This window comes from Wolbachia endosymbiont of Ctenocephalides felis wCfeT, assembly GCF_012277295.1.
In the GTDB taxonomy this organism is placed as follows: domain Bacteria; phylum Pseudomonadota; class Alphaproteobacteria; order Rickettsiales; family Anaplasmataceae; genus Wolbachia.
Genome location: NZ_CP051156.1, coordinates 345,433 through 403,103 on the forward strand (window position 1 = coordinate 345,433; position 57,671 = coordinate 403,103).

At 34.9% G+C, this 57,671-nt stretch carries 51 protein-coding genes, 1 tRNA gene, 1 other RNA gene and 6 pseudogenes (2 of these 59 only partly in view); 37 read left to right on the forward strand and 22 right to left on the reverse strand.

What is annotated here, in order from left to right; genetic code table 11:
* The 6 genes from HF197_RS01680 to dapE form a co-directional block, all read left to right on the forward strand.
* Nucleotides 1–357, forward strand: the 3' end of a protein-coding gene (locus HF197_RS01680) for an NAD(P)H-dependent glycerol-3-phosphate dehydrogenase (RefSeq protein ID WP_168464865.1). 618 nt of this gene lie to the left of the window's left edge; 357 of the gene's 975 nt are visible here — the last part of the coding sequence; its start codon lies off the left edge, out of view; the stop codon is at nt 355–357.
* A gap of 11 nt (nt 358–368) precedes the next feature.
* On the forward strand, nt 369–863 hold the full coding sequence (locus tag HF197_RS01685; RefSeq protein ID WP_168464023.1) for a phosphatidylglycerophosphatase A family protein: 495 nt from the start codon (nt 369–371) through the stop codon (nt 861–863).
* On the forward strand, nt 844–1,614 hold the full coding sequence (locus HF197_RS01690) for a GNAT family N-acetyltransferase (protein ID WP_168464024.1): 771 nt from the start codon (nt 844–846) through the stop codon (nt 1,612–1,614). Before HF197_RS01685 ends, HF197_RS01690 begins: the two co-directional genes overlap by 20 nt.
* Before the next feature lie 48 nt (nt 1,615–1,662).
* Nucleotides 1,663–2,799 (forward strand): hypothetical protein, encoded by a 1,137-nt coding sequence (locus HF197_RS01695; protein ID WP_168464025.1) that lies wholly within the window; start codon nt 1,663–1,665, stop codon nt 2,797–2,799.
* A gap of 101 nt (nt 2,800–2,900) precedes the next feature.
* Nucleotides 2,901–4,811, forward strand: a complete 1,911-nt coding sequence (dnaK, locus tag HF197_RS01700) for a molecular chaperone DnaK (RefSeq protein WP_168464026.1) — start codon at nt 2,901–2,903, stop codon at nt 4,809–4,811.
* Nucleotides 4,812–4,978: 167 nt separating this feature from the next.
* Nucleotides 4,979–6,181, forward strand: a complete 1,203-nt coding sequence (gene dapE / locus HF197_RS01705; protein ID WP_168464027.1) for a succinyl-diaminopimelate desuccinylase — start codon at nt 4,979–4,981, stop codon at nt 6,179–6,181.
* Between the two features lie 12 nt (nt 6,182–6,193).
* Here dapE and HF197_RS01710 read toward each other — a convergent pair whose 3' ends face one another.
* The 3 genes from HF197_RS01710 to ssrS form a co-directional block, all read right to left on the reverse strand.
* The gene (locus HF197_RS01710; RefSeq protein WP_168464028.1) at nt 6,194–6,862 is read right to left on the reverse strand and encodes a thioredoxin domain-containing protein; all 669 of its coding nucleotides are present in this window, start codon (nt 6,860–6,862) and stop codon (nt 6,194–6,196) included.
* A 54-nt stretch (nt 6,863–6,916) separates the two neighbouring features.
* Entirely contained in the window at nt 6,917–7,360 is a 444-nt protein-coding gene (locus HF197_RS01715) for a type II toxin-antitoxin system RatA family toxin (protein ID WP_168464029.1), read from the reverse strand.
* A gap of 21 nt (nt 7,361–7,381) precedes the next feature.
* A non-coding RNA gene (gene ssrS, locus HF197_RS01720) (6S RNA) lies at nt 7,382–7,543 on the reverse strand.
* Nucleotides 7,544–7,718: 175 nt separating this feature from the next.
* Here ssrS and HF197_RS01725 point away from each other — a divergent pair.
* The 3 genes from HF197_RS01725 to plsY all read left to right on the forward strand — a co-directional run bounded on the left by HF197_RS01725 (nt 7,719) and on the right by plsY (nt 11,195).
* Entirely contained in the window at nt 7,719–9,038 is a 1,320-nt protein-coding gene (locus HF197_RS01725) for an alanine/glycine:cation symporter family protein (protein ID WP_168464030.1), read from the forward strand.
* Complete coding sequence (locus HF197_RS01730; RefSeq protein ID WP_168464031.1) at nt 9,039–10,502, forward strand: alanine/glycine:cation symporter family protein; 1,464 nt, start codon at nt 9,039–9,041, stop codon at nt 10,500–10,502. It abuts the gene before it with no gap.
* A gap of 108 nt (nt 10,503–10,610) precedes the next feature.
* Nucleotides 10,611–11,195, forward strand: a complete 585-nt coding sequence (gene plsY / locus HF197_RS01735) for a glycerol-3-phosphate 1-O-acyltransferase PlsY (protein ID WP_168464032.1) — start codon at nt 10,611–10,613, stop codon at nt 11,193–11,195.
* Here the strand turns inward: plsY and coaE are convergent.
* Both coaE and HF197_RS01745 read right to left on the reverse strand, forming a co-directional pair.
* Nucleotides 11,187–11,765, reverse strand: a complete 579-nt coding sequence (gene coaE, locus HF197_RS01740) for a dephospho-CoA kinase (protein ID WP_168464033.1) — start codon at nt 11,763–11,765, stop codon at nt 11,187–11,189. The genes plsY and coaE overlap by 9 nt on opposite strands.
* 3 nt (nt 11,766–11,768) lie before the next feature.
* A complete protein-coding gene (locus HF197_RS01745; RefSeq protein ID WP_168464034.1) occupies nt 11,769–12,188 on the reverse strand; it encodes a zinc-ribbon domain-containing protein in 420 nt (139 codons plus the stop codon).
* Between the two features lie 46 nt (nt 12,189–12,234).
* Here HF197_RS01745 and dapD point away from each other — a divergent pair, with 46 nt between their 5' ends.
* Nucleotides 12,235–13,053: a 2,3,4,5-tetrahydropyridine-2,6-dicarboxylate N-succinyltransferase gene (gene dapD, locus HF197_RS01750; protein ID WP_168464035.1), complete on the forward strand. Its 819-nt coding sequence runs from the start codon at nt 12,235–12,237 to the stop codon at nt 13,051–13,053.
* On the opposite strand, the gene HF197_RS01755 is transcribed toward dapD, so the two are convergent.
* Both HF197_RS01755 and ftsA read right to left on the reverse strand, forming a co-directional pair.
* Nucleotides 13,022–14,167, reverse strand: coding sequence for a cysteine desulfurase family protein (locus tag HF197_RS01755; protein WP_168464036.1), 1,146 nt, complete (start codon nt 14,165–14,167; stop codon nt 13,022–13,024). The two genes, dapD and HF197_RS01755, sit on opposite strands and share 32 nt — an antisense overlap.
* Nucleotides 14,168–14,268: 101 nt before the next feature.
* Nucleotides 14,269–15,507 (reverse strand): cell division protein FtsA, encoded by a 1,239-nt coding sequence (ftsA, locus tag HF197_RS01760; protein WP_168464037.1) that lies wholly within the window; start codon nt 15,505–15,507, stop codon nt 14,269–14,271.
* A gap of 147 nt (nt 15,508–15,654) precedes the next feature.
* Here ftsA and def point away from each other — a divergent pair, with 147 nt between their 5' ends.
* The 4 genes from def (at nt 15,655) to HF197_RS01780 (ending at nt 19,001) form a co-directional block, all read left to right on the forward strand.
* Nucleotides 15,655–16,188, forward strand: coding sequence for a peptide deformylase (def, locus tag HF197_RS01765; protein ID WP_168464038.1), 534 nt, complete (start codon nt 15,655–15,657; stop codon nt 16,186–16,188).
* Complete coding sequence (locus HF197_RS01770) at nt 16,178–17,020, forward strand: uracil-DNA glycosylase (protein ID WP_168464039.1); 843 nt, start codon at nt 16,178–16,180, stop codon at nt 17,018–17,020. The genes def and HF197_RS01770 overlap by 11 nt, the downstream gene beginning before the upstream one ends.
* 90 nt (nt 17,021–17,110) lie before the next feature.
* Complete coding sequence (locus tag HF197_RS01775) at nt 17,111–17,719, forward strand: superoxide dismutase (RefSeq protein WP_168464040.1); 609 nt, start codon at nt 17,111–17,113, stop codon at nt 17,717–17,719.
* 10 nt (nt 17,720–17,729) lie between these two features.
* On the forward strand, nt 17,730–19,001 hold the full coding sequence (locus HF197_RS01780; RefSeq protein WP_168464041.1) for a M16 family metallopeptidase: 1,272 nt from the start codon (nt 17,730–17,732) through the stop codon (nt 18,999–19,001).
* Between the two features lie 4 nt (nt 19,002–19,005).
* On the opposite strand, the gene HF197_RS01785 is transcribed toward HF197_RS01780, so the two are convergent.
* On the reverse strand, nt 19,006–19,326 hold the full coding sequence (locus tag HF197_RS01785) for a WD_0736 family protein (RefSeq protein ID WP_168464042.1): 321 nt from the start codon (nt 19,324–19,326) through the stop codon (nt 19,006–19,008).
* A gap of 131 nt (nt 19,327–19,457) precedes the next feature.
* Here HF197_RS01785 and HF197_RS01790 point away from each other — a divergent pair, with 131 nt between their 5' ends.
* The gene (locus HF197_RS01790; RefSeq protein WP_168464043.1) at nt 19,458–20,750 is read left to right on the forward strand and encodes an APC family permease; all 1,293 of its coding nucleotides are present in this window, start codon (nt 19,458–19,460) and stop codon (nt 20,748–20,750) included.
* Nucleotides 20,751–20,765: 15 nt separating this feature from the next.
* Nucleotides 20,766–21,269, forward strand: a complete 504-nt coding sequence (locus tag HF197_RS01795; RefSeq protein WP_168464044.1) for a Na+/H+ antiporter subunit E — start codon at nt 20,766–20,768, stop codon at nt 21,267–21,269.
* Here the strand turns inward: HF197_RS01795 and HF197_RS01800 are convergent.
* The 5 genes from HF197_RS01800 to HF197_RS01820 all read right to left on the reverse strand — a co-directional run bounded on the left by HF197_RS01800 (nt 21,262) and on the right by HF197_RS01820 (nt 25,868).
* Entirely contained in the window at nt 21,262–21,678 is a 417-nt protein-coding gene (locus HF197_RS01800; RefSeq protein WP_168464045.1) for a hypothetical protein, read from the reverse strand. The two genes, HF197_RS01795 and HF197_RS01800, sit on opposite strands and share 8 nt — an antisense overlap.
* A gap of 179 nt (nt 21,679–21,857) precedes the next feature.
* Nucleotides 21,858–22,577, reverse strand: coding sequence for a hypothetical protein (locus HF197_RS01805; protein WP_168464046.1), 720 nt, complete (start codon nt 22,575–22,577; stop codon nt 21,858–21,860).
* Nucleotides 22,547–23,959: a hypothetical protein gene (locus HF197_RS01810; protein WP_168464047.1), complete on the reverse strand. Its 1,413-nt coding sequence runs from the start codon at nt 23,957–23,959 to the stop codon at nt 22,547–22,549. Before HF197_RS01810 ends, HF197_RS01805 begins: the two co-directional genes overlap by 31 nt.
* Nucleotides 23,943–25,292: an IS110 family RNA-guided transposase gene (locus HF197_RS01815; protein ID WP_168464853.1), complete on the reverse strand. Its 1,350-nt coding sequence runs from the start codon at nt 25,290–25,292 to the stop codon at nt 23,943–23,945. Before HF197_RS01815 ends, HF197_RS01810 begins: the two co-directional genes overlap by 17 nt.
* Nucleotides 25,293–25,508: 216 nt before the next feature.
* Nucleotides 25,509–25,868, reverse strand: coding sequence for a hypothetical protein (locus tag HF197_RS01820; protein WP_168464048.1), 360 nt, complete (start codon nt 25,866–25,868; stop codon nt 25,509–25,511).
* Nucleotides 25,869–26,185: 317 nt separating this feature from the next.
* Here HF197_RS01820 and HF197_RS01825 point away from each other — a divergent pair.
* Nucleotides 26,186–27,368: pseudogene (locus HF197_RS01825) on the forward strand (phage portal protein).
* A gap of 17 nt (nt 27,369–27,385) precedes the next feature.
* On the opposite strand, the gene HF197_RS01830 reads toward HF197_RS01825, so the two are convergent.
* Nucleotides 27,386–30,046 carry a hypothetical protein gene (locus tag HF197_RS01830; RefSeq protein WP_168464049.1) on the reverse strand — a complete coding sequence of 887 codons (2,661 nt, stop codon included), beginning with the start codon at nt 30,044–30,046 and terminating at the stop codon, nt 27,386–27,388.
* Nucleotides 30,047–30,227: 181 nt separating this feature from the next.
* On the opposite strand from HF197_RS01830, the gene HF197_RS01835 reads away from it, so the two are divergent.
* The 3 genes and pseudogenes from HF197_RS01835 (at nt 30,228) to tnpC (HF197_RS01845) (ending at nt 32,964) form a co-directional block, all read left to right on the forward strand.
* A complete protein-coding gene (locus HF197_RS01835) occupies nt 30,228–31,184 on the forward strand; it encodes an IS5 family transposase (protein WP_168464050.1) in 957 nt (318 codons plus the stop codon).
* A gap of 33 nt (nt 31,185–31,217) precedes the next feature.
* On the forward strand, nt 31,218–31,547 hold the full coding sequence (locus HF197_RS01840; protein WP_168464051.1) for a hypothetical protein: 330 nt from the start codon (nt 31,218–31,220) through the stop codon (nt 31,545–31,547).
* Nucleotides 31,548–31,603: 56 nt separating this feature from the next.
* Nucleotides 31,604–32,964, forward strand: a pseudogene (tnpC, locus tag HF197_RS01845) (IS66 family transposase).
* Between the two features lie 73 nt (nt 32,965–33,037).
* Here tnpC (HF197_RS01845) and HF197_RS01850 read toward each other — a convergent pair.
* Nucleotides 33,038–33,265, reverse strand: a complete 228-nt coding sequence (locus HF197_RS01850) for a hypothetical protein (RefSeq protein WP_168464052.1) — start codon at nt 33,263–33,265, stop codon at nt 33,038–33,040.
* A 211-nt stretch (nt 33,266–33,476) separates the two neighbouring features.
* Here HF197_RS01850 and HF197_RS01855 point away from each other — a divergent pair, with 211 nt between their 5' ends.
* Nucleotides 33,477–34,433 (forward strand): IS5 family transposase, encoded by a 957-nt coding sequence (locus tag HF197_RS01855; RefSeq protein WP_168463947.1) that lies wholly within the window; start codon nt 33,477–33,479, stop codon nt 34,431–34,433.
* 85 nt (nt 34,434–34,518) lie between these two features.
* Here the strand turns inward: HF197_RS01855 and HF197_RS01860 are convergent, their stop codons facing one another.
* The 4 genes and pseudogenes from HF197_RS01860 to HF197_RS01875 all read right to left on the reverse strand — a co-directional run bounded on the left by HF197_RS01860 (nt 34,519) and on the right by HF197_RS01875 (nt 39,684).
* Nucleotides 34,519–35,811, reverse strand: a complete 1,293-nt coding sequence (locus HF197_RS01860) for an adenylosuccinate synthase (protein WP_168464053.1) — start codon at nt 35,809–35,811, stop codon at nt 34,519–34,521.
* 179 nt (nt 35,812–35,990) lie between these two features.
* Complete coding sequence (locus HF197_RS01865; protein ID WP_168463922.1) at nt 35,991–36,947, reverse strand: IS5 family transposase; 957 nt, start codon at nt 36,945–36,947, stop codon at nt 35,991–35,993.
* 149 nt (nt 36,948–37,096) lie between these two features.
* Nucleotides 37,097–38,457, reverse strand: a pseudogene (gene tnpC / locus HF197_RS01870) (IS66 family transposase).
* Nucleotides 38,458–38,655: 198 nt separating this feature from the next.
* Entirely contained in the window at nt 38,656–39,684 is a 1,029-nt protein-coding gene (locus HF197_RS01875) for a hypothetical protein (protein ID WP_168464054.1), read from the reverse strand.
* A gap of 181 nt (nt 39,685–39,865) precedes the next feature.
* On the opposite strand from HF197_RS01875, the gene HF197_RS01880 reads away from it, so the two are divergent.
* The 4 genes and pseudogenes from HF197_RS01880 to tnpC (HF197_RS01890) all read left to right on the forward strand — a co-directional run bounded on the left by HF197_RS01880 (nt 39,866) and on the right by tnpC (HF197_RS01890) (nt 45,438).
* The gene (locus HF197_RS01880) at nt 39,866–42,031 is read left to right on the forward strand and encodes a baseplate megatron protein TIM-barrel domain-containing protein (protein WP_246168550.1); all 2,166 of its coding nucleotides are present in this window, start codon (nt 39,866–39,868) and stop codon (nt 42,029–42,031) included.
* Nucleotides 42,007–42,891 carry a phage tail protein gene (locus HF197_RS07395; protein ID WP_246168553.1) on the forward strand — a complete coding sequence of 295 codons (885 nt, stop codon included), beginning with the start codon at nt 42,007–42,009 and terminating at the stop codon, nt 42,889–42,891. The genes HF197_RS01880 and HF197_RS07395 overlap by 25 nt, the downstream gene beginning before the upstream one ends.
* A 191-nt stretch (nt 42,892–43,082) precedes the next feature.
* Complete coding sequence (locus tag HF197_RS01885; RefSeq protein WP_168464055.1) at nt 43,083–43,916, forward strand: hypothetical protein; 834 nt, start codon at nt 43,083–43,085, stop codon at nt 43,914–43,916.
* A gap of 185 nt (nt 43,917–44,101) precedes the next feature.
* A pseudogene (tnpC, locus tag HF197_RS01890) lies at nt 44,102–45,438 on the forward strand (IS66 family transposase).
* Between the two features lie 83 nt (nt 45,439–45,521).
* Here the strand turns inward: tnpC (HF197_RS01890) and HF197_RS01895 are convergent.
* A complete protein-coding gene (locus tag HF197_RS01895; protein WP_168464056.1) occupies nt 45,522–46,712 on the reverse strand; it encodes a CCA tRNA nucleotidyltransferase in 1,191 nt (396 codons plus the stop codon).
* 185 nt (nt 46,713–46,897) lie between these two features.
* Here HF197_RS01895 and HF197_RS01900 point away from each other — a divergent pair, with 185 nt between their 5' ends.
* The 10 genes and pseudogenes from HF197_RS01900 (at nt 46,898) to HF197_RS01940 (ending at nt 54,450) form a co-directional block, all read left to right on the forward strand.
* On the forward strand, nt 46,898–47,632 hold the full coding sequence (locus HF197_RS01900) for a DsbA family protein (protein ID WP_168464057.1): 735 nt from the start codon (nt 46,898–46,900) through the stop codon (nt 47,630–47,632).
* A gap of 95 nt (nt 47,633–47,727) precedes the next feature.
* Nucleotides 47,728–48,402, forward strand: a complete 675-nt coding sequence (locus HF197_RS01905) for a phosphatidylserine decarboxylase (RefSeq protein WP_168464058.1) — start codon at nt 47,728–47,730, stop codon at nt 48,400–48,402.
* On the forward strand, nt 48,399–49,160 hold the full coding sequence (locus HF197_RS01910; RefSeq protein WP_168464059.1) for a CDP-alcohol phosphatidyltransferase family protein: 762 nt from the start codon (nt 48,399–48,401) through the stop codon (nt 49,158–49,160). The genes HF197_RS01905 and HF197_RS01910 overlap by 4 nt, the downstream gene beginning before the upstream one ends.
* Nucleotides 49,161–49,169: 9 nt before the next feature.
* Entirely contained in the window at nt 49,170–49,862 is a 693-nt protein-coding gene (pyrF, locus tag HF197_RS01915; protein WP_168464060.1) for an orotidine-5'-phosphate decarboxylase, read from the forward strand.
* A 98-nt stretch (nt 49,863–49,960) separates the two neighbouring features.
* Entirely contained in the window at nt 49,961–50,620 is a 660-nt protein-coding gene (locus HF197_RS01920) for an ankyrin repeat domain-containing protein (RefSeq protein ID WP_168464061.1), read from the forward strand.
* 139 nt (nt 50,621–50,759) lie between these two features.
* Nucleotides 50,760–50,912, forward strand: coding sequence for a hypothetical protein (locus HF197_RS01925; RefSeq protein ID WP_168464062.1), 153 nt, complete (start codon nt 50,760–50,762; stop codon nt 50,910–50,912).
* 10 nt (nt 50,913–50,922) lie between these two features.
* Nucleotides 50,923–51,477, forward strand: a pseudogene (locus HF197_RS07630) (ankyrin repeat domain-containing protein); the annotation flags it as partial.
* Nucleotides 51,454–51,888, forward strand: coding sequence for an ankyrin repeat domain-containing protein (locus HF197_RS07635; RefSeq protein WP_369800024.1), 435 nt, complete (start codon nt 51,454–51,456; stop codon nt 51,886–51,888). The pseudogene HF197_RS07630 and the gene HF197_RS07635, both read left to right, overlap by 24 nt.
* 194 nt (nt 51,889–52,082) lie before the next feature.
* On the forward strand, nt 52,083–53,096 hold the full coding sequence (locus HF197_RS01935; protein ID WP_168464064.1) for an extracellular solute-binding protein: 1,014 nt from the start codon (nt 52,083–52,085) through the stop codon (nt 53,094–53,096).
* Between the two features lie 193 nt (nt 53,097–53,289).
* The gene (locus HF197_RS01940) at nt 53,290–54,450 is read left to right on the forward strand and encodes a phage major capsid protein (protein ID WP_168464866.1); all 1,161 of its coding nucleotides are present in this window, start codon (nt 53,290–53,292) and stop codon (nt 54,448–54,450) included.
* A gap of 124 nt (nt 54,451–54,574) precedes the next feature.
* Here the strand turns inward: HF197_RS01940 and tnpC (HF197_RS01945) are convergent.
* Together tnpC (HF197_RS01945) and HF197_RS01950 are read right to left on the reverse strand one after the other, a co-directional pair.
* Nucleotides 54,575–55,911, reverse strand: a pseudogene (gene tnpC / locus HF197_RS01945) (IS66 family transposase).
* Between the two features lie 104 nt (nt 55,912–56,015).
* A tRNA-Asp gene (locus HF197_RS01950) sits at nt 56,016–56,092 on the reverse strand.
* 184 nt (nt 56,093–56,276) lie between these two features.
* Here HF197_RS01950 and rpsB point away from each other — a divergent pair.
* Both rpsB and tsf read left to right on the forward strand, forming a co-directional pair.
* Nucleotides 56,277–57,125: a 30S ribosomal protein S2 gene (rpsB, locus tag HF197_RS01955; protein ID WP_168464867.1), complete on the forward strand. Its 849-nt coding sequence runs from the start codon at nt 56,277–56,279 to the stop codon at nt 57,123–57,125.
* On the forward strand, nt 57,106–57,671 hold the 5' portion of the coding sequence (gene tsf / locus HF197_RS01960) for a translation elongation factor Ts (protein ID WP_168464065.1). Its footprint extends 304 nt past the window's final position; the window shows 566 of its 870 coding nt (coding positions 1–566); it begins with the start codon at nt 57,106–57,108; the stop codon falls past the right edge of the window. The genes rpsB and tsf overlap by 20 nt, the downstream gene beginning before the upstream one ends.

The following is a 57,671-nucleotide window of genomic DNA, read 5'->3' on the forward strand; positions in this document are numbered from 1 at the left end:
GCAGCATTGATTACAAAGTGTATGAATGAAATTAAGACTTTATACTCAGTAAAAGTTGATAACAACAATGTAAACATAGATACGCTACTGGGACCATCATGTTTGGGTGATTTAGTTATGACTTGCACATCCTTGAATTCAAGAAACTTGTCTTTTGGATTTAAAATAGGTGATGGCTGTGATATTAAGCAAGTTTTGTTGGAGGGTAAATCGGTAATTGAGGGTTTTAGCACTGCTCAGTCTGCCTTTAATTTAGCAGAGAAATTAAAGATCAAGATGCCTATATGTGAAGCAGTATATAAATTGTTATATGAAAATGCTTCTATAGAGGATACTATATCTGTTTTTACAAGTTAATTTAATGTATTATGAAATTTATATATAAACTAATATCAACCTGGTGGTTGTCTTGCACAGCAACCAAAATGCCAGGTACCGTAGGTAGCTTAGCTTCTCTTCCTCTTGCTCCTGTTATATTGAGCAACAAAATTTTAGGTGCGGCAATTATTTCTTTTTTATTTGTGGTTGGATTATGGTCTACTGGTAACTATGTAAAGCATTATCAAACTTCGCAGGACCCAAAAGAAGTTGTAATTGATGAAGTGGTTGGTCAGCTGCTTACAATACTTTTAGCTTCGGTGTTGTTTAGCAATTACAAAGATGATTATTTCTTACTGTTGTTGTGCTTTCTTTCCTTTAGATTTTTTGATATAATAAAAACGTGGCCTATAAATTTGATCGATAAAAATACCAAAGGTCCTCTAGGTGTTATGCTAGATGATATTATAGCTGCAATTTTGGCTTGTGCTTTTGTAGGAGCTTTGTATTGTTTATTGTCATTGTATGCAGCTTCGTCACTCTGATTTAGTTACTCAAAATCTTCAAGATTATATACTTTATACGGTAAATTTATCCGAATGGGAAGTGCATGATGAATTTGATGATATTGTATTTGTAATAAATGGTACTAAAGAATCGCTATTTAATTTTGTGTTTTGTAAAGACCAATGTACTGAGCTATCTGCACAAAAAACTTTAGATTACCTTAAAGCAAGAAGCGTAGAAGCAACATGGGTAGTAAATTCGCATGCTACAATAAGAAATATTTTAGAAAAAAATGAGATAGATCATGCTAGTACACCAAAGAAAGCTCTATTAAATATAAAAAATTATTTTTTGCCAAATGATGTTATTGCAAATATGGAATTAAAAATCGTAAATAATCACCAATTATTGGAGCAGCTGGATTTACACACTTCTAAAATTTTTTATCACAATATTGGAATTGTTAGTACATTTTTTCGCGGATTATCAAATTATGATTATGAAAACTCAGGATTAAAATTTTTTCTTGTAACACTAAATGGTGAAATTGTTGGCACGTGTGGTCTTTACGTTCAAGATGGTGTGGCTGGTTTTTACAGTGACGGTGTTTTATCAAAGTATAGAAATAGGGGGGTGGGTACTCAAATGATTTTAGAAAGGATAAAGTTAGCGCAACGGCTTAAATGTAAGCATATAATAGCGCATTGTATGAAGCCTTCAGTTAATCTTTATAAGAGGTTAGGGTTCCAAATGTTGGGTAATCTCTATTTGTATACCTCTTCGGCATAATTTATGCACAATTTTGCTTAAAATTTTTACCTTTATTTTAAAAGCACCATGTTTTTTCTGTATGAAATAGTTTTGGTATTAGTTCTGATATTGTTTTATCTTTCTTATTCTAAGTTAAAAACTCTAAATAAAATTAGAAATTTACAACACCAGAATATTATCATCAATAATTTAATCGACACTATAGACGATGGATTTTATATTTGGGATGCAAAGAAACGTATAGAAACATTTTCTCCCAACTTACTGATCTTGCTTAACACTGTATTTTACTCATTTAGTGAATTTGTGAATTTCTTTGAGCAATCAGAAGCTTTAGTCAAAAATTTCAATGAAGCAAAAGAGATAAATAAGTCTTTTGCTTTAGATTTGAAATCAAAAGATGGCGAAGTTTATTGTATATGCTATGGGAGGAGTATAATAAATGATTTTAATAATGTAATTGGTGTACTGCTGTGGATAAGAAATATTTCAGACTATAAAATAAGGGCTAACGGACTTGAATTAGAGAATAATAAACTTACAAAAGAAGTAAAAAACTATGAGGAAGTTTTTAATTCTTTACCATTTCCAGTGCTAAAATATAACAAGCACAAAAAAGTCAAGTTTTATAATTTGTTCTATGATAAATACATAAATAGCTCTCAAAAAACAGCCATCACCACTAGTATCTATAGTGGTAAGTCAGGAAGACACGTTATAACCTGCAATAGTGAGCGAAAAATTTTCGATTTTACTAAAATTCCAGTGCAAGATTCTGGAGCGATGGTAGTATATGGAACAGACGTCAGCAATGAAGAAAAATTACATGCTGAGTTAAATGATTATTTTGCTATGCAGAAAAATCTACTTGAAGAACTATCAATTGCTATAGCAATATACAGTAAAAATCAAAAATTGAAGTTTTATAATAATGCTTTTGTAAAAGTCTTTCAATTTACTCCAGAATTTCTTGCATCTTATCCAACTTATCACGAAATCATGCTTTATCTATTTGAGTCTAAAAAGCTTTTAAAGGAGGAAGATTTTCATATTATTGTTAACCAAAGGCACAAATTGTTTAGAAAATTACTTGAGTCATATAATGGTATACTGCATCTTACTAATGGGAAGAAGATTAGAATGCTAGTTATGCATTATGCCTCGGAGGATTTGCTTTTTTCTTATGAGGAGTGTGAAAAATAATACATATAATCCGTGTAACTTTTCCTAAAGGGTCTTGTAATTAACAAGCTCAATACTTATATATTTTCATATTAGATAACATTCATAAGGGAGTATTCGTTATGGGAAGAGCAATAGGTATAGATCTTGGGACAACAAACTCTTGCGTTGCAATAATGCAGGGTAAAGATACCAAAGTAATAGAAAATAAAGAAGGAGCAAGAACAACTCCATCTATAGTTGCGTTCACTTCATCAGGCGAAAGGTTGATTGGCTCTCCAGCAAAAAGGCAAGCCACTACCAATGCAAGTAACACTTTCTTTGCTACCAAGAGATTGATAGGACGTAAAAATAGCGATCCTGAAATGAAAAATCTGAATGTACCATACAAAGTATTTGCAGCGAAAAGTGGTGATGCATGGGTCAAAACTAGCGACAATAAAGAATACTCTCCTAGCCAAATTGGTGCATTTATACTACAAAATATGAAAGAAGCAGCAGAAGCTTACCTTGGTGAAGAAGTAAAGGATGCTGTGATAACAGTACCGGCATATTTTAATGACTCTCAACGTCAAGCAACAAAAGATGCAGGAAAAATTGCTGGATTAAATGTGCTCAGAATAGTAAATGAGCCAACGGCTGCAGCACTTGCTTATGGTCTTGATAAGAAGCACGGGCACACAATAGTAGTGTATGACCTTGGAGGTGGTACGTTTGACGTTTCAATACTTGAAATAGGTGATGGAGTGTTTGAAGTAAAAGCTACGAATGGAGACACTCATCTTGGTGGTGAAGACTTTGATAACGCAGTAATGAACCATCTTCTTGATGAATTCAAGAAAAGTAGTGGAATAGATCTGAAAAATGATCCAATGGCAATGCAAAGGATCAAAGAAGCTGCTGAAAAGGCAAAAATTGAATTATCAAGTGCAATGGAAACTGAGATAAATCTGCCATTCATTACAGCTGATGCGAGTGGTCCAAAGCACTTAAACATTAAATTAACAAGGGCAAAACTTGAAAGTTTAGTAAATGATCTGATTGAAAGAACTATGGCCCCTTGCAAAAAAGCTCTTGCAGATGCTGGTTTATCAGCAGATAAGATTGGTGAAGTAGTACTTGTTGGCGGTATGACTCGTATGCCAAAAGTAATAGAAAAAGTTAAGGAGTTCTTTGGCAAAGATCCACACAGAGGAGTAAATCCTGATGAAGTAGTAGCAATTGGAGCTGCGATCCAAGCTGGTATAATTCAAGGTGATGTGAGAGATGTATTATTACTTGATGTAACACCACTTTCTCTTGGTATTGAAACATTAGGTGGAGTGTTTACCCCGCTTATCGAGCGTAACACTACAATTCCTACTAAAAAATCTCAGGTATTTTCAACAGCAGAAGACAGTCAAACAGCCGTAACTATAAAAGTTCATCAAGGTGAAAGAAAGATGGCTGTTGACAATAAGCTGCTTGGCCAGTTTAGTCTGGAGGGGATACCTCCCGCTCCACGTGAAGTGCCGCAGATTGAAGTAACATTTGATATAGATGCAAATGGAATAGTACATGTTTCTGCAAAAGATAAAGCCACTGGAAAGGAACAAAAAATACGTATCCAATCTTCAGGCGGATTATCTGATGAAGAAATCAATCGTATGGTGAAGGAAGCTGAGGAAAAATCACAAGAAGATGATAAGCGTAAAAAATTCATTGAAGTGAAGAACCAAGCTGATAGTTTAGTTCACTCTACAGAAAAATCTTTGAAAGAATATGGCGATAAAGTTCCAGAAGATGATAAATCTGCAATTGAAAATGCATTAAATGAACTGAAGGAAGCTAGTCAATCTGATAATCTTGATGATACCGATTCAATACAGCAAAAGGTTAATAACTTATCTCAGGTGTCTATGAAGCTTGGGGAAGCTATGTATAAAGAATCTCAGCAACAACAAACAGAAGAAAGCTCTACAGCAGCAGATGATAAGGAAAAGGTGGTAGATTCTGATTATCAAGATATAGACAGTAAAGAAGATAATAAATAGAGAAGCCTAATGTTTTTATAAACTACGAAAGGCTTTTCTTGCTTATTATTACCTATTTTCATCGATTTTTACCTTGCTGTTGTCGCTTTCTCCTTTAGCGGGAATAATATTTGTTTTAAATAATCCATAGAATGTTTACAATAGAGTAATGTTATCTCAAAATTAACATGAAAATTGACCCTGTAAAGCTAACAAAGGAACTTATCTCCTTTGAGAGTATAACACCAAGAGATGGTGGAGCAATAGAATACATAGCAAAAATTCTCACAAAAGGTGGCTTTGATTGTCAAGTCTTGGAGTTTGGTGATAATGGCACCAAGGTTAAAAATCTCTATGCGAAATATGTAAATGGAGTGCCAAACTTATGTTTTGCTGGACATGTTGATGTTGTGTCACCAGGTCGATTAGAAGATTGGATATCCAATCCATTTAAGCCAGACATTCGAGACGGAATGCTATATGGAAGAGGAGCGGCTGACATGAAAAGTGGAGTGGCTGCATTTATTGCTGCTATGGTGAATCTAGTTGCAGAGAAATTCGAATTTAATGGTTCAATGAGTGCATTGATTACAAGTGCTGAAGAAAGTACAGAAGAATATGGCACAAAAGCTGTTTTAGAATGGATGGAAAGTAAACACAAAAAGATAGATTATTGTGTAGTTGCTGAACCAACCAGCAATAAGAGATTAGGTGATACCATAAAAATAGGCAGACGTGGTTCTGCAACATTTGAATTAATATGCTACGGAAAGCAAGGGCACGTTGCTTACCCAGACCTGGCTGATAATCCTATAGATAAAATGATAACAATATTAGATAAGATAAAAAACACTACCTTTGATAATGGTAATGAGCACTTCCAACCTTCAAATTGTGAAGTTACCACTGTTGATGTTGGAAATAGTACTGATAATCTAATACCTGGTTCGGCAAGTGCACGCTTCAATATTCGCTATAATAACATACAAACACCTGATGATTTGTGTGAACTTATTAATGAAATATGTTCTAGTGTTACTGATGATTATAAGCTTTCTATGAAGAATAGTAGGGATGTTTTCTTATCTACTCCAGATCGAAATATTGATATCATGATTGATGCAATACACAAAGAGACTAATATTGATGCTGTGCTTAGTACAAGTGGTGGTACATCCGATGCTGCATTTATAAAAGATGTCTGTCCGGTAATTGAGTTTGGTATGGTCAATAAAACTGCACATCAGGTAAATGAGAGTATATTAGTAAATGATATAAACAAATTAACAGCTATATATAAAGAATTTATAGAAAATTATTTCACTCCTGCCAATAAAGTACTAAATCAGATCAATATAATTACTGGTAGCCCTTTGCAAACACTTTACTAACATTTACTTTCTTTACAGAAGAGAGGTTCTTTTATATAATTCATCTATCACATTAGTGAAGTATCTTAGCTTTCTGTAACCTTCATGTTTAATGTTGTTATATGACCTACCATCGTTAGGTTTGATAAAAAAGATAGGAGTAGCCGTAATGCCCAATTTATTAATTGCCAGTGATTTATCATTTATGATTTTATCCATTATATCTTTATCATTAATACATTGATTAAATGCACTTTGCTTTAAGTTGCTTAAAGCAGCAACTCTTTGCAATACTGTCAAATCACTGAGATTAGAATAATTCCATGATTCTATAGAGTTAAAAACAGCTTTATTGAAATTAAAATAATCCTCCTGCTTTTCATAGCAATAACTTAACATTGCGGCCTTCAGTGCTCGATAATCCAAAGGAAAGTGCCTAAATATATATAACATTTTACCTGTATCTATATATTTCCTTTTCAGGTGAGGAAAGATATCTTTATGAAAGAGAGAGCAGTGATAGCAAGTTAGTGAAGCATATTCTATCATTAAAATTGGTGCTTTTGGATCACCTAACAATTTGTCACCAGGTAGTGGTGATAGTAGCTCTTCTGATGTAACTTCAGCAATTTTTGCTTTAGTATTAACTGCATTAGCGTTCACGCTAACGAAAATCAATAAAAGCAATAGTCTAAAAATCATTACAATAATAAATACTTAACTTACTAAAAAATTTATGTATTTTCACCTATAGTGTCAAGGCTTAGTGGCTCTATCTTTAAACGCAGCGATTATTTTACTCTGCGTATATTTATACACTGAATTTAGCAGCGTTGAAAATGAGCGAGATTTAAACTCAAATTCTATGTAAAATTTTACCATAGTGTTATTTGCATCTATAGGAATAAACTGCCATTTGTTATAGAGGTGCTTAAATATTCCATTTGATGATATAGCTTTGATCCAGCCTTCACTTGTTTCACTTGGAGGCAAGTAAGTTACTTCTGAAGTGTAACTTCCTTTAATTCCATGGAAAGATGCGAGCAAATCAACAATCATTTTATTATTTGTCTTTTCTTTTATGTAAACTGCTTTGCACCAAGGAACAAAATCAGGATATTTTTCGACATCAATTACAATTTGAAAAGCCTCTTGAGGAGAACAGAGAAAAATACCTTCCTCTCTATATTTATTGAGCATAAATTTAGATTAATTAAAAGAGGAGGATCCGTATCTACCGTTAGCCTTAGTAGATTCCTGAGACCTGAAGTTAAGGTGGGCATCACGTATCAATTTCAACAAAAATGACAGAGGCGATTCCCTTGACTAGAAATTATCGCTCGGGAAATTTGACTTAACTCATAACGCATAAAACAGACCCCCACTAGATTATAGCTAATTTTTACAGCAGATGTCTATAGCTATTCTTGTATACCACTTTTAGCAAATATAATTAGATCTCTGTTTATGCAGTATTGCACAACGGACTAGAAGTGAAAAGGAAATTATTAGACTATTTCCGTTTTATAAGTAGTATTAAGATTTAAAGTCCTTAGTTGTGTTAAACTCATTATTATATGTAAAGATATTCAATATTCCTTTCATAATAATTTGGGTAATTGCAACTGGGGTTTTCTGTACAATTCGGTTTAAGTTTATTAACTTTCGGCTGTTCAAATATGGAATAAAGACACTACTTAACCTAAAATGCAATGGTCATAGTGGCATAATTACTCACATTCAAGCATTTGCAACGGTTATCTTGGGAACAGTTGGTCTTGGGACAATATCTGGAGTTGCAATTGCCATAACAATAGGGGGGCCCAGTGCAATTTTTTGGATGATAGTAACTGGAATACTTGGTATGTCAATAAAGTTTGCTGAAGTAGTGCTTGCATTTACCTATCGCGCCAAAAGTACAACTGGCGGAGCTTTTTATTACATGAAACACGGGATCGCAAAAATTGGATTTGTAAAAACTGGCAAAGTCCTTGCATTTATATATGCTGTTATGCTTCTAATTGCTATGATTTTGGGTGGCATACCATTTCAAGCAAATCAAATAGCAGCATTATCAAGCAGCCTTTTTGAATACAACGCATCTATTATTATATCACTGCTTGTTCTAATAGTAATTCTTGGAGGAATAAAACGTATTGCTTTTGTATCAACAGGGTTAGCTCCAGTTATGATAATATTATACATAGCCATGTGCATATATGTAATTTGTTTGAATGGAAGTAATTTGATGAATGCTTTATCGATAATATTCCAAGATATTTTCAATAAATCAGCTATAAGCGGAGGGATATTGAGCGGGTTAATAGCCGGGGTGAGAAGGTCAGTATTTGCTAATGAAGCAGGCACTGGAACAGCAGCTATAGCACACTCAGCTGTCAAAGAGAAAGATCCAATTAAAGTTGGTTGTGTTGCAATGATTGCACCGTTTATAGATACAATATTAATCTCATTTTTGACTGGTATAGTAATAATAATCACTGGTATGCATAATACTGAAAATGTTGGTGATATTACCTTAATCAGTTCAATATTTTCAACAGCTTTGCCATTGTTTAGCAAATCTGTTTTTCCGCTAATAATGTTTTCCTTTGCATTTTCAACAATAATTGCTTATTGTTACTACTGTGAAGTTGCTTTGCTGTACTTATTTGATAGTAAAAAAGTACTGATATTATTTCAAATTTTTATAGTTGTTTCAGTGTATGTTAGCTGCATGTCAAAAAATATAGAGTTTATATCTTGTTTAGGTGACAGTTTATTTATGTGTCTAATGATTCCAAATGCTGTTGCAATATATTTACTGAGGGGAAAAATCTTAAGTGCGATAGATTCTTTTTACAGTTCTAAAAGGTGCTAAATGATTTATAGATTGCTTTATATAGTGTTATTTTGTCTATTTTTTAATAACGTGTATGCTACAGATTTTTGTGAAAGTTGTGATGTGGTATTAAACGGGGTAAGTACTTTCATGGATGAAGTACTGTTTTTCAAGGTTTTTCACATACCATTTATAATACTTCTGCTAGCATTTGGTTATGTATTTTTAACTATCCGTTTTAAATTTCTCAACATCAGAATGTTGAAGCATGCATTTGCTATTTTATGTGGCAAATATGACACAGATCATCACGATGGTCACATCACACATTTTCAGGCGTTTATAACTGCTCTTTCCAGCACAGTGGGCCTTGGAACTGTTGCAGGTGTTGCAATTGCAGTTTCCATGGGAGGGCCAGGAGCAGTTCCATGGATGATGATCACAGGCTTTTTTGGTATGTCAGCAAAATTTGCCGAGGTAACATTAGCATTTAGGCACAGAACGGAGGGTCGGGAGCAATTATTTAGTGGTCCTTTTCAATATATAAGAAACGGCTTGGAAGAGTTTGGGTTAAAAAAACTTGGTATTGTTTTGGCTGCAGTTTATGCGGTGTTTTTTATATTGTCGGGCCTTGGTGGAAGTGTAGCATTTCAAACTAATCAAATGGTTTCAATCTTATCTGGTCATTCAGATTGGGTAGATAGCCACCCTTGGTTTCTTTCTGCAATAATCTCTGCATTGCTTGCTTTAGTGATTATTGGAGGAATTAAAAGAATAGCAGTAGTGTCTTCTGCATTAGTACCAATCATGTCACTTATATACATTCTTAGTTGTATTACAATTATTATTTTCAACATTCATAACTTTGGTAATGCGTTTAAGATATTATTTTCTAGCATGATAGATTTCGATGCTGTTGGTGGAGGAGTGGTAGGTGCGTTTGTTGCGGGAATTAAGAGAGCAATTTTTGCTAGTGAAGCCGGTGTTGGTTCTGCTGCAATTACACACGCGGCTGTTAAAGATAAAGAACCAGTAAGAACTGGGCTTGTTGCTATGATAGAGCCGTGCTTTGATACTATGTTAATTTGCTGTTTAACGGGAATAACAATAGTCATCACTGGTGCATATCAAACGAGCTCTGGTGAGGGAATATTAATTACCCAAAAGGCATTTGAGACAGTCTCTCCTTGGTTTCCTATACTTTTAACAATCGCAGCACCTTTGTTCGCATTTTCTTCAGTAATTTCATTTGTGTATTGCTGTGAAATGGGATGGTTATATTTATTTGGTGCAAAAAGTGTTGTATTATATCGCATGGCGGTAGTGGTTGTAGCATTTTTCTCAGGTTTATCTAGGGATATAATGACTATTTCAAATATAGGGGGAACTTTATTCTCTTGTTTAGCTCTGATTAACATGACAGCACTTATATTGTTTAGCAATAAAATCCACAATGAAGTTAAGTGCTACCTAGGAAGGCTGAAAGATAACAGGGTTAATTAGAGTGTGTAGCTATACAATGGTGTCATTCCAGTGCTTGACACTGGGATAGCAAAGGGGGGGCGCTCGGATGACAACTCCCACTAAAATGACACCAAGGATGTGTATATAATGGAAAAATATGTAATTCTTATATTATCCTACATATTAGGCTCAATACCGTTTAGTTTAATTATCGCAAAGATAAAAGGTATAAATTTAAGAGAAGTGGGGTCGGGAAATATCGGCGCTACAAATGTTGCAAGAACAGGGAATAAAGCGCTTGCTGCTTTAGCGCTATTGCTGGATTCCTTTAAAGGGTTTATTGCAGTTTATATTGCACAACAGTTTTTTAAATGTAATGGTGATAATTTGTACATATATGCATCTGCTATTTTAGCAGTTTTAGGCCACATGTTTCCTATATGGCTAAAATTCAGTGGAGGTAAAGGAGTTGCAACAACCCTAGGAGTGCTGATAGCATTTAATGTACCTGTAACATTAGTGTTCATATTTACTTGGCTGGTAATATTCTTTACCTTTCGATATTCCTCTCTGGCTTCATTAACTGCAATTACAATGGCTGCTATATCATCCTTATTTCTTCAAAGGGATTCATTCTTAGCTCTATCAATTTTAGCAATACTAATTTTTTTGAAGCACCATAAAAATATTGCTAACCTTATACATGGTAAAGAACATAAGTTTTCACGTTAGCATGTTAACTATCTCTTTTACTTGAGAAAGAACGTGTTCTTTGCTTACACTGGTATCGATGGTAAAATTACTTCGCTCTCTTTTTTTTTCGATGGATAGCTGAGTATTAAGAATTAAGTCTAGTTTTTCTTTGTCAATATTGCGCTCACTAAGTCTTCGCTGTTGCACAGCATCATCTGCATGAACAAAAATAATCAAGTCGCAGTACGAATCAAGCTTTGCTTCCAATAAAAGCGGAATATCTAAAACCAAGAGTTTTTTATTGTCGTTTTTCTCTTTGTCAATAAAGAGTTCTAGCTTATGTGAAACGATAGAATGCACCAAAGACTGGAACTTTATCCAATTCTCATCATGTGCTAAGAAATACTTAGATAGAGCTATCCTATCTATTTCATTATTTACCACTGCTTCAGGGAAATTTTCTTCCGCGTAGCTTATTAATCTTGTGTCTTCCTTGTAGAGTTGATGTACAACAGAATCAGCATCAAATATGGCAGCACCAAATTTTTTAAAGTAATTGGCTACAAAGCTCTTCCCCACTGCAATTCCACCTGTAAAACCTATTATCACGTTTTAACTAGATTTCAATTTAGATAAGAAGAGATAATCCTGATAAAACTTATTTGCAGCAAGCTTCTTTACGTTCTGATTATCGGTTTTTTCTTTCCTGTATCCAAGTTTATATCCTATTGAATCTTTATATGCACCAATCGTTCTGTACATTTTATTAATTTCTCTAGGAAAGAAATCATTAGCAATAATAACACATAACCCTGTTATTACTGTAAAAACCAGAGTAGTAAACACTACGCTTTGCACAAAACTTTTGTTGTTAGTTTTTTTTTCTTCCACTTTATGGGAATTTTCCGCTTTTCTTGGATACTCGTACCATGTATTATTGCAGTTTGTGCACTTTACCTTTTTTCCAGACTCACCTATCTGACCTGGAGATATTAGGTATATCTTAGCACAGTTATTACATTGTATTTTCATCGTATAAAGTGATATAGAGCTACAGTTTAATATTATAACAAGAAATATGCAACTAAAATCAATACAGGACGATATAGAAGATATCTGGAATAGTAAAGATAAATTAAGTAATTGTAGTATAAAAAAAGCGGCAAAAGTAACAGTTGGAAAAGTAATAGAGCTGCTTGACAGTGGTAAAATTAGAGTAGCAGAAAAGCTGTCAAGTGGAGAGTGGATAACGAATACATGGATAAAGCAGGCAATATTATTACACTTTTTTACCGAAGAAAGCAAAATGTTGGATGGGTGGTTTGATAAGATCAAAAATAAGTTTGATGGATGGAGTGAAGAAAGATTTCGTCAGTCAAAAATCAGAGCAGTTCCTGGGTGTTTTGTCCGTCAGTCTGCCTACATAGATGAAAACGTTGTTCTTATGCCAAGTTTTATAAATGTTGGTGCATATATTGACTCAGGAACAATGATAGATACCTGGTCAACCATTGGTAGCTGTGCACAAATAGGAAAGAATTGTCATATTTCTGGTGGAGTGGGAATAGGCGGGGTTTTAGAACCGATTCATGACTCTCCTGTTATTATAGAAGATAATTGCTTTATTGGAGCGCGTAGTGAGGTAGCTGAAGGTGTTATAGTAAAAGAAGGATCAGTTCTCGGTATGGGAGTGTTTATTGGAGCATCAACAAAGATTGTTGATAGAGAAACAAGAGAGATATTCTACGGCAAAGTACCACCTTATTCTGTAGTAGTACCAGGATCTATGCCATCAAAGAATAATATTTCTCTTAACTGTGCGGTTATAGTAAAAAAAGTGGATGAAAAAACAAGGTCAAAAACCTCTATAAATGAGATATTGAGAGAGTATTGCTGACCTTGTTTGTTCTGTAAAGATCACACCAACAATTTACTATCTTTTTAATGTCTTGTTCCTTTGTTTTTGTGCCTATACTAACTCTAATCGAGCATTCTGCCTGTTCTTTTGTTGCTCCCATTGCAAGTAATACATGAGAAGGTTCTACTTTTCCAGAGGAGCATGCAGAGCCAATGCTAACTGCAATATTATTTAAATCAAAATGCATGAGTTGCACATCACTCTTTACTCCAGGCATATAAATAAAGCTAGTGTTTGGCAGTCTATTAGAGCTTTGACCAAAAATTTTTACCTCGTTAGTAAAATTTAATAACTCATGCTCCAATTGATCACGCAATACCTTTATTTCGTTTGTTTTTGATATAAGGTCAGGAATGTCTTGTAAAGCAGCAGAAAGAGCGGCAATTGCCACAATATTTTCTGTGCCGCCACGCAATCCTTTTTCTTGACCACCACCTGTTATAATAGGTTCTATTGCAAGTTTTTTATCAAAGATTAAAACTCCACTACCTGCAATACCACCGAACTTGTGAGCTGATAGAGTAAGTAAATCAACTTTCAAGTCTTCCATATTAACCTCAATCTTTCCGACACATTGAGCGGCATCAGTGTGACAAATTGCTCCAAATTTGTGGGCTAATTCAGCTATTTCCTTAAGTGGCTGAATGACACCAGTTTCGTTGTTGGCCATAATTACCGAAACTAGCATTCTATCTTCCTTGAACTTTGTTAAGATTTTTTCCAATTCTATAAGATTAATAACTCCATCTTGATTAACTGGTATTATGTGGGCGTTACATGCAGAATTAATAATTGAAGGATGCTCTATTGCTGAAATTATATGCTGATAGCCTTTTATTCCTTTCATTACTAGATTATTTGCTTCAGTTGCACCAGATGTGAAAACTACTTCTTTATCATTTTGGACAACAATAAATCTACGTACATTATCTCTTGCATCTTGAAGAATTTTCCTTGCTTCCTGTCCTTTCTTATGCAGTGATGATGGATTAAGTGCTTGTTTTGATAAAACTTCAATTATGCTTTTTTTTACATTTTCGCTAATTGGAGTTGTTGAATTGTAATCGGCATATATATGATCGTTATTTTCCATAGATCTGGGGTTTACAGGCAATTTGACTATATTATATGGTAAATTTATCAATCTTATCAATAACTGCTTTCTTCTATAATTTACTTATGAATTAGCTACATCTAAACTGTAACTTTCGATTTTACCCAGTGGTACAATTTACTGATTTTACCATCTTGTCCTAACATGCCAGAATGATTTTTATAGAAAGTGTCAACTATTAGCTTGATAGAGCCTATAGCAGCGGAAAATACTGGATTTTTATCATATTCACCATCAAGACCGCTGATAGATTCAGGACATCCAATACGTACTTGCTTATTTAACACATAACCTGCAATTTCTTTCATGCCTGCAAGCTGGCTTGTTCCACCTGTAATTACTACCTTATTAATTGGATCTTTTTGTTCTTTAAGTTGATCTCTTACCATTTCAAGTATTTCCTCAATCCTTGGTCTTATTATATTAATAAGCTCAGATTTAAGCACTTGAGTAGAATCATCATTCTCATTGCTTTGCACTGTAATATGCTCATGTTCATCTATTGAAGTGATGATAGTGCTACCATATAATATCTTTACACGCTCTGAGTATTCTATGCTTGTACATAGCCCATAAGCAATGTCTCGGGTGATATGAATACCACCAATTGGAATACTGTTTGCATAGACCAGCTTTCCTCTTTTGAAAATTCCAATTGCAGTACATCCTCCACCTATATCGATAATAGCAGTTCCAAGCTCTTTTTCATCGTAGCTTAAGCATGCAAACCCCGCAGAGCAGGAAGAAGCAATGCAGCCTGCCATACTTAATCCACTGTTATTAGCTATACAATTTTCAATATTGGTCAGTGCAGGGCGCGAAGCAGTTACTACATTGACATCAACGGATAACCTTTTGCCATATAATCCCCTTACTTCCGCTATATCAGCCATATCATCCAAGTGATATTTCAGTGGTATATTGTGAACAATGACGTTCTCTTCAATGTATTTTTCAAACGTTTGAAAGACTACACGTTTTATGTCTCGATCAGAAATTTCATGGTTGGCTGCAATAATTTCGTTATGAACATTAAAAGATGAGATACCACACCCAGCGACGCTTATATATATTTGATCTATTGTTTCCCCTGACACTTGTTCAGCTAAACCTATAGTTGATGAGATTGAATAATTTGCCTGCTTTACGTTAGTAATTGACCCGCCACTGATACCTTCTGCAATCTTGTAACCTATACCTGTTACCTTGCAGCTAAAATTACCACCTATCTTAACAATTAGGCAAATGATCTTTGTTGTGCCTATATCTAAAATGGCAAAAACATTTCTCTTTGGCTTTACTATTACTGCAGAGTACATCCATTAACCTTATTATACAACTTCATTTTAATTGTAGCCCTCTTAATAATTTATATTTCTATTATAAAAATACAACAACACTTTTTAAGCTATGGACAAATGGAGAAGTGAAAACATATAATTATCAAATATATAATTATAATTTTTATGCCTGCATTACCAATTGTAATCGCTCCTGATGAAAGATTAATTACACGTGCCAATGAAATAACAGATATAAACGATAAAGTTAAAGAATTAGTAAATAACATGTTCCAAACTATGTATAAAGCGGATGGTCTTGGTTTAGCTGCAGTGCAAGTTGGAGCGATGGAGAGAGTGTTTGTTATGGATATTCAGTCAGAAAAAGATGAGCTAGCAGGATATGAATCAACAGGTAAGTTTTGCATGATTAACCCTGAGATTACAGAGCTATCAGATGAAAAGGTGATTATGAAGGAGGGGTGTCTTTCAATTCCAGAACAAAGTTATGAAATAGAGCGTCCAAGATATTTGACGGTAAAATATCAAGATATAAATAGTGAAGAACATACTCTAAAGGCTAGTGGCTGGCTTGCAAGATGTATTCAGCATGAACTAGATCACTTAAATGGCATATTATACATTAGACATCTGTCTAAATTGAAGTATGATATGGCCATGAAAAAAGCACAGAAGGTTAAAAAGCATTATGAGCAATGAGGATCTGGAAATACTGAAATTCTATAGTGAAGTTGGCGTTGATTGCACACTTACAGAGGGTGAAGAGGAAAAAAAAGTTGCGTACGAACAAGGGTGTCGTCCGAGTAGCCTGACACTGGGATCCAGCAAATTTGTACCTGTAAATCAAGAAGAGACAATGGATTCCAGTGTTAAGCACTGGAATGACACAAAAGAGCCTAAAGACTTCTTTCCAAGTGAATGGATCATTGAAGCAAGAAAACTTGTAAGCCAGTGTAGTACCATAGATGAACTAAGGGATATAGTTAAATCGTTTGAAGGCTGTGAAATAAAAAAAACCGCAACAAATACTGTGTTTTCTGATGGCAACCCGAATGCGAAAATTATGCTTGTTGGTGAAGCACCAGGGGCTAACGAAGATGCTCAAGGAATACCATTTTGTGGTGCAAGTGGAATGCTGCTTGATAAGATGCTCAATGCAATTAATCTTGATCGCACTAAAGTTTACATAAGTAATACTGTATTTTGGCGACCACCTGGCAATAGAAAGCCAACTGATTTAGAGCTTGATATATGCAGACCTTTTGTGGAGAAGCATATTGCACTTGTTTCACCACAAATTTTAGTTTTAGTTGGTGGAATTGCGTGCTATAGCCTACTTGATAATACAAAGACTATATCTACTCTGCGTGGTAGATTTTATACTTACACTAATCGATATTTATCCAATCCAATTACTACAGCCGCTATATTCCACCCAGCTTATCTTCTTCGTCAGCCAATGCAAAAAAGATTAGCCTGGGAAGATTTAAAGAAGATTAGGGAGTATGTTGACAACAGCATAACTCAATAGGCTTCTTCTAAGGAAGCCAACAATTTATATATTGCATAAAAGCACATATTGCCATACTATTCCAATAGATAGTAGGACAAGGAGTTTGTTGTGAGTTTTACTTTACCTGAATTGCCATATGATAAAGCAGCTTTAGAGCCTTACATATCCGCAAAAACTTTAGATTTTCATTATGACAAGCATCATAAGGGATATTTAACTAAACTCAACGAGTTGGTTGAAAATACAGATTATAAAAATATGGAAATCGATGAGGTGATAACAGAAGTTCATGGCGATAGCAGTAAAGTTCCAATATTTAACAATGCAGCACAGGTTTGGAATCATACATTTTATTGGAACTCAATGAAAAAAAATGGTGGTGGTAAGCCGGAAGAAGGTAGCCTTCTAGCAAAAAAAGTCAAGGATGATATTGGTGGATTTGATAAATTTTATGAAGAATTTTCCAATAATGGAATTGGTCAATTTGGCAGTGGCTGGGTGTGGCTAGTGCTTGAAAAAGGCAAGTTGAAAATTACTAAAACTCCGAATGCGGATTTACCATTAACGCATGGTCAAGTGCCACTGCTCACTATGGATGTTTGGGAGCATGCGTATTATCTTGATTGCCAAAACCGCAGAGTTGACTATATAAAAGTTTTTCTTGATCACTTAATCAATTGGGATTTTGCGGAAGAGAATTTGAAAAATAACACATAACATTATAATAATGAGCATACCTGAGGTAACAACACTAGATAACGGTTTACGTATTATAACTGAGCGAGTTCGTGATGTTGATTCTGTGGCTATGAGCATACGGGTTGGTGTTGGCAGTAGAGCTGAAAATGCAAATCAAAACGGAATATCTCATTTTTTAGAACACATGGCTTTCAAAGGTACGAAAACCAGAACTGCATTTGAAATTGCAAAAGCTTTTGATGACATAGGTGGAGTATTTAATGCTTGCACTGGTAGAGAAAGCACTACTTACTATGCAAAAGTTCTCAAGAAGGATATAAAAACTGGTATTGATATATTAATAGATATATTGATGAATTCTACATTCCCAGAAGATGAACTAGAGCGCGAAAAAGGTGTTGTGATACAAGAAATTTTTCAGACTAATGACTCACCAAGTGATATCATTTTCGATAAATATTTTGAAGCGGCTTATAAAGAGCAGCCGTTTGGTAGATCAATTTTAGGGACGCAAGATACAGTCAAGTCATTCACTAGGGAAAATCTAAATGATTATATAAATGAGCACTACTTTGGTAAAAATATGTTGCTTGCTGTTGCAGGAAATATTGAACATGAGGAAGTTGTTGCGTTAGCTAAGGACTGTTTATCAAAAATTCACTCTGAAGAATTGAAGCAAAAACAAAATGCAGCCTACACCGGTGGTGAATATTTGGAGCACCGCAAACTTGATCAAGTACACCTGCTAATCGGCCTACCTAGTGTGTCTCGCTATGATGATAGGTATTATGCATTTCAAGTGCTAGATGCAATACTAGGAAGCGGAATGTCGTCACGTTTATTTCAAGAGATCAGAGAAAAGCAAGGGCTTGCTTATTCTGTGTATTCATTTAATTCCAGCTATGCTGATACAGGAGTGTTTTCTATTTTTGCTGGTACAGACAACAGCAATTTAGACAAGCTTTTGAGATCAGTGACAGCAGAATTAAAGAAATTATCTACAAATGACTTAAAGGAAGAAGAAGTAAACAGAGTTAAGGAAAGGATAAAATCCCAAGTTTTAATGTCCCGTGAAAGTGTTAGCTCTCGTGCTGAAACACTCGGCCACTATTATGGTAATTATGATAGATACATCAGCAAAGATGAATTAATAGAAAAAATTGGTGCTGTGGGTGTTAGTGATGTAAAAAAAGCAGCAGAAGAGTTGCTTTCTCAACATAAAAAAACCACTTTAGCTGCAATTGGAGAGATTGGTTCATTACCAGGTTATGATAAATTGGTTTCTATGCTTAAATCTTAGCAAATTATGCTGATTGCTGGAGTTTGTTGTAAATGTCACAAAATGGATCAAAAACTCTTTCAATGAAGAGTTTACTTGGCGGTTCCCCACAAGCATTATCTCTGATATGATTGAAAAGTTTTTTTGCAGGCTTTTCATCCTTTTGTAGGAACGAGTAGCTTTCCACTGCTTGCATCATAGACAAAAAAGTTAAAACCCCTCCTACAACCAAAGCAAATACAGAACATGCTGTAGCTCCAATAGCAATAAATGATAACCCTATTAATAAACCAACAGCTGAAGCGCAAAATGCCCACTGATGTTTTTCTCTATTACAACTAACCATAAATGCCTCACACAAATTATAGTTACATCATACCAACATTATCATGTATCGTCAAACTTTTGCACTTGATGTAAGTATTGAAATCTCCAAGCTTATGCTATAACCTTAACTAATTCAGATAAAAGTTAGAAATGAATAAAATAGGATTCCTGGCTATTTTTGCCTTAGTGATTAGCAGTCAAATTGGCTCTGGAATTTTTATGCTGCCGATCAGCCTTGCTCCATATGGTGTTTATAGCGCTTTCAGTTGGATAATATCTGGATGTGGTGCAATATCGCTGGCTTTGGTTTTTGCCTTGCTTTGTGCAAAATTTCCAGAAACCGGTGGCCCTCATGTTTATGTAAAGCATGCTTTTGGTCCAACAGCAGCTTTTTTTGTTGGTTGGACATATTGGGTAATCTCATGGGTCAGCACAACGGCTGTGATAGTTGCAAGTATTGGCTATATTACGCCACTTTTTCCTGGTGATATTCAAAACGTACGTTTATTTTTAGAGATATTATTATTTACAGTCATTACATTAATAAATTTAAGGGGAGCAACCACTGCTGGATCTGTTGAGTTATTGCTAATGATCTTTAAAATTACAGCATTGCTTGCTATACCTATTACAGCATTGTTCTTCTTCAATAGGAATAATTTTGTGACAAGTGAAGAGATATCAAGCCTTGCAACTTCCCAAATTCTTGCTCGCTCTACGTTACTTACCATGTGGTGTTTTATTGGACTTGAATCAGCAACAGCACCGGCCGGATCTGTTAATAATCCAGGCAAAACTATACCAAGAGCCATAGTGCTTGGTACAATTTGTGTTGCTATCATATATTTTATTAATAGCTTCTCAATTATGGGATTAATAAACGGTAATGACTTAGCTCATTCAAAAGCTCCATATGTTGATGCAATAAAAATTATGTTCCCAGGTAATTGGCACTTAATTGTTTCTGTTGTTGCATTTATTGTCTGCATTGGCAGTTTAAATGCATGGGTATTAGCAAGCGGGCAAGTGGCTCTTGGTCTTGCTGAGGAAAAGCTTATGCCACAATTCTTTGCTAGAAGAAACAAGCATGATTCACCTTTTTGGGGTATAACAATCAGCTCAATTGGCACTGCAATTTTACTTATCCTCACTTCAAGCAATAACTTTGCTAGCCAGATTACATCAATTATTGACTTTTCTGTGATATCATTTTTATTTGTGTATCTTGCATGCAGCTTTGCTTTTCTTAAAGTGGCTACGCAAGATAAGAATTATTACAAACTTTTAATTGGCGGAGTAGCAACAGCCTTTTGCTGCTGGATAATATTTGAAACTTCTATTGGTACCTTATTGATTTCCAGCTTATTTACCGCAAGTGGCATACCTATTTATCTATTTTGGTATCGCAGAATAAATATTAAAAACTTCAGCTATAGTGTATGAAAATTTTAGTAGATTATGAACTTTAAGCAAGAGATCAGATTTTTTTCTTTATATTTCTTAATTTTATTTGCTCTATGGATTATATTATCTGGTTATTTTGAGCCATTCTTTATTTTATGTGGAATATCCTCATCAATATTGACATTATTTATCTTTAGAAGGCTAGTAAATGCTGAAAAATCCCTAAATAAAATTTTAAATAGTAAGAAAAAGTTGTCGTTTTGGAGGCTAATTATTTATATACCGTGGCTAATGTACCAAATCATTCTATCAAGTATTTATGTAGCAAAACAAGTGCTACAATTTAAACTTAAACTTGAGCCAATAGTCATTCAAAAGAAATGCAAGGGGCATAATGATCGAAGTATCGCATTATTTGCCAATTCAATCACCATTACCCCTGGAACTCTCACGGTCAATGTTGAAAAAACATATTTATCTACCATATGCATAATAAATAAAAGTCTTGAGAGCGGCATTTCCGAAGTAGAAAACCAAGTCTTAAAAACATTTAAGTGATTGCTTTAAATAAGCTAACAGCATCTTTATATTCTCTTACAAGACTTTCAAGCATTTCTTTTGGAAGACTATTGTCAACAACAGAGCATAGATAGTTGTAAAAATCTTCCAATCTTGCTATATTGTTTTTCTTTCTACTATTAAATTTATATGGAAAAATATCTTCCATAACTTCAATAGTAGTAGCCTTGTTTAAAAACACATTTTCGCTTGTTACACTTACTTTTGCTAGAATCGTGCTAATTTCAGGTTCATCATTTTTATAAAAATCCGATAACTGAGTCATTTTTATAACATACAGAGTTACTATTTTTGACAAGCAATTGTCAGCATATTCACAATTTTTTATTACCTCCCACTGAGTAACCTGAGATTTGCTTACTTTTGCGTTATTTGGTAATTTGCTCATTCAACTTTCTCCATTTAATCCAGTGAACAAATTATACTAATATTTCGTTAAGGAATTGATAACATGATCATGAAAATATATACTATTAATAGTATATATCTTGAAAATCATACAATATTATGGAAATTAACTATTTTAGTTAATTTATTAATAATATATATTAATAAATGGTTAATTCCTTATACAGTACGCTGACGCTTTGCTGCTGCTTGCTCTATTTTGAGATCTTCTTCAATACGCTGGCGCTTTGCGACTGGTTCTGGTGCTATTTCTTCTACGTCTGTTTCATCTACTAAATATTCTTTTATATTAAATTCCCCTGATTCTGGAAGGTGAATATCTTGCTCATCATCGTTTAATGGTTGTAATATAATAGGTGATTTATCAACTATCTCTTCCATATCTTCTGGTGAAATACCGCAAAAGGTGTTTAAATTTAGCTCATCTTCTAGTTCTAATAGTCCTTCTGCTAGTGAGGCTTCGTCTACTAGTGAGTCATCGTCTAACGGTAAGTCTAATAAAGTAGGGTCCAGATCTTCCCAATCACCAGAAGGTTCCGTAGGTTGTGATAAAGCACAAGTTGACGATGAGCCAGGTAAACCAGGATCTAGCTCATCACAACTGTCAGCAGTTTTAGATAGGTCTTTATGGTCTAATTCGTGATAATTAATAATATTATCTATCTCTTCTTCTGATTCTAATGGCTCCTCTGATAGTGAAGCACCGCTTAACGGTGAGCCAGGTAAACCAGAGTCCAACTCAATATAACTGCCAACGATTTTAGGTAGGTCTTCATGGTCTGATTCGTAATAAATTATATTATCTACCTCCTCTTGCTCTAATGGTTCTTCTTCTAGTGAAGCACTGCTTAGCGGTGAGCCAGATAAACCAGAGTCCAACTCAATATAACTGCCAACAGAGTTCCCTTAGGTTGTGGTAAAGCCTCTTCTTTCTCTAATGGTTCTTCTAAATTGCTTTTATTATTTAAGTAATACTTTAGAGCACGCCGATTCTTGAGTATTCCTTTTGTAAATTTCTCATGTAAATATTCCACATAATCTTTATTTTGTTGAGAATCTAATTTACCAAGCAGTTCTGTAAATAAAGTAGAACTATTATCAGCAACAGCATTTAGCACATTACATGCAAACTCTTTATCACTCTGAAACACACTGATAAACGATTCGGCACTTGCATTTAGTATGTAAAACATAGCCGTGACACGTTGGTTTGCTACCGTTAGGTCAATATACTTCATTTGGTCATTATTGTTAAGCATATTAAATTCTTTTGTGAATTCTTCTTTGTGCTTTGTTGTTTTGCTTGCGTTCGCTAATTTATTTAATTTTTCAAAATCTTTGTTAACTTTACTATTTTTATCACTTGGGTAAAAATAATGCTCTAGAATACTCTTAGCCCCAATTATCCCTTTTTTTATTTTCTCTTCTAAGTATTTTCTAAAACCTTCCTTCTGCTGAATATCTAACTGAGTAAGCAGCGTTTTAGATACAGTAGATTTAAGGCTCACACGATAAAGTGCATCAAATGTGAACTCTTTATTATTATTGTGAAGTAAGTTACTGAGTATTTTGTAGCCTTTCGTTTCTAGTATGTAAGACATAGTTTTAACATTCTTACTTTCTACCGTTTTATTGTAATAGTGGTCTTTAAGCTCTCTAGGAAGTTTTTTGAATTTTTCTTGGAATTTGTCTTTTTGGCTTCCACTCACTAATTCATTTAATTCTTCAACTATAACATTATTGGGCATTTCCTTACTACTTTTATTATTTTGGGAAAGGTGCTTTAGAATTTTCTTTGCTCCTTTTGTATTTTTTTTCTCTGAGTATTTTTTACAAACTTTCTTTTGTTGAGTATCTAAATTATTAAGCAGCGTGCGCCATAAAGGCAGTTTCCGATCAGCAGCAGTATATAGTGTATCAGATGCAAACTTTTCATAATGATCAAACAGCTCTTTAAATGTTTTAATCGCCTCATCTTCATCCATTTCATCTAGTATATAACACATAGCTTTGGCATGCTCATTTTCTACCGTTAGACTGATATACCGCTCTTTTTGATAATCGCTCAGTTTATTGAATTCTTCTCTAAATTCTTTTATTTTATCTTTTATTAACTTATTTAATTTTTTAACATATAAGTAACAATAACGTTTTAGAATATGCTGAGCCTGAACTTCTCCTCTTTCTTTTTTCTTCTCTAAGTATTTTTCAAAACCTTCCTCCTGTTGAGTATCTAATATACTCCTAAGAAACTCCCTCAATTAGTTCTTCTTGTTGAATCAAGATATAACCAAGTTCCCGTGCCTTCTTGACCAAGTTTTTTACAACTCTCTCTTTATAACATGTTTCATAATATTCCATCCCTTTTTCCACATACTCCTGCCCGTATTTCAACATTTGATAAAAGATACATGCTAATTTTCTTGCCGTCGCAGTAATTGCTTTTATTGGTCCTAGTCGTTTTTTTAATTTCCTACAATACGCACCTAATGCACTCTTACTACCTCCCACAGAATAAGCAGCCATTCTAAAAGCATTTGTAGCGCGGTTAATAACTTTACGAGTTTTTGTTCCTAATACTTTTTCCCCTGTAATCTTATTACCAGGGCTGAGTCCCAACCATGAGGTAAAATGCTTTTCTGATCGCCATTTACTATGATCAATACCAACCTCTGAAATAATAGTTTGCACAGTTAACACATCAAATCCAGGAATTTTGGTAAAATCTGTACCAGTTACCCGATACAATTCTTCACGCAAAGTGAAGTTTGGTCTGCCTCTTCTAGACTTATTTTTTTCCCTACCTAACTCTTTACTTTCATCAGACTTCGTTTCCAATGTTTTATAATAATTTTCTATACTTTTATCACATTCAATTATTTTCTCTTGAAAAAAATTATATGTTTCATATTCTTGCTTTAATACAAACAAATGTTCTTCTCTATAATCGCCTGTTAATGCTTTTGCTATAGTAGCCTTATCATTCTTCATATTCACACTTCTAAATTCAGCTAATTTTTCAGGATTCCTTTCACCTTCTACTATTGCTTTAATAATTTGCATTCCTGTAACACCAGTAATATCGCTTATAACTTTATGTAATTGGATATTCATTTGTATTAATGCCTTTTGCATACGATTGATATGTGTAGATGCATTTTCAATTAGGTTTTTACGTTGCCGAACATAACCACGTAATACACACATTTGATCATCTGGCCTAAATGATCCTTGAATCAATCCATAACTATGTAGCTGTTGAAGCCATTGGCAATCCTGGACATCTGACTTTCTTCCTGGCACATTTTTTACATGTCTTGCATTTGCCAGCTTTACCTCAAGTCCATATGTTTCAAGTACTTGGAACAAAGGAATCCAGTACACTCCTGTTGATTCCATAGCTATTGTAGTAACTTTGCACTTCTTTAACCACTTTGCTATATTATGAAGGTCTTCTGTAAAGCAGCTAAATTTTTGTATACGTTGCTCATCTCTTCCCTCTGGCACACATACATAATGTACAGCTGAACCAATGTCTATTCCTGCTGCGTTAGGGTTCATTACTTCTAATTTACTTTTTTTTGCTTTTTTCATGGCTTTTTTCATGATAGCTCCTATAATTTATAATAAGTAAAGCGCTTCAGCTTGGGGCGGTTGATAATACAATCTCCTAACCGAGGTAGTCTAAAAGACTCCATCAATGATCTGACCGTTCCTCCAAAACCACGCTAAACGACGGGCACTTATGGCACCAGTGAAGATTACGGTTATAACTGCAGAAGCGCTTCCTATAATTATACTTAAAAACTACTAAAAACTTAAATTGGGAGTTTTTTCCTGATTTGACAGATTTTTCTGTTCGGTGCTAAACAGTGTTTTAAATAAATCAGTAGATTCATTATAAACACAAGCTAGTGTATCAAATGCACGATCTCTTTTTTCCTTAAGCAGCTTTTCAAATTTTTCAATAGCTTTATCTTTTTTTGCTGCATGCAATAAGCGAGACATAGCTGTTGCAGGCTTATTTTCTACCGTTTCATTATAATATTGCTCTTGAATCTTAGGAGGAAATCTTTCGAGCTCTTCTCTTAGTTGTTCTATTCGGCATTGACGTCCACTCACTAATCTATTTAATTCTTCAAATTTTTTCTTATCAGCAGCACTAATCATTTCCTTACCAAAATTATTAATATACTAATATTATACTAATAATTTTAAATAAAAATACTAAAAAATTAACTAAATTGCAGATAAATCTGGATAATGCAAATTTATTTAGTAGTAATAGTATAAAATCTTGATATAATTCTATAGGGTGAGTAAAAAATCTACCCGGCGCGTAGAGAGCTATAATCCAGTTGACTGGGTCCTATAATCAAGTTATAGGATGGCAAGGGATAATTCCCTTCGAAAGCTATATCTCAAGATCTACAACTAAATACAACGGGACAAAGGTCCTTTCATTATTAAATAACTAGGAGGCATATATGAATTTCAATATTTTTAAAGAGAAAAAAGCATTTAATAAGTATTCCGCTTTACAGCTGATGATGGAGCCAAGCTGGAGTAGGCGAGATTATGTAAGTTTCGCTGAGGAAGGCTATATTAAAAATGTTATTGCTTTTCGTGCGATTAACATGGTTGCAAGTGCTGTAGCTTCAGTGCCTTTTATTCTCTGCCGGTTCACTGATCAGGGAAAATCACAACTGAAGATCCATCCATTATTAAAGTTACTTTCTGCTCCCAATCCAATAACATCAAAATCAGAATTTATAGAGGGTATTGTGACTTATCGATTGATAAGTGGTAATGCTTATATACTAATAATTGAATCGCAGAATCTGCCCAGAGAGCTTTATCTTCTACGTCCTGACCGAGTTGAAATTATTCCTGGGAAAAATAACATTCCTTATATGTATCGCTATACTGTCAATAACAACAGTTATGATTTTAAAGTTGATAAATTCACTGGACGCTCAGCGGTGCTACATCTAAAGACTTTTAACCCTTTAAATGATTGGTATGGGCTGTCACCAATTGAGGCGGCTTCGTATAGTATAGATCAGCATAATCAATCTGGTGCTTGGAACCAGGCAATGTTGCAAAATGGAGCCAGGCCAAGTGGTGCAATAGTTGTGAAGCCTGCAAAAGATGGCAGCGGTGGAACTTTAACTCAAACGCAATACCAACGCATAAAAGATCAGATAGATTGTTACTATTCAGGTCCAGAAAATGCTGGAAAACCAATATTGCTGGAGGGAGGGCTTGAATGGAAAGAAATGAGTTTATCACCAAGAGATATGGATTTCATTGAGTCCAAATATAGCTCAGCTCGCGACATTGCCTTAGCATTTGGGGTGCCGCCACAATTGCTTGGCATACCAGGTGATAACACTTACAGCAATTTAGTTGAAGCGCCGCCTATCACTCTGGGAGCAAACAGTTTTGCCAGCTCTGGAAAACATAGTCTGCCACTTAAACTCTTGGCTGGTACCAAAATTTGGTAAGGATTTGTGTTTATCATATGATAAAGATGCAATAGAAATTCTCATGGAGAAAAGGCAAAAAATGTGGAAATACGTAGAAAATGCAAGCTTTATGACACTCAACGAAAAAAGAGAAGCCTTCGGCCTACCACCACTGCCAGGTGGTGATGGGTTGGATTTGTAGCGTCACAATTTATTAATTTAAGCTGTTCCAGGTAACGCTGTAAACCCTCTAACTGGACTATACAATGAAGCCTCAGAACTACAAGTAGAAGGTGTATTGTTTGGCTGAGTCTTTTTCTCTGCATAATGCTTAATTACAGGGCATGTAAATTCACCATTACCATTAATAATATCATCTTCAGACAGTGGGTCTACTTTATGTAGTTCATTGCTGACTTCCTTAGCGGTCTTAGCAGCTGTTTCTATATCTGTAGTCTTCGCCTGATTTGCCATATATTCTAGCTTGTTACAATCATCAATTTGCTTGTTGAAATTAATTGATCTGAATTTTTCTGGATAAGCAAAAATAAAAAGTATAAATGGAATGCAACCAAAAGTACTTATAGCTGATGATGCGAATAGACTTATACTTTCTGGGAATAAATATGGAACTTGTGGCAGTACTACAAGCAACGGAAACCATTTTATGACAAATATAAACACTTGTAAACCTGTACTGCCGTAACTTTTTCTATGATTTCTTTTTTCTGTATTCTCTATGTTTGGGTGACGGAAAATATAAAGTATCAGTGGTAAAAAAATTACAGCACTTATAATAAATACTATCGGATTATTTGTGAACAGGTATATAATTAGTGTAGAAACCACAAATAATAGAGTAAGTTTTCCAAAATTCTTCTTGAGAGAAATCATGCTAGCATCCTTAGCGCTCAGAAGAAATTCTGTTGAATTGCCAACATTCCTAATATGGAAAACCTTTTTATCTTTGCTATAGTTTTTTAATGCTGGTTCATCTTTGGCACTAATTATCTTGTTAGAGTCATGATACCAAGCATGAGCGGCTACAATTTCTTTACTGATTTCTAGGATATCATTAACAATTCTCCTATCAGTTATTATTTTTCCTTTATTTTTTACCTTATCCAAAAGCAATCTAATTCTTTTTACTTTTTTATTATTTTCCTCATTATTGTTTCCTTTATTATTTTCTGAATCAATAGAGTTTAATATTGTTAAAATGTGTGCATCTTGTAATGGTGATATGATCTTTTTAAGCACTTTTTTGCCTACTGAACTGTTTATCAATGTCTCAAACAGATTATCCTTATTTTCTGATAATTTTAACAGCTTATCTAGCGTCTTTTGATTTTCAATACTACCCATAAAGGTATAGTTTTTAATAATGTGAACATAAGTTGCTTCAGCGCTTGCAACACCATCTTTTATTTTATCTTTACCAATTGTTGCAAGACAAAATATTAAATAATTAGGGGAAGTCCATAAGTAGTATAGAGCCATGCTAAAGGTGCGTGCAATGTAATATGGAACTGCATACAATGCACTTGGTTTACCTTGATTTTTTATGTTTTTTTCATATGAGTTAAGCTTCTTTTCTAGGTCTTGTAAAACACGAGAGGATTCTTTTTTTGTTTTGTCTAGATCATGATCATTTTTGTTGTGTAAATCATGAAGTTTTTTAACTATAATATCTTGACAAAACTCATGGTTAACCTTTTCACCCTTATCTATTCTATCACTGATGTACTGAATTATTTCCTCTGAGGTTTCTTTTCCAAGTGTTTTTAGTGATCCTTTATTATATTGATTTCTAGCTTTAAATAGCAGTGAGGTAACATTTGCTTTTATTAGATTTTTTACATCAAAGCACAATTTTACACCTTTACGTGTAATTATCCTAAAGAATGGCTGTTGAGTGTTGTCTAGTCCCCTAAGTCTACCATATATTTGATAAATATAATCTGGATTATTAATTATATCATCGCTTTTGCCTACGAGAAGAGAAACGTTCTGCAAATCAAGGTCGTTATATCCTGCGAATTTTAATGGGTCCGCAAGTATTGCTATCCAGCCTTCCTTGAATGCTAGCGTCACTTCTTCCGAAGTATATTGATATGCTATAGGTTTTCCTTCCTTATCAAAGCCAATAAATGGCCCGTTTATTTTTAAATGGCTATAGTTATCAAAAACTATTTTATTTCTCTGACATATCTCTCTTAATTCATATAAAGAAAATTTAGCTGAATTTTCATTTATCTTATTTATAAGGTTATGCTTTCTAAATAATGCAGCTATGGCTGGATAATCTTTAGATTGCCAATTGAAAGCTTTGTCACCTTTCTCATGTTTCAGTTTTTCATATGTCTCTTTTATAAATTCATCACTTTTTAGCCCAAAATTCTCTTTTAGGTACTTCTCTAGCTTATCTTTATACACATCGTAAGTAGGAAGTTTATATTGTTTTTTATCTAAAAGACTACGATTACCAAACTTTGTTATCTCTTCAAGTTCAGCGCATATATCATCTAATACCTGATATTCATCTCCTATTTTCATCATATTATGGAGTTTTTTATCAAGCTCCCAATTTTTTACTATGGTATTTAGGTCTCCAGTCTTTAAGGCTTTAACTACATATTCAATGTTTCCTGTCATCTCAGTAAGTAGACCACCTTTAAACTCTTTCTTTGTAAGGTATTCCTTTATATTTTCCTGAATATTGCTATCTTTAAGTGCATTTTTAACTTCTTCACATAATTCTTCTAAATTTTCTGCTCTTGCTTTATTTAATACGATAACATTAGGATATTTTGCATCACCTTTTTCATCACGACATCCTTGGAGTAATGCTAAAAGAGTGCTATTAATTACACCGTGCATTATTCTATATTCTGAGTAAGTTGCTGTGTCGCTGAAGTCTATTTTATTTACTTCTTCATTTACTTCCTTTTCTCTATTATCCCAACCCCAAACGGCTTTGTTGCATAGCTAAAGTAAAAAGAACTGGGAGTTTACTGACGAAATTCATTATAAACAGGCATTTAACCGACAAAGGAAAAATATGCCAGTCAAAATGAAAGTCAGTAACTGCTACGAATATAACAAATTTCTCCAAGAAAGAGGAAATATTTTTTATTACGTCAACGATGCCATAGAAAATTGGTACGAAAAAAGTCCCAAAATGACCGGTGGCAACAATATTTATAGTGATAAAGTCGTAATTCTAATTCACATAATAACTTATTTGTTTAGAATAGGCCTAAGACAAACGGTGGGGTTTATAGCTGGATACCTTGAGCAAATAGGAAAAAATTTGCAAGTTATCAGCTATTCCCAGGCTTCCAGAAGATTCAAAAAGCTTAACTTAAAAATTAATGATCGAAGACATGATAAAAACAGTATGGAAAATATTGAGATCGCCATAGATAGCACTGGAATAAGCATCTACAATAATATTCCAGGCCATAGTAAGGCAAACGGTACAGATAGAAAGTACCGTGGCTATAAGCAAACAAGAAAATTGCATGTAATGCTGGAGATAGGTAGCAAAAAAGTCATAGCTGCAAAATACAGTAGTGGAGTTTATTCTGACCACTATGGAGCCTGTGATCTTATTGCAAGGGCTAATGCTAAATACAATATAAGCACACTATATGCAGACAGAGCATATAATCGAAAGAAGTTATACAAATTGTGCAATGAGCTTGGCATAAAGACAAAAATTCCTCTGCAAAACAATGCAGTGGAGCATCCAAAGCTGGATTATATGGCTGAGAGAAATTCTACAATCAAGCTCATAAAGTCATATGGTGAAGATGGTATGAAGAAGTGGAAAAAAGAGATAAATTATGGGAAGAGATCTTATATAGAAAGTTTTTTCTCGCGACTGAAGCAAACATTTGGGTTTAGTTTTAGGAACAAATCTGAGATTAACCGTGAGAAAGAAATGCTACTCAAGTGTTATTTGCTGAACAAATTTACTGAAATAGGCATGGCTAAATTTGAGATAGCTTCATGAATTTATTATGCATTGCCTCCTATCCAAAGAGCGATGCAACAAAGCCATTTTAAGTCAAGAAGAGACACTGAAGCATTGCAGAGAAAGTCTTTATTGAAAATTGTGCCAGGTGCTGAAAATACGAAAGAGGCAAAAATTGTCCTAGAAGTAGAGGGAGAAGAAGTGACTGTCGCAAAGTTTTTAGAAATTGGATATTTTTTCAAAGGTGATAATCTTTACATAAGAAACCACGTAACTGGTAGCAATACATTAATTCCAAAAGATTTTCACTTTCTCAAAGTAATTCAAACTGGCCTAAGTGAGTATAAACTAGCTTTTTGTAATCATTTGGGAAATTTATGTATCCATTCAGCCGGGCGGTAAAATAAAGAGTAGACAAGGAATGCTAAAAAGGTAAACTAGAGTGGCTGTGAGGTAATATGGTTGATCTTTTAGAATTTTGCGAAAGTTTAAGCAGACTATAGAAAAGTTAGAAACAAAAATAGAAGAGCTTAAAGCAGAAAATAAAGCGCTAAGGATCGAAAACGCTGAGTTAAAAGAAAGGCTTGGCTTAAATTCAAAAAATTCATCTATACCAAGCTCCAAAGAATTATATAAGATGAGGGAAAATAAGCCAAAAAGTGACAGGAAAGTAGGAGCACAGGTTGGACATAAAGGCAGTTACCGCCCTAAAATGGAGGCAGATGAGATGGTAAAAATAGAACTGCCCAATACGTGTGAGTGCGGAGGAGAAATTGCGGTATCAAAAGATCCGTATACTCATCAAAAGGTCGATTTGCCGGAAATCAAGCCGTATGTAGTTGAATATCAACTAGAGCATGGACGTTGCAAAAGATGTGGAAAAAGAAAAAGTAGCAAGCTACAAGAAGGAGTAACTGCGGACACATTTGGTCCAAGAGTTAAGTCAGTAATTGCAGCATTAAGTGGATTTTACAAGAATTCGAAAAAAGAAGTGGCAAATATTATAAAGGACATTTTCAACCTGGATATCAGCGTCGGTAGTGTATCAAATAGCGAGGCTAGAGTGGCAGAAAAATGCCAAGAAGCATATGAGCAAATTGAGGAAGAGGTAAGCAAGAGCAAAATTTTACATATCGATGAAACTAGCCATTACAACAAAGGTAAACAGGGCTGGTGCTGGATGTTTGCGAGCAAAATAGGAAGTGTGATCAAATTGACAGAGTCAAGAGGGATGAAAGTCCTGGAAAATAGTAAATTTGGAAAGAATAACAACCTAGTAGTGACCGACAGATATGCAGCTTACAACTACTTTTCCAGCAAGAAAAGGCAGGTCTGTTGGGCACATTTAGCAAGAGATTTTGAAAGGTTGTCTCATAGTTGGAATAGCGAAGTGAAAGTTTTGGGGTATTATTTAAGGAATGTTGCTACTGAATTATTTGCATTGAAAAAAGCTCTGTTAAAGGATGAAATAGACACATTAAGGTTCATAAGAAGAGCAAGAAAATTACGCAAGCGAACGAGATATTACTTAAAGAATATATCAAATTTACCCGAGGCAATTGGAGCGTCTCGAGTAGCAAAAAATATCATGAAATCGGATCTGATGATGTGGAAATTTTTGGACGATCCAGAAAATATTCCACTGACAAACAACTATGCTGAGCGACAGATTCGGCATTACGTTGTTTACCGAAAAGTTTCATATTTTACACAATCGAAACGGGGAAATATGTTTCTTGAGAGGATAATTTCATTGTACTTGACTTGGAGGCAAAAGAAGTTAAATCCTTTTCAAAACCTACTGGCTATTGCTTCTTAAGCCATACACCTGAATGGATACGCTACACAAAGCCATGCATAGGCGTAGTATTTTCCATTGCCTGGTGTATTATCTATTTTTTTCCATTTTTATATGCTTCACTCTCTGCTTCTGTGATGCAGTTTTGAGGTTGATTAGATAATTTTTCTGCGCTTGCATTGCTTATATTCGGGTTTCCTCTGAGATTAATACGTTTTAGATTATCTGTGGCAAGTAATGCTGTTCCTGCTACCGCTATAATAGCTGCTACACCAAGGCATGCATAACTGTACGAATGTTGCGTTTTAGGCCATTTACCCACAAAATGGTGTCATACCAGCGCCCAGACACTTGTATCCAGCCTTTAAATTCCATTCAAAATAACTTTTATATTCATTATTTATGCTCAATTGAAATTCCTGGATTCTAGCGCGTGACGCTAGAATGGCTTTGTTGCATAGCTAAAGTAAAAAGAACTGGGAGTTACTGACGAAATTCATTATAAATAGGCATTTAACCGACAAAGGAAAAATATGCCAGTCAAAATGAAAGTCAGTAACTGCTACGAATATAACAAATTTCTCCAAGAAAGAGGAAATATTTTTTATTACGTCAACGATGCCATAGAAAATTGGTACAAAAAAAGTCCCAAAATGGCCGGTGGCAACAATATTTATAGTGATAAAGTCGTAATTCTAATTCACATAATAACTTATTTGTTTAGAATAGGCCTAAGACAAACGGTGGGGTTTATAGCGGGATACCTTGAGCAAATAGGAAAAAATTTGCAAGTTATCAGCTATTCCCAGGCTTCCAGAAGATTCAAAAAGCTTAACTTAAAAATTAATGATCGAAGACATGATAAAAACAGTATGGAAAATATTGAGATCGCCATAGATAGCACTGGAATAAGCATCTACAATAATATTCCAGGCCATAGTAAGGCAAACGGTACAGATAGAAAGTACCGTGGCTATAAGCAAACAAGAAAATTGCATGTAATGCTGGAGATAGGTAGCAAAAAAGTCATAGCTGCAAAATACAGTAGTGGAGTTTATTCTGACCACTATGGAGCCTGTGATCTTATTGCAAGGGCTAATGCTAAATACAATATAAGCACACTATATGCAGACAGAGCATATAATCGAAAGAAGTTATACAAATTATGCAATGAGCTTGGCATAAAGACAAAAATTCCACTACAAAACAATGCAGTGGAGCATCCAAAGCTGGATTATATGGCTGAGAGAAATTCTACAATCAAGTTCATAAAGTCATATGGTGAAGATGGTATGAAGAAGTGGAAAAAAGAGATAAATTATGGGAAGAGATCTTATATAGAAAGTTTTTTCTCGCGACTGAAGCAAACATTTGGGTTTAGTTTTAGGAACAAATCTGAGATTAACCGTGAGAAAGAAATGCTACTCAAGTGTTATTTGCTGAACAAATTTACTGAAATAGGCATGGCTAAATTTGAGATAGCTTCATGAATTTATTATGCATTGCCTCCTATCCAAAGAGCGATGCAACAAAGCCTGCTGGGATCCAGCTCTTTTCATAAACAAAAAAATGAACTTATACTAAAGCATTCTCGGAAAATTCAAAATTTTTAAGTACAATAACATCTTGTCGCTTTGGGCTTGTCGAAATAAGGTGAATTGGCACACCAACCAATTCTTCTATTTTTTTTATATATTTGATTAAATTAATAGGTAATGTCTCAGTTGACCTCTTACCTTGAGTGTCCTCTTTCCACCCAGGAAACTCTTCATATATTGGTTCTAATTCTTCTTGTACTGAACTTAAAGCAGGCAGGTAATCATATTTTTTACCATTGTGAATATACCCAACACATATTTTAATTGTATCAAAAGAGTCAAGAATATCTAATTTTGTCAATACGATACCTGAAACTCCAGAAAGTTGCACAGCTTGACGCACTAAAACCGCATCAAACCACCCACAGCGCCTCCTTCTATTACTTACTGTTCCAAGCTCTTTACCTATAGTAAATAAATTTTCCCCTATCTCATTTTCTTGTTCAGCTGGAAATGGACCGTTACCCACTCTTGTTGTGTAAGCCTTTGCCACCCCAACAATATGAACATTAGAAAACAAACCTGACCCTGTAATTGCTTGCGACGCTATAGTATTACTTGAGGTAACAAAAGGATATGTCCCGTGGTCAATATCCAAGAATGTACCTTGTGCGCCCTCAAAAATAACCTCTTTATTCTCCTCTATAAGGTCATTTAGCACCTTCCATACAGGCTTCTTATATGGTAAAACTTTCTCTGAAATCTCTTGAATTTCTTTTAATATCTCTTCTTTCGTCACTGCAGGATAGTTTAGACCTCTTCTAATCGCGTTGTGATAGTTTAGAAGGTTATCTATTCTTTTATTTAATTCATCTGCATGTTCCAGATCACAAAGGCGTATTGCCCTTCTTCCAACTTTATCTTCATAGCATGGCCCAATACCCTTGTGTGTTGTGCCAATTTTATTTAAATTTTCAAATAAATTCTCCTTTTCTTTATGTACACTGAGTATAAGCGGGCAACTTTCGGATATCATCAAATTATTAGGATTTACATCTATACCTTTTATTTTTAATGATTCTATCTCTGAGATCAGAGCATGTGGATCAAGAGCAACACCATTTCCTATAACAGATATTTTATCTGGCCTTAAAACAGAAGAAGGCAGCAGATTTAATTTATAGACTTCATCATTTACTACTATTGTGTGCCCAGCGTTATTGCCCCCTTGGAATCTCACAACCACATCTGCATTTTCAGAAAGGTAATCCACTATTTTACCCTTTCCTTCATCGCCCCACTGCAGACCAATAACTACTATATTACCCATTATTCCCTTTATATTAATGATTTCGAAAGAAGTCTATTTAAATATTAATACAACATACTATAGATGACAAGGCCTATCTTAAAAAACCTGCTGCGAAAGAATTATGTGAAATCACGATTTATGGATTCTATTGGGCTTTGTTGCATCGCTCTTTGGATAGGAGGCAATGCATAATAAATTCATGAAGCTATCTCAAATTTAGCCATGCCTATTTCAGTAAATTTGTTCAGCAAATAACACTTGAGTAGCATTTCTTTCTCACGGTTAATCTCAGATTTGTTCCTAAAACTAAACCCAAATGTTTGCTTCAGTCGCGAGAAAAAACTTTCTATATAAGATCTCTTCCCATAATTTATCTCTTTTTTCCACTTCTTCATACCATCTTCACCATATGACTTTATGAGCTTGATTGTAGAATTTCTCTCAGCCATATAATCCAGCTTTGGATGCTCCACTGCATTGTTTTGCAGAGGAATTTTTGTCTTTATGCCAAGCTCATTGCACAATTTGTATAACTTCTTTCGATTATATGCTCTGTCTGCATATAGTGTGCTTATATTGTATTTAGCATTAGCCCTTGCAATAAGATCACAGGCTCCATAGTGGTCAGAATAAACTCCACTACTGTATTTTGCAGCTATGACTTTTTTGCTACCTATCTCCAGCATTACATGCAATTTTCTTGTTTGCTTATAGCCACGGTACTTTCTATCTGTACCGTTTGCCTTACTATGGCCTGGAATATTATTGTAGATGCTTATTCCAGTGCTATCTATGGCGATCTCAATATTTTCCATACTGTTTTTATCATGTCTTCGATCATTAATTTTTAAGTTAAGCTTTTTGAATCTTCTGGAAGCCTGGGAATAGCTGATAACTTGCAAATTTTTTCCTATTTGCTCAAGGTATCCAGCTATAAACCCCACCGTTTGTCTTAGGCCTATTCTAAACAAATAAGTTATTATGTGAATTAGAATTACGACTTTATCACTATAAATATTGTTGCCACCGGCCATTTTGGGACTTTTTTCGTACCAATTTTCTATGGCATCGTTGACGTAATAAAAAATATTTCCTCTTTCTTGGAGAAATTTGTTATATTCGTAGCAGTTACTGACTTTCATTTTGACTGGCATATTTTTCCTTTGTCGGTTAAATGGTATCCATTCAGGTGTATGGCTTAAGAAGCAATAGCCAGTAGGTTTTGAAAAGGATTTAACTTCTTTTGCCTCCAAGTCAAGTACAATGAAATTATCCTCTCAAGGTATCCATTCAGGTGTATGGCTTAAGAAGCAATAGCCAGTAGGTTTTGAAAAGGATTTAACTTCTTTTGCCTCCAAGTCAAGTACAATGAAATTATCCTCTCAAGAAACATATTTCCCCGTTTCGATTGTGTAAAATATGAAACTTTTCGGTAAACAACGTAATGCCGAATCTGTCGCTCAGCATAGTTGTTTGTCAGTGGAATATTTTCTGGATCGTCCAAAAATTTCCACATCATCAGATCCGATTTCATGATATTTTTTGCTACTCGAGACGCTCCAATTGCCTCGGGTAAATTTGATATATTCTTTAAGTAATATCTCGTTCGCTTGCGTAATTTTCTTGCTCTTCTTATGAACCTTAATGTGTCTATTTCATCCTTTAACAGAGCTTTTTTCAATGCAAATAATTCAGTAGCAACATTCCTTAAATAATACCCCAAAACTTTCACTTCGCTATTCCAACTATGAGACAACCTTTCAAAATCTCTTGCTAAATGTGCCCAACAGACCTGCCTTTTCTTGCTGGAAAAGTAGTTGTAAGCTGCATATCTGTTGGTCACTACTAGGTTGTTATTCTTTCCAAATTTACTATTTTCCAGGACTTTCATCCCTCTTGACTCTGTCAATTTGATCACACTTCCTATTTTGCTCGCAAACATCCAGCACCAGCCCTGTTTACCTTTGTTGTAATGGCTAGTTTCATCGATATGTAAAATTTTGCTCTTGCTTACCTCTTCCTCAATTTGCTCATATGCTTCTTGGCATTTTTCTGCCACTCTAGCCTCGCTATTTGATACACTACCGACGCTGATATCCAGGTTGAAAATGTCCTTTATAATATTTGCCACTTCTTTTTTCGAATTCTTGTAAAATCCACTTAATGCTGTAATTACTGACTTAACTCTTGGACCAAATGTGTCCGCAGTTACTCCTTCTTGTAGCTTGCTACTTTTTCTTTTTCCACATCTTTTGCAACGTCCATGCTCTAGTTGATATTCAACTACATACGGCTTGATTTCCGGCAAATCGACCTTTTGATGAGTATACGGATCTTTTGATACCGCAATTTCTCCTCCGCACTCACACGTATTGGGCAGTTCTATTTTTACCATCTCATCTGCCTCCATTTTAGGGCGGTAACTGCCTTTATGTCCAACCTGTGCTCCTACTTTCCTGTCACTTTTTGACTTATTTTCCCTCATCTTATATAATTCTTTGGAGCTTGGTATAGATGAATTTTTTGAATTTAAGCCAAGCCTTTCTTTTAACTCAGCGTTTTCGATCCTTAGCGCTTTATTTTCTGCTTTAAGCTCTTCTATTTTTGTTTCTAACTTTTCTATAGTCTGCTTAAACTTTCGCAAAATTCTAAAAGATCAACCATATTACCTCACAGCCACTCTAGTTTACCTTTTTAGCATTCCTTGTCTACTCTTTATTTTACCGCCCGGCTGAATGGATACATATTCGTACAATTATGGATCAAGTCATAGAATGACACCGTTTTGTGGGCGATTGGCCTAAAATTCAATATTCGTACAGTTAGAGCAGCTGCTACCCTATTGTTATTGTTTTTTTAGAGTTAGTCATTACTCAGTTCTTGTGTGCTACTACGTAGATGCTTTATAGACGGTGCTGTAGCATTACTTGATGGTAAAAAATTCCTTGCTGATGCACTTTGCATTAGTGTATCCATAGCACTTCGTCTATCTGCTCCAGTACGCACTCTGTAGTCAAAATTAAGATCTATTCCATTTACTTTGCCTTTGCCATCTTGGGTAGTGTGACACGACAGAATAAAGCCACCAGCAGCATAAGCTCCATTATTAACATCCCCGGTGAAAACACTACGAGCAGTAACGTTATTATCGTCTCCTTCTGTTCGCATAATCATTTCACCATTTTGTAAACCATCACCATTTATGTTTCTTAGTATAATAATCTGATCTACACCATTAGCACATTCATTATCTACTCTCGATATTACTTCCACAGTTGGTTGCTGGTTATTTCTTACTAATGGATGACTTGTATAATTAGTACTTGACTGATGATCCAGATCTGCATTTTTCTGTTGCCTTAAATTATCAACTTCTTCTTCAACACGTTTACTATATTCTTCTTTATTGTTTATCTTAGTTTTGGTTGCTTCTTCATTTTCTACCTCAGTGTTTGCTACATTTGGATTATTAATAGCCATAAAAATAAGACCTGGTACTAATGAAATTGTCACATTTAATAGAAAGCATGGAACTATTATTGCAACGGCAATAATATAGAATAAAAATCTAAGTATACTTTTTATTACTTTAGATAATTTAGAATCGTTATCTTTAGCACTAACGGCATTTATAAAGCTTTGGCACAGAAAAAACGCTGTTAATGTGAGAACAGTAAATGGAACTATTAGAACAAGTAAAAAAGCTTTAGTTAATTTTTTTGCTGAACTAATATTTTCTAATGATATAAGATGATTATTACGCTGATTAACAAATAATTTTACACCACACATCAATATTTTACTACTTTTTTCTGACGTTCCAATATGCATTTTTATTACCAAATATACTAATGTTATTATTATAGAAATTTTTTTTATTTTATCAAGCAAAAATTTCTCTTCCATTATTTTTATTACTGATTATAATGTGGCTGCTGGTGTATGGTTTCTTCATACACTTTTTTAATCAAGTATTTTAATTATTCATCGTAAGTCATTGAGTTTTTTAGCTTATTGAAGAGCTTTAATAAAAAACTTATCAAATAAAAATTTATCAAAGGAGGGTTACGTTATGTCTACAATCATTTTATCATCAATTTTAGGTCAGGCCGGTAGTGTTTTTGGTCCAGTTGGTCAAATTATTGGTTCTGAGCTTGGCGCATTGATTGGTGCGCAGCTAGATAGCGCAATGTTTGGCCTTGATGCCGAGCAGAAAGTAACACATGGAGCAAGGCTAAAGAATCTGCAGGTGCAGACATCTGCTTATGGTAGGACAATTCCAATTATTTATGGCACTGCTCGAGTTGCAGGAAATATCATTTGGTCCAAGCCGCTTAGAGAAGAAGCAGTTACTGATAAAAATAAAATCACGTATAACTACTATGCAACACTTGCAATTGCCATCTGCAAGGGAGAAGTAAAAAAATTAAAGAGAATCTGGGCAGATACAAAATCACTCAATTTTGATGAGATAGATTATACTTTTTATCCAGGTACGGAGGATCAAGAGCCCGATTCACTTACGGGGGAGGGTGCTGCATACAGAGGAATATCCTACATAATAATCAAGGATTTTCCTTTAGCAGACTACAACAACCGCGTTCCGGTGTTTACATTTGAGGTACAGGCTGCATTAAAATCCAGTGAGTTTTCAGTGGCAGATAACATTAACAATATCAACATCATTCCAGGTTCGGGAGAGTATGTGTATGATACAAAAATACAGAAAAAAATCTCGCGAGAGAAAATTAGCAGTAATCAATATATTCCCTATGGAGCAGCAAAAAGGATAAATCACAACAATCATACTAAAAAAAGTGATGCCATGCTTTCTTTGGATCAATTAAAGGAAGATTTGCCAAATGTTGAATGGGTATCAGTGGTAGTAAACTGGTTTGCAGATGATATAAATATAGAAGACTGCAAAATATATCCCGCAGTTGAATTTCAAGATGATTCAAGAACTGTTCCTGATGATTGGAAAGTAGGTAATATAACCAGAGACAATGCTCGGGTGATTTCAAAAGATAGTAATGAAAACATCAGATATGGAGGCACTATTAGTGACTCAGCATTGATTGGATATATAGAGGAGTTGCACAGCAGGGGCTATAAGGTAATGCTTTATCCTATGCTGCTTCTTGATACAGAAAATAAAGAATGGCGAGGCCGAATTGCAGGGTCACCAGAAAGCATCAGTAGTTTTTTCCGCAATCAATATAACAAATTTATAGGGCACTATATCAGCATTGCTAAGCAGACTAAAGTTGAAGGATTTATCATTGGCTCTGAGTTTGCTCAACTAACTAGAGTAACAAGTTCATGGGATAGTTATCCAACAGTTACAGCACTTAAGATGTTAGCTTCTAAAGTAAAACATGAACTTGGAAAGGAGGTGACTGTAACCTACGCTGCAGATTGGAGTGAATATCACTCACATGATGGTTGGTATAACATGGATGAGCTATGGTCTTCAGAGCATATTGATGTTGTTGGCATAGATGCATACTTTCCGCTAACTGATGGACCTGAGCCTTCTCTTGGATATTCTGTGCAAGATGTAATCGATGGTTGGAGTAGTGGAGAAGGGTATGATTATTTTTATGATTACTCCAAGAATGAACCTGAAAAGGTAAAATATAATGACAGCAAATACGCATGGAAAAATATAGAAAAATGGTGGAGTGAAGTCCACATTAATCCTGATGGCAGCCAAACAAAATGGCGACTGAAAATGAAAAAGATATGGTTCATTGAATATGGGTTCCCCAGCGTAAATGGCTGCACTAATGAGCCAAATGTATTTATAGATAAAAGTAGCACAGAAAGTAAATATCCAAAGTATTCAAACGGAGAGGTGAGTTTTCTTGCACAGAAAATTGCAATCGAAGGCACATTAAAAAAGTGGAAAGATTCAGAAATGGTGGAGAAAATGTTTCTCTGGGCATGGGATGCCAGACCATTTCCTTACTTTCCTAATTTGTGCAATATGTGGGCTGATTGCCATAATTGGCAGACGGGACATTGGGTGCAGGGAAAAATTTCGCAGTTCAATATAGCTGATGTTTTATCTGATCTACTGCAGAAAGCAGGCTTAAAAACTGATCAGTTTGATACAAGTGGTGTTAAAGGATTATTGTCCGGATATGCAATAAATGACCAGCAATCGGTGCGTTCAATTATTAGAATGTTGCAGAATTATTATTTTTTGATGTGGTTGAGAAAGAGTCAAAGCTGAAATTCGTCCAAAAGGGGACAGAACATAAAGATGATGTGGCTGAAATACCAATCGGTGATGTTGTTATGAAAGGCAATTCAAGGCAAATGCAGCTGATAAATATAAGCCAGTTGGACTTAAACAATAAAGTTAGTGTTGTCTATTTTAACCGCAATTTTGGCTATCCAATTGATGTTAAGTATGCAGAACTTCCAAAGCAGGGAAAAGCTTCAGTAGTTGAAGTGCCGCTTATTATGGAAGAGGATGAAGCGCAAAATATCGCTGAAGTTTTGCTTTATTCTGCTTGGCAAGAGAGGAATATATATAATTTTAAGTTGCCGATTAAATACGCATGGCTTTTACCAAGTGACATAGTAGCAATTTTAGATGGCAAAAAAAAGCACACGATAAGAATTACAAAGACAAAACTTGAAAGTATGTCTATTCAGATAAGTGGTGTTGGCTATGATCCTTCTATTTACAAGCTTTCTTTTCCTTCAGCTGAGTCGCTTATGCTTAAAGAGCATCCTCCATCTCACATTGGTAAAACCATCATAGAAATAATAGATTTACCAAATATTAAAAATGATAATATAAGTTTTACTTTAATTACTGAAGAAGAAAATTGGAAGGGAGCAACACTCTTTATTTCATATGATAATAAAGATTACCAACTAGTTGCCAGCTCGAGTAAGCAGTCCACTTATGGACATGTAGTAGAGTCTCATTGTAAAGAGATTATAGTTGCATTGCGCTCTGGTAAATTACCAGGTTCTTTAAATTCAGCACTGATTGGAAAAGAAGTAATAACATTCCAAAATGCTGAGCTTATAGAAAAAAATAGATATAGGTTAACAATAACAGGGCAGGGGATAATATAGAATATACAGGTGAAAAATTCACCCTACTTGATGATTCAATAATATCTTTTGCAGTGCAGCGTGGGAGGAAAATTTACCTCAAGGCAGTAACCTACGGCGATTCAATTGGTAACACGGAAGCAAAAGCTCTAAAAATTGACAATCAACAAAATATGTGTTAATATTAATACATATATAATGAAGAATTTAGTATGACAGACGCAATGGTTAATGCACTCATAGAGAGAGTGGAAGGGTTTGGGTATTATGACTTGAATGTTAAGAAAATAAGCGAGAGTGGTTGGAAGAAAATAATTTCTGGTGAGCAGACAAATGAGGATATTTTCGATAGGTCTGAAAGGATCTATGTAAATAGACAAAAAATAACTCGGAAATTTATTAATGATTTAAAATCAACACATGAAAACTTAATTTCAAAAGATGAAAATGGAAAAAAAGATTACCGTCCATTTTTGAGAGAAGCTTTTACAGAAATATTTAAAAATACAGGTGCAGCAGTTCCAAATGATTTTATTATTGCAAAATTAATAGATAATTACCATCAAGGTGGATATATTAACTTTTTTTGTGCTGCATATTTTGAAGTACTTTTTTCTTTTAACTTACATTCAGATTTTTATAAAAGAAAATTTCATATAAGTTGCGATGATCCTAATTGCCTCAAGTTTAGCTTTAGCTCAAAAATAGGTATACATGAGACCAATGATACTGGCCGTCCTGTACGAAAAATATGCAATTTATCCAGCTCAGTGGAATTCACACTGAGATGTAAGGATGGAAATGTAGAATATGAGGAAGGTAAAGTGTTACTTATTATTCCTAAGAAGCTAGAAAATTATGAACAGAACGGTAAAAGCTTGAAGGACATTATTATCGAATATTTTCAGAGATTTTGTGAAATATTTGGTTTTATACTGGGGATAAAAATAGAACATGATCTTGACACGCTAACAACGAAAGTAAATGGGGTGGTTTTATCTTCTAATAATAATAAAAACCAAGAAGAGTCTAAAAGTGTAAGTTAAATAATTCATTGTAATACACTGAGATTCCTATTTTTAATGTCATACGAGTAGCTGATACTGTGATCCAGCTTTATGCTGTGCTGGCGTTATTTTTGTAATGAAATAAGTATCCATTCAGCCGGGCGGTAAAATAAAGAGTAGACAAGGAATGCTAAAAAGGTAAACTAGAGTGGCTATGAGGTAATATGGTTGATCTTTTAGAATTTTGCGAAAGTTTAAGCAGACTATAGAAAAGTTAGAAACAAAAATAGAAGAGCTTAAAGCAGAAAATAAAGCGCTAAGGATCGAAAACGCTGAGTTAAAAGAAAGGCTTGGCTTAAGTTCAAAAAATTCATCTATACCAAGCTCCAAAGAATTATATAAGATGAGGGAAAATAAGCCAAAAAGTGACAGGAAAGTAGGAGCACAGGTTGGACATAAAGGCAGTTACCGCCCTAAAATGGAGGCAGATGAGATGGTAAAAATAGAACTGCCCAATACGTGTGAGTGCGGAGGAGAAATTGCGGTATCAAAAGATCCGTATACTCATCAAAAGGTCGATTTGCCGGAAATCAAGCCGTATGTAGTTGAATATCAACTAGAGCATGGACGTTGCAAAAGATGTGGAAAAAGAAAAAGTAGCAAGCTACAAGAAGGAGTAACTGCGGACACATTTGGTCCAAGAGTTAAGTCAGTAATTGCAGCATTAAGTGGATTTTACAAGAATTCGAAAAAAGAAGTGGCAAATATTATAAAGGACATTTTCAACCTGGATATCAGCGTCGGTAGTGTATCAAATAGCGAGGCTAGAGTGGCAGAAAAATGCCAAGAAGCATATGAGCAAATTGAGGAAGAGGTAAGCAAGAGCAAAATTTTACATATCGATGAAACTAGCCATTACAACAAAGGTAAACAGGGCTGGTGCTGGATGTTTGCGAGCAAAATAGGAAGTGTGATCAAATTGACAGAGTCAAGAGGGATGAAAGTCCTGGAAAATAGTAAATTTGGAAAGAATAACAACCTAGTAGTGACCAACAGATATGCAGCTTACAACTACTTTTCCAGCAAGAAAAGGCAGGTCTGTTGGGCACATTTAGCAAGAGATTTTGAAAGGTTGTCTCATAGTTGGAATAGCGAAGTGAAAGTTTTGGGGTATTATTTAAGGAATGTTGCTACTGAATTATTTGCATTGAAAAAAGCTCTGTTAAAGGATGAAATAGACACATTAAGGTTCATAAGAAGAGCAAGAAAATTACGCAAGCGAACGAGATATTACTTAAAGAATATATCAAATTTACCCGAGGCAATTGGAGCGTCTCGAGTAGCAAAAAATATCATGAAATCGGATCTGATGATGTGGAAATTTTTGGACGATCCAGAAAATATTCCACTGACAAACAACTATGCTGAGCGACAGATTCGGCATTACGTTGTTTACCGAAAAGTTTCATATTTTACACAATCGAAACGGGGAAATATGTTTCTTGAGAGGATAATTTCATTGTACTTGACTTGGAGGCAAAAGAAGTTAAATCCTTTTTAAAACCTACTGGCTATTGCTTCTTAAGCCATACACCTGAATGGATACGGCTGATAGAATAGCTGAGGAAAACAAAAACAGAAGAGCTAGTCAGCAGAGGGGAGTTTTTGGGCATAAATAACCAACTCATCCCTCGTTAAGGTATAGGAGCTATTTTCCCAGTGTTGCCTCAACAATTCTAAGCTTTTGCCTAAGTTTTTTCCTGGCTGATATCCTATATTTATCAAATCATCACCAGATAGAGGAAATTTCGGGATATCGAACGTGCTTGCAAATGAAATGTACTGTTCTATTAAATCAATGTTTGTTCCGGACTCAACGCCACAGATTTTTATTAAATCGCAATAGAATTCCTTACCATACAGAGAAATGTATTTTTTCTGTTCCTGTTCTGATAATTCTGTTTTAATGTTGTTGGATGATAAAAATAGTAGTTTTTTACTTTGCTTATTTGAAAGACGTAAAAATTTACTGATGTACTTTCCAATACTCGCCTTTTCGTTTTCAGTAGTTCTAAGGAGTAATGCTAGTTTTACTAGTGCATCAGCACCAATAAGAAGTGAAGAGGATAAAATTTCACATTTTACTTCTCCTGGAATAATTTGCTGTAATACACTGGATTTTTGCATGCTTTTAAGCGTTGGAGCAGGATCATCACATTCCAGCAATTTAAACATTTCATCTCTAATTCTCTCTCCAGATAAGTTTTGAATCATATGGGAGTGTTTTTTGCATACGTTTAATATTTTGTCACTTAAGTTTCCTGTGCATATTTTTGCATGAAAGCGAAATGCTCTTAAGATGCGTAAATAGTCCTCCCTAATTCTGTCTTCAGAATTACCTATAAAATTTAATCTTTGTGCTTTTAAATCCTGAACGCCACCAAAATAGTCATATATTTGGCCATGCCTATCTGCATAGAGAGCATTGAATGTAAAATCACGCCTTGAAGCATCAGCTTTCCAATCATCAGTAAATTCTACCTCTGCATGCCTACCATCACATTGAACATCATGCCTGAGTGTGGTAATTTCGAAAGATCTGTTATTTAAAATTGCAGTTACAGTACCATGTTTCAAACCTGTTGGAATAGTTTTTATATTGCAGGATTCTAATGCCTTAATAACTTTCTTGGGTAGTAAATTGGTGGCTAAATCAATATCATGGACATCGCGCTGCAAAATTGAATCTCGAACACATCCACCAACAAGCCTTGCCTCACCACCTGATTTCTCTATGGCATCAATGATTAAATTAGTTTCAAGGTCAACTTGCATTTGAGCTCACAACTGTACGACTGGGATGACACTGTTTTACAGATAATTATACAATTTTACGTTAAAATACAACATTTGAATGTGATTAGACGAAAGCTATATTTTAACGTAAAATTGTATAAAAAATTTTAGTTTAATCAAAGGCAACACATGGTATATTATTTAAAGATTTCTTTATAAGTTTTATGTCTAGAATACCATTTTTATTCATTTTTATAATCTTAATAGCAAGCTTACCGGTAATAAATAATTGGCTTTCAAATCGTGGTCAAACATTGAGCGATGATTACATAGGTGAAAGGGTAGATAGTTATATAAGCAGAAATTTCGATAGAATTATCAATGCTCTACAAGAAAAAAATAACCGTACCAATGCATTTAGAAATAAAATTTTGCAATATAAGGATCAAGTGTTTGATCAAGCCTACCCTCACGCTGGAAATGAGAATAGCGATATCATAGCTGTGGGATTTTTTGACTACTCTTGTGGATATTGTAAGGCGATAAAGGATGATGTAAAACAATTAATTAATGATGGAAAAGTTAAATATATTTTTAGGGATTCTCCAATTTTTGGCAATAACTCTCTTAAAGCAGCAAGAAGCGCTTTAGCTGTTTATTTTATCGACAAAGAAAAATATCTTGATTTTCATTATGCTGCTTTAAAGCACACAAGAGAGTTTTCTGATAATGTTATATTGAATATAGTAAAGAGTATAGGGATTAGTGAAAGTGATTTTAATTCTTCTATGAAAGACAATGCAGATAAAATCGAACAAATGATCGACAGCAGTAAGCTTTTGGTTAGAGATTTAGGTGTTGGTGGTACACCTTTTGTGGTTATCGGTGATAGTCTGTTCATCGGAGCAACTGATTTAAGTGTGCTACGTAATAAAGTAAACGAACTGAGTAAAAAATAGATGACCTTTACGATGCAACAAGCCTTTTAAAAAAAGCTTTTCATGGGAGGTGATAAATGATAAGTTGTTAACGATAAGTTATTGTAAGTTGGATTATGTGTTTGAATTTACCTAATATAAATAGGGAGGGTTATTTATTTATAGTAATTGCCTTTATAGTTACATGTATAGCATTTTCTATATCTTGGGGATCTGGTGTTACATGCTTATTTCCAACATTATTGTGCACTTACTTTTTTCGTGATCCGGCAAGAGCTGTACCAAACAATGAGGATCTAATAATCAGTCCTGCCGATGGTATAGTCACGAAAATTGAAGAAGATGTATCAGTAGAAGATCAAAAGTTCACGCTTGTTAGTATATTTTTAAGCGTTCTGAACGTTCATGTAAATCGCGTTCCTATATCTGGTAAAATAAAAGAACTAAACTACAAAAAAGGAAAATTTGTATCTGCAATGAGCAATAAATCTAGCAATGAAAATGAAAAACAGGTTATTGTAATTGAATATCAAGAAGGAAAAGAAATTATTGTAGAGCAAATAGCAGGATTGATTGCACGTCGTATAGTGTGTAATTTGAGTGTGTCTCAAAGTGTAAAAGCAGGTGAAAGATTTGGAATTATTAGATTTGGCAGCAGAGTAAACCTTTATATTCCAAGTAACGTAGAAGTGAGAGTTTCAGAGGGTCAAACTGTTGTTGGTGGTGAAACAATTATAGCAAGCTTAAGTAAAGAGGGTCTTCAAGAGAAGCTTACTTTTGATGTTATATGAGTCATGACAGTAGGTTTCTGCCTGTTGCAAAGCTATTTCCAAACTTTGTAACATTGCTCGGCTTATGTGCTGGCCTTACTTCGCTTAAGTTTACATTTAATGAACAGTGGGAATTATCAGTAATTTTTATCATCATTGCTGCAATAATAGATGGAATGGATGGTAGGCTAGCTAGAATTCTAAAATCAACTAGCGATTTTGGAGCTCAGCTTGATTCCTTTGCAGACTTTTTAAATTTTGGTGCAGCACCTGCATTTCTTCTGTATTTCTGGAAATTAAAAGAAATTGGAGTAATAGGGTGGATTTTAGTGATGATATACGTAATCTGCATTTCAATAAGGCTTGCAAGATTTAATGTATCATTGGGTACAGAACAAGAATATTGGGAAAAATTTTTCTTTTCTGGTGTTCCATCACCAGTATGTGCATTATTTTCTTTACTTCCACTTATTGTTACTTTTCAGTCTGAAGAGAGTGGGTGCTTGCTTTTTATGGAACAGTTTTTTAATACAAGAAATGTAGCTTGTTATTTTTTAATCATTTCATTTTTTTCAGTTAGTCATATTCCAACTTTTTCTGCGAAGCATATCTATGTTCCCAGAAGCGTATCTTATATATTTGTATTACTTTTTGGAATATTTATTATATTTTTCATCAGTAAACCTTGGGTAACTCTGCCAATTGTAGGTTTGGTATATGTGCTTACTATTCCAATAAGTATTGGGCTGTACATATATTATAATTACAGAGCTCGCTAAAGAAGATATATGAAAGTTAATCCAATCATATGCGCACTTGACACTCAAGACTTGAATGAGGCTATTTCTTTAGCTGACTCCTTGCGTGATAAGGTTGGTATGGTGAAACTTGGGTTAGAATTTTTTACTGCTCATGGCATACCTGGGGTGCAAGAAATTGCAAAACGCAATGTGCCAATTTTTTTGGATCTGAAGTTGCATGACATTCCAAATACTGTAGCTAAAGCGATCGAGGTGGTAAAAAACCTCAATGTTGAGATGTTAACGCTACATATTAGCGGTGGAGCTAAAATGCTAGAGAAAGCACTGAGTGTAGTGCAAGGTACGAAAATAAAACTAGTAGGAGTAACAGTATTAACTAGCATGAGCAATGAAGACTTAAATGAGCTTGGCATAGAAAAAGAAACAAAATCTCAGGCGGTTTTACTGGCAAAGCTTGCAAAAAAAATTGGACTATATGGGGTGGTTTGTTCCGCGCTGGAAATTCAGGAAGTGCGAAAAGAATGTGGTCAAGATTTTAAAATTATTACTCCAGGGATTCGCATAGATACTTGCCATGATGATCAAAAAAGAACAGCAGCGCCAGAGGAAGCAGTGGAGCTAGGAGCAGATTATATTGTAATTGGCAGACCAATCACGAAAAGTGACAATCCTGCAGGTAGTGCAGTCAATATCGCTAAAAAATTGGGATTGCTGATTTAAGTAGGATAGGGCCTGTAAAAGCTATTAAATATATTGACTCCTATATTTAATTGTGCAATAATTAATCATAAATATTTAATTTTTAGTGGGAGAAGTTTATGCCAAGAAACACATCACCATATAACGATAATTTTCCTTTGTTCGGAGAGACAACGAACATGCATATATATCCTCCTTCATACAAACAGGTGCTAAAAGAAAAGCAGAATAAATTTTTTGATGCTGTTCAAGCAGGTAAAATAGATCTAGTGGAAAAATTCATAAACGAAGATGCTAATATTATTAATGCACGAGATGAAGATGGAAACACTCCTTTACTTTGGGCTTATAAAAATGATAAAAAAAAAGCATTAAGCATTCTTCTCAAAGCAGGGGCTGACGTGAATGCGAAAAATAAATATGGAAGGAATATTTTCTTAGATCATATACGTGATGACGCAGCTGTAACCGGTATTTGTGCATTTGGTGGGTTATCTCCGCTTTTTCCGACGATATCTTTTGTTTACCTTTTTAATAGTAAAATATTAGTAACCTATTCAGCAAGTGTTGTTGGAGCTTGTTTTGCGATAGGTTTGTTTGTTAGCCTTATTGTACAGATTGCAGGAATAGTATGTTTCCGCTCCATTAGAGCGGAAGCAGAAGGATATAAGTCTGCAGATGGGAAGGGAAATCCCCCTCCATATGAGCTTATCTGTGGAGCAGTGCAGGTGATAAATGAAAAGCCTGCAATTGATCAACCTGCTCCTTCTGTCAGCTAAACTGGCTCTTTTCTTGAGTTCCAGCGCATGACACTGGGAAGTTTAACAGCTGTATGTTTTCATAATTCAATATATTGACTTTTATATTTAATTATGCAATAATTAATCATAAATATTTAATTTTTAGTGGAAGAAGTTTATGCCAAGAAACACATCACCATATAACGATAATCCTCCTGCATACGATGAAGTAATGGAATTAAACACACCTCCTCCTTCATACAAAAAGGCAACGAGCCCTCCTTCATATGAAGAGGTGCTAAGAGAAAAAAAGCAGGAGGCATTTTTTTGATGCTGTTAAAGCAGGAGAAATGCTTCTAGTAGAAGAATTCATAAACGAAGATGCTAATAGTATTAATGTACGAGATATAAATGGAAATACTCCTTTACACCTTGCTGTTAAAAGAAATAACGAAGAATTAGTACGATATCTGATTAAATGTGATAAGGTAAACCTTAACATCAAAAATAAAGCAGGTGACACTCCCTTGAAAATGGCTAGGGACTTTGAACGTACAGAAATAGCAAACATTTTCAGTGAACAAGATAAGTTAAATAAAAAACTTGTTAATGCTATTAGAAACAAAAATAAGTACTTAGCTAGGAAGGTCATAAGAGAGGGAGCTAATGTTAATGCAATATATAATGATAATGGAGATACTCCTTTATTTTTGGCTTATGAAAGTGGTAAAGAAAAAGCATTAAAAATTCTTGTTGAAGCAGGGGATAATGTCAATATAAAGGATAAAAATGGAGACACCCTTTTACACTTAGCTATTAAAACAAATAATCTAAAATTATTAAAATGCCTAGTAACATTAAAGGGAATAGATTTGAATGCGCGAGATGGATATGAAGATACTCCTTTACTTTGTGCTTATAAAAATGGTAAAAAAGAAGCATTAGAAATTCTTCTCAAAGCAGGGGCTGATATGAATATGAAGGATAAAGATGGAAATACTATTTTAGGTGAGATGAGAAATCAGGCAATTCTTCTATGCTTTGGTATATTTGTTGTGTCATTAGTAGTTCAGTTTATGATTTTGGGGGTTGTATCTTTAGAATCTACTATAGGTGAGTTTTCTATTCCTCCATTGAAAACCTTGGTATGCATTTTTGTTGCAGTTGCTGCTGCGGTAAGTATTATTGGTAGTTCTATCCTATATGCTGGAGCAAGATCATATATCCACTTTATTAAAGTGGAAGCTGAAGCTGAAGCAGGAAAGTTTGAGCCTACAGATGATAATCCCCCTCCATATGAGGCCTAGTTGTGGAGTGAAGGATGTGTATGTATATGAAATGCAGAATGAGCCTGCAATTGGTCAACCTGCTCCTCCTGCTCATTAATGTCAGCTAAACTGGCTCCACTGGGATGACATCCTATCTGGAGAAAAATACTATGCGCTTGCCAAAACATTGTATCTGCAGTACCATTAAATTATAAAAAGTTATTTTGTTCAGTATGAAAAAGGCCTTTATATTTACATCTTTAGCAGTAGTTGTATTAGCAATTGTTGTGTACTTATTTAAAAATGATATCACTAATGATGCACAAGTAGTGAATGTCTATTCTTCACGCAAAGAGGAGCTGGTACGCACTCTATTTGATGAGTTCACAAAAGACACTGGAATTAAAGTACGCTACATAATTGATGATTATTCGCAGCTGCTTTCACGCATAGAAAATGGCGGTGAAGCTGATCTGTTTATTACTGCAGATGCAGTGAATCTGATTCTTGCAAAAAAAAGGAAGCTTTTGTCTCCAGTAGATTCAGAAGTTTTGAAAAACGCCATACCTGCAAAGTTTAGAGATAACGAAGATTATTGGTTTGGTCTTACTAAAAGAACTAGAATGTTGGTCTATAATAAAGAATCAGTGGATCCTAAAGATTTAGGGACTTATGAAGATCTTGCAGATGAAAAGTGGAAAGGAAAAATATTGGTGCGCTCGTCTACCAGTCCATATAATCGCTCATTGATTGCTTTTATGGTTGCAAATAATGGTTTTGAGAGGACAAAAAAATGGGTAAATGGAATTGTAAGCAACATGGCAAGAAAGCCAAGCTGCGGTGATACTGACCAAATTTATGCAGTGGCGGCTGGTGAAGGAGATGTTGCAATAGTAAATAGTTATTATCTTGCACGAATTCTTTCATCAGAGAAGAAGGGTATTACAGATAAACTTGGAGCTTTCTTTCCAAATGATGGTGTGATGGTAAATATTAGTGGTGCAGCGGTAACAAAAAATGCAAAGCATAGAGAAAATGCTATAGCTCTAATGGAGTTTTTAGTAAGCAAAAAAGCTCAGGAATCATACGCTAAAAAGAATCAAGAGTATCCTATAATTGAAGGTATTGAAGCGTCTGATATACTGAAATCTTGGGGCAATTATTCACAAAGCAATCTATCTTTAAGCGAGCTTGAAAAGCACCTTTTTGAAGCTGTGATGATAGCAGATGAATGTGGGTGGAAATAAAAAAATAAAAAAAAGTGCTTGACAGCATTTTGAGGGATAGTTAATATTGCATCGTAAATATTCTAATTATTGGGGAACATTGCCGAAAGGTGGTGTTCCTTTTGAATTCTCTAATACAAAGGCTGTTAATCTTCTACTTTTTCTGTTGCAGAGGTTACAGTCGAAAAATCATAACTTTTCAAAGGAGGCTAGTATGTCACTTTCTGATATTGCTCACCGTGTCAATGAGCTCGCTTCATCGTGGGAGCAATTTAAACTAATTAACAATCGCAGATTAGAAGAAATCGAAAGCAAGGGTCATGCCGACTCTTCAACGGTCGAGCAGCTACACAAGGTAAATGATGCCATTGATAGCTGTAAAGAGCGTTTAGATTTAATAGAAACTGCAGCACAACGTCCGGGAGTAAACACGGATTTTAATACAAATGATAAAGATTTTTCTGATTATCTTCGCAAAGGAACAGAGAATGGTTTATCACAAAAAGCCTTGAGTGGAGATAGGGGAGGTGGTGGAGAGTATCTTGTTGCTCCACATATTTTAAAGCGTATAAATAAATATATAACAGATGCATCTTTGATGCGTCAGCTATGCTCTCGTCAAAAAATCTCCACCGAGACATTTGATTACATTATAGAAGATGGGGAAGCCGGCGCTGGTTGGAGTGGGGACATAAAGAATAGGCCTGATTTCACAAAGGATACAGAAACACCCAGGGCCCAAAGGATTTCCATTACAACGTATGAATTATACGCCCAACCACAGATATCGCAGAAGTTACTCGATGATGCATTTGTTGATGTTGAAAGTTGGCTAGTGGGTAAGATTGTTGAAACTTTTGGTGCAAAAAAAAATCAGGCATTTATCAAAGGTAAAGGCACTTTTGAACCAAAAGGAATTTTATCTTATGACCCGGGAGAAAGCTATAACACAATAGAGCAGTTTACAGAGGAAAACCTATATAGCGATGCAATAATATCACTATATTATGCTCTGAATGAACATTATTCTAAGAACGCATCATTTTTAATGAGTAGAAGGAGATTAAAAGATATTAGACTGCTAAAATATAGTGGAACGGGCCAATATATGTGGCAGCCGAGTTTATCACTTGATGAACCAGATACTCTAATGGGAGTGCCAGTATATCAGTCTATCGACATGCCAGATGACACAATTGTAGTCGCAGATTTCAAGCGAGCCTATAAAATCGTAGATGGTAGAGGAATGCGAATATTAAGAGATCCTTATACCAACAAACCTCATGTAAGATTTTTCATCACCAAGCGCGTTGGTGGAGAGGTTGTCAACACCAGCGCTATTAAGATATTGAAATCTACTAAGAAAGAACCCTAGGCTTTTTATACTGGTGCGTTAACATCAACTCCTTGTGCACTTGCCGTGTGCTTAGTAGGCTCGCTTAGGTCTTGCATTGGTATCCATTCAGGTGTATGGCTTAAGAAGCAATAGCCAGTAGGTTTTAAAAAGGATTTAACTTCTTTTGCCTCCAAGTCAAGTACAATGAAATTATCCTCTCAAGAAACATATTTCCCCGTTTCGATTGTGTAAAATATGAAACTTTTCGGTAAACAACGTAATGCCGAATCTGTCGCTCAGCATAGTTGTTTGTCAGTGGAATATTTTCTGGATCGTCCAAAAATTTCCACATCATCAGATCCGATTTCATGATATTTTTTGCTACTCGAGACGCTCCAATTGCCTCGGGTAAATTTGATATATTCTTTAAGTAATATCTCGTTCGCTTGCGTAATTTTCTTGCTCTTCTTATGAACCTTAATGTGTCTATTTCATCCTTTAACAGAGCTTTTTTCAATGCAAATAATTCAGTAGCAACATTCCTTAAATAATACCCCAAAACTTTCACTTCGCTATTCCAACTATGAGACAACCTTTCAAAATCTCTTGCTAAATGTGCCCAACAGACCTGCCTTTTCTTGCTGGAAAAGTAGTTGTAAGCTGCATATCTGTCGGTCACTACTAGGTTGTTATTCTTTCCAAATTTACTATTTTCCAGGACTTTCATCCCTCTTGACTCTGTCAATTTGATCACACTTCCTATTTTGCTCGCAAACATCCAGCACCAGCCCTGTTTACCTTTGTTGTAATGGCTAGTTTCATCGATATGTAAAATTTTGCTCTTGCTTACCTCTTCCTCAATTTGCTCATATGCTTCTTGGCATTTTTCTGCCACTCTAGCCTCGCTATTTGATACACTACCGACGCTGATATCCAGGTTGAAAATGTCCTTTATAATATTTGCCACTTCTTTTTTCGAATTCTTGTAAAATCCACTTAATGCTGCAATTACTGACTTAACTCTTGGACCAAATGTGTCCGCAGTTACTCCTTCTTGTAGCTTGCTACTTTTTCTTTTTCCACATCTTTTGCAACGTCCATGCTCTAGTTAATATTCAACTACATACGGCTTGATTTCCGGCAAATCGACCTTTTGATGAGTATACGGATCTTTTGATACCGCAATTTCTCCTCCGCACTCACACGTATTGGGCAGTTCTATTTTTACCATCTCATCTGCCTCCATTTTAGGGCGGTAACTGCCTTTATGTCCAACCTGTGCTCCTACTTTCCTGTCACTTTTTGGCTTATTTTCCCTCATCTTATATAATTCTTTGGAGCTTGGTATAGATGAATTTTTTGAATTTAAGCCAAGCCTTTCTTTTAACTCAGCGTTTTCGATCCTTAGCGCTTTATTTTCTGCTTTAAGCTCTTCTATTTTTGTTTCTAACTTTTCTATAGTCTGCTTAAACTTTCGCAAAATTCTAAAAGATCAACCATATTACCTCACAGCCACTCTAGTCTACCTTTTTAGCATTCCTTGTCTACTCTTTATTTTACCGCCCGGCTGAATGGATACGTTAATATTAAGAGATTATGTTAAATGGCGGGAGTGATGAGACTTGAACTCACGACCTCTTGCGTGACAGGCAAGCGCTCTAACCAGCTGAGCTACACCCCCATTTACTTTTTAATGACTTTTTTATTTTAAAATTAATAAATATGCTACTCCATGTCAATATTTTTTGTTTGCGCTTTGTAGCATTTTCTATTACTATGTAAGTAATTTGATTTCACACATGGCTAATACAAGTAGTCCCATTGGGGTTGTGCCATGGAGGATAAACTATTTGGAGGATAAAATTATGGCAAATTTGCCTGAAGTAACAATACGTGATTTGGCTGGGTCTGGTGTACATTTTGGTCACAAGACTAGTCGTTGGAATGCAAAGATGGCTCCATATATATATGGGGTGCATCAGGAAAATCGTATACATATAATAGACTTAAGGAAAACATTACCATTGCTACTGGGAGCAATGAAAGCTTTATATGATGTTGCATCTCAACGCGGTCGTATCTTATTTGTTGGAACAAAGTTTCAAGCCATGGACATTATTGCAAGTGAAGCAATTCGTTGTGGTCAATATTATGTGAATCATAGATGGCTCGGTGGTATGCTGACTAACTGGGGCACTGTTTCTTCTTCAATAAAGACTTTAATGCAATATGAAAAAATACTAGGCAACGAAGATAGTATTTTAACGAAGAAAGAACTAGGCAATATTGATAAAAAAAGGCAAAAACTTGACAAGGCTTTAAGTGGTATTAGAGAAATGGGAGCAGTTCCCGATATCTTATTTATTATTGACACTAACAAGGAGCATACTGCAGTTGCAGAGGCTAAAAAATTGGGAATTCCAATAGTTGCAATACTTGATACCAATTCTGATCCAGATGACATTACTTACCCTATACCTGGGAATGATGATTCAAGAAAATCAATAGAACTTTATTGTAAATTAGCAGCTGATTTTATATTAGCTGGAATAGAGTCCAGTTTAGCAAGGTCTGGAGTTAAGATTGATGAAATCAAAGATGATGAATTTATTCAGGAAAAAGAAGATGGTATTGTGGAAACCAAAAAAAGGCGTAGTAAAGTTATAAAAGAAGAAGAAAAGGAGGTAGTAACAAATGATAGTGAATCCAAGTAATATAAGAGAATTACGTGATAGAACAGGGCTTGGCTTAAGCGACTGTAAAAAGGCACTAGAAGAATGTGATGGTGATATCAACAAGGCAGTTGATAAGTTGCGTGCAATAGGCCTTGCTAAGGCAGACAAGAAGTCTGATAGAATAGCTGCTGATGGGCTTGTTGCTATGCATTTATCTGAAAATTGTGGTGTGTTGGTTGAATTAAATTGCGAAACTGATTTTGTTGCACGAAATGATAAATTTATAGAGTTAGTTTCAAATTTAGCATCAATTGCTCAGAAAGAACGTTGTGTCAGTATTGATGAGCTAAAAAATGCTCAATATAATGGCACTGGCACAGTAAAGGAAGCTATTATGAACGGCACATCGATTCTTGGTGAAAAGCTAGAGTTAAGTAAAGTTTGTTACTTAGAAGCTAAAGATGGAGTGATCGCTGGTTATGTACATGGCGATATACATGGGTTAGGAAAGACTGGTGCTTTGGTTGCATTGCAGTCATCCGGTGATAAGGCAAAGCTGCAAGAAGTTGGAAAGCAAGTAGCAAT

Bases quoted from the DNA above. Each gene is read 5' to 3' on its own strand.
- HF197_RS01730 (WP_168464031.1), top strand. From the start codon at position 9,039: ATGATTTATAGATTGCTTTATATAGTGTTATTTTGTCTATTTTTTAAT.
- HF197_RS01830 (WP_168464049.1), bottom strand. From the start codon at position 30,046: ATGCACGGTGTAATTAATAGCACTCTTTTAGCATTACTCCAAGGATGT.
- HF197_RS01770 (WP_168464039.1), top strand. From the start codon at position 16,178: ATGAGCAATGAGGATCTGGAAATACTGAAATTCTATAGTGAAGTTGGC.
- HF197_RS01880 (WP_246168550.1), top strand. From the start codon at position 39,866: ATGTCTACAATCATTTTATCATCAATTTTAGGTCAGGCCGGTAGTGTT.
- HF197_RS01780 (WP_168464041.1), top strand. From the start codon at position 17,730: ATGAGCATACCTGAGGTAACAACACTAGATAACGGTTTACGTATTATA.
- HF197_RS01935 (WP_168464064.1), top strand. From the start codon at position 52,083: ATGAAAAAGGCCTTTATATTTACATCTTTAGCAGTAGTTGTATTAGCA.
- HF197_RS01685 (WP_168464023.1), top strand. From the start codon at position 369: ATGAAATTTATATATAAACTAATATCAACCTGGTGGTTGTCTTGCACA.
- HF197_RS01820 (WP_168464048.1), bottom strand. From the start codon at position 25,868: ATGATTAGTGCTGCTGATAAGAAAAAATTTGAAGAATTAAATAGATTA.
- ftsA (WP_168464037.1), bottom strand. From the start codon at position 15,507: ATGTACTCTGCAGTAATAGTAAAGCCAAAGAGAAATGTTTTTGCCATT.
- dnaK (WP_168464026.1), top strand. From the start codon at position 2,901: ATGGGAAGAGCAATAGGTATAGATCTTGGGACAACAAACTCTTGCGTT.
- HF197_RS01785 (WP_168464042.1), bottom strand. From the start codon at position 19,326: ATGGTTAGTTGTAATAGAGAAAAACATCAGTGGGCATTTTGCGCTTCA.
- HF197_RS01690 (WP_168464024.1), top strand. From the start codon at position 844: ATGCAGCTTCGTCACTCTGATTTAGTTACTCAAAATCTTCAAGATTAT.
- HF197_RS01900 (WP_168464057.1), top strand. From the start codon at position 46,898: ATGTCTAGAATACCATTTTTATTCATTTTTATAATCTTAATAGCAAGC.
- def (WP_168464038.1), top strand. From the start codon at position 15,655: ATGCCTGCATTACCAATTGTAATCGCTCCTGATGAAAGATTAATTACA.
- HF197_RS01710 (WP_168464028.1), bottom strand. From the start codon at position 6,862: ATGATTTTTAGACTATTGCTTTTATTGATTTTCGTTAGCGTGAACGCT.
- HF197_RS01715 (WP_168464029.1), bottom strand. From the start codon at position 7,360: ATGCTCAATAAATATAGAGAGGAAGGTATTTTTCTCTGTTCTCCTCAA.
- HF197_RS01910 (WP_168464059.1), top strand. From the start codon at position 48,399: ATGAGTCATGACAGTAGGTTTCTGCCTGTTGCAAAGCTATTTCCAAAC.
- HF197_RS01695 (WP_168464025.1), top strand. From the start codon at position 1,663: ATGTTTTTTCTGTATGAAATAGTTTTGGTATTAGTTCTGATATTGTTT.
- HF197_RS01790 (WP_168464043.1), top strand. From the start codon at position 19,458: ATGAATAAAATAGGATTCCTGGCTATTTTTGCCTTAGTGATTAGCAGT.
- HF197_RS01815 (WP_168464853.1), bottom strand. From the start codon at position 25,292: ATGAAAAAAGCAAAAAAAAGTAAATTAGAAGTAATGAACCCTAACGCA.
- dapD (WP_168464035.1), top strand. From the start codon at position 12,235: ATGCAACTAAAATCAATACAGGACGATATAGAAGATATCTGGAATAGT.
- plsY (WP_168464032.1), top strand. From the start codon at position 10,611: ATGGAAAAATATGTAATTCTTATATTATCCTACATATTAGGCTCAATA.
- HF197_RS01925 (WP_168464062.1), top strand. From the start codon at position 50,760: ATGCCAAGAAACACATCACCATATAACGATAATCCTCCTGCATACGAT.
- HF197_RS01940 (WP_168464866.1), top strand. From the start codon at position 53,290: ATGTCACTTTCTGATATTGCTCACCGTGTCAATGAGCTCGCTTCATCG.
- HF197_RS01855 (WP_168463947.1), top strand. From the start codon at position 33,477: ATGCCAGTCAAAATGAAAGTCAGTAACTGCTACGAATATAACAAATTT.
- dapE (WP_168464027.1), top strand. From the start codon at position 4,979: ATGAAAATTGACCCTGTAAAGCTAACAAAGGAACTTATCTCCTTTGAG.
- HF197_RS01800 (WP_168464045.1), bottom strand. From the start codon at position 21,678: ATGAGCAAATTACCAAATAACGCAAAAGTAAGCAAATCTCAGGTTACT.
- HF197_RS01860 (WP_168464053.1), bottom strand. From the start codon at position 35,811: ATGGGTAATATAGTAGTTATTGGTCTGCAGTGGGGCGATGAAGGAAAG.
- HF197_RS01895 (WP_168464056.1), bottom strand. From the start codon at position 46,712: ATGCAAGTTGACCTTGAAACTAATTTAATCATTGATGCCATAGAGAAA.
- HF197_RS01840 (WP_168464051.1), top strand. From the start codon at position 31,218: ATGCAACAAAGCCATTTTAAGTCAAGAAGAGACACTGAAGCATTGCAG.
- HF197_RS01885 (WP_168464055.1), top strand. From the start codon at position 43,083: ATGACAGACGCAATGGTTAATGCACTCATAGAGAGAGTGGAAGGGTTT.
- HF197_RS01745 (WP_168464034.1), bottom strand. From the start codon at position 12,188: ATGAAAATACAATGTAATAACTGTGCTAAGATATACCTAATATCTCCA.
- HF197_RS01795 (WP_168464044.1), top strand. From the start codon at position 20,766: ATGAACTTTAAGCAAGAGATCAGATTTTTTTCTTTATATTTCTTAATT.
- pyrF (WP_168464060.1), top strand. From the start codon at position 49,170: ATGAAAGTTAATCCAATCATATGCGCACTTGACACTCAAGACTTGAAT.
- HF197_RS01905 (WP_168464058.1), top strand. From the start codon at position 47,728: ATGTGTTTGAATTTACCTAATATAAATAGGGAGGGTTATTTATTTATA.
- HF197_RS01920 (WP_168464061.1), top strand. From the start codon at position 49,961: ATGCCAAGAAACACATCACCATATAACGATAATTTTCCTTTGTTCGGA.
- rpsB (WP_168464867.1), top strand. From the start codon at position 56,277: ATGGCAAATTTGCCTGAAGTAACAATACGTGATTTGGCTGGGTCTGGT.
- HF197_RS01835 (WP_168464050.1), top strand. From the start codon at position 30,228: ATGCCAGTCAAAATGAAAGTCAGTAACTGCTACGAATATAACAAATTT.
- HF197_RS01755 (WP_168464036.1), bottom strand. From the start codon at position 14,167: ATGGAAAATAACGATCATATATATGCCGATTACAATTCAACAACTCCA.
- HF197_RS01865 (WP_168463922.1), bottom strand. From the start codon at position 36,947: ATGCCAGTCAAAATGAAAGTCAGTAACTGCTACGAATATAACAAATTT.